This is a genomic window from Neisseria sp. HMSC078C12, assembly GCF_001838065.1.
Classification (GTDB): Bacteria; Pseudomonadota; Gammaproteobacteria; order Burkholderiales; family Neisseriaceae; genus Neisseria.
In genome coordinates this window covers 269,577-327,247 of the sequence record NZ_KV835584.1, presented here as the reverse complement: position 1 = coordinate 327,247, position 57,671 = coordinate 269,577, and the positions used below count along the sequence as shown (strand labels likewise).

At 50.5% G+C, this 57,671-nt stretch carries 47 protein-coding genes (1 of these 47 only partly in view); 25 read left to right on the top strand and 22 right to left on the bottom strand.

Features of this window, described 5'->3' with window-relative positions:
- Positions 1 to 239 carry the final stretch of a sulfite exporter TauE/SafE family protein gene (locus HMPREF2596_RS03095; RefSeq protein ID WP_070849557.1) on the top strand. The gene continues 571 nt to the left of window position 1, outside the view, so the window shows 239 of its 810 coding nt (coding positions 572–810); the start codon falls outside the window, past its left edge; it ends in the stop codon at positions 237 to 239.
- An 85-nt stretch (positions 240 to 324) separates the two neighbouring features.
- Here HMPREF2596_RS03095 and HMPREF2596_RS03090 read toward each other — a convergent pair whose 3' ends face one another.
- From HMPREF2596_RS03090 to HMPREF2596_RS03065, 6 genes are all read right to left on the bottom strand, one after another.
- Entirely contained in the window at positions 325 to 1,005 is a 681-nt protein-coding gene (locus HMPREF2596_RS03090; protein ID WP_063076441.1) for a sulfite exporter TauE/SafE family protein, read from the bottom strand.
- 110 nt (positions 1,006 to 1,115) lie between these two features.
- A complete protein-coding gene (locus HMPREF2596_RS03085; RefSeq protein WP_049323555.1) occupies positions 1,116 to 2,156 on the bottom strand; it encodes an ABC transporter permease in 1,041 nt (346 codons plus the stop codon).
- Between the two features lie 36 nt (positions 2,157 to 2,192).
- A complete protein-coding gene (locus tag HMPREF2596_RS03080) occupies positions 2,193 to 3,248 on the bottom strand; it encodes an ABC transporter permease subunit (protein WP_003746080.1) in 1,056 nt (351 codons plus the stop codon).
- Between the two features lie 99 nt (positions 3,249 to 3,347).
- Positions 3,348 to 4,277, bottom strand: coding sequence for a CobW family GTP-binding protein (locus HMPREF2596_RS03075; protein ID WP_070849555.1), 930 nt, complete (start codon positions 4,275 to 4,277; stop codon positions 3,348 to 3,350).
- A complete protein-coding gene (locus tag HMPREF2596_RS03070; RefSeq protein WP_003746077.1) occupies positions 4,265 to 4,738 on the bottom strand; it encodes a Fur family transcriptional regulator in 474 nt (157 codons plus the stop codon). Before HMPREF2596_RS03070 ends, HMPREF2596_RS03075 begins: the two co-directional genes overlap by 13 nt.
- A gap of 113 nt (positions 4,739 to 4,851) precedes the next feature.
- Positions 4,852 to 5,676: an SDR family oxidoreductase gene (locus tag HMPREF2596_RS03065; protein ID WP_070849553.1), complete on the bottom strand. Its 825-nt coding sequence runs from the start codon at positions 5,674 to 5,676 to the stop codon at positions 4,852 to 4,854.
- Positions 5,677 to 5,807: 131 nt separating this feature from the next.
- On the opposite strand from HMPREF2596_RS03065, the gene HMPREF2596_RS03060 reads away from it, so the two are divergent.
- Entirely contained in the window at positions 5,808 to 6,269 is a 462-nt protein-coding gene (locus tag HMPREF2596_RS03060) for a c-type cytochrome (protein ID WP_049333252.1), read from the top strand.
- Between the two features lie 385 nt (positions 6,270 to 6,654).
- Positions 6,655 to 9,417, top strand: a complete 2,763-nt coding sequence (locus HMPREF2596_RS03055) for a TonB-dependent receptor domain-containing protein (RefSeq protein WP_070849551.1) — start codon at positions 6,655 to 6,657, stop codon at positions 9,415 to 9,417.
- Positions 9,418 to 9,572: 155 nt separating this feature from the next.
- On the opposite strand, the gene HMPREF2596_RS03050 is transcribed toward HMPREF2596_RS03055, so the two are convergent.
- A complete protein-coding gene (locus tag HMPREF2596_RS03050; RefSeq protein ID WP_070625816.1) occupies positions 9,573 to 10,769 on the bottom strand; it encodes an acetate kinase in 1,197 nt (398 codons plus the stop codon).
- A gap of 233 nt (positions 10,770 to 11,002) precedes the next feature.
- Between HMPREF2596_RS03050 and HMPREF2596_RS03045 the strand changes: the two genes are divergently transcribed.
- From HMPREF2596_RS03045 to trxA, 10 genes are all read left to right on the top strand, one after another.
- On the top strand, positions 11,003 to 11,308 hold the full coding sequence (locus tag HMPREF2596_RS03045) for an HLGFF motif protein (RefSeq protein WP_070625817.1): 306 nt from the start codon (positions 11,003 to 11,005) through the stop codon (positions 11,306 to 11,308).
- Positions 11,308 to 11,496, top strand: a complete 189-nt coding sequence (ccoS, locus tag HMPREF2596_RS03040) for a cbb3-type cytochrome oxidase assembly protein CcoS (protein ID WP_004520838.1) — start codon at positions 11,308 to 11,310, stop codon at positions 11,494 to 11,496. Before HMPREF2596_RS03045 ends, ccoS begins: the two co-directional genes overlap by 1 nt.
- A complete protein-coding gene (locus HMPREF2596_RS03035) occupies positions 11,493 to 12,809 on the top strand; it encodes an MFS transporter (RefSeq protein WP_070849549.1) in 1,317 nt (438 codons plus the stop codon). Before ccoS ends, HMPREF2596_RS03035 begins: the two co-directional genes overlap by 4 nt.
- 322 nt (positions 12,810 to 13,131) lie before the next feature.
- Positions 13,132 to 14,112 (top strand): DNA polymerase III subunit delta', encoded by a 981-nt coding sequence (locus HMPREF2596_RS03030; protein ID WP_070849547.1) that lies wholly within the window; start codon positions 13,132 to 13,134, stop codon positions 14,110 to 14,112.
- A 10-nt stretch (positions 14,113 to 14,122) separates the two neighbouring features.
- Positions 14,123 to 14,476 (top strand): PilZ domain-containing protein, encoded by a 354-nt coding sequence (locus HMPREF2596_RS03025; RefSeq protein WP_003746058.1) that lies wholly within the window; start codon positions 14,123 to 14,125, stop codon positions 14,474 to 14,476.
- Positions 14,477 to 14,480: 4 nt separating this feature from the next.
- On the top strand, positions 14,481 to 15,266 hold the full coding sequence (locus HMPREF2596_RS03020; protein WP_070849546.1) for a TatD family hydrolase: 786 nt from the start codon (positions 14,481 to 14,483) through the stop codon (positions 15,264 to 15,266).
- A gap of 52 nt (positions 15,267 to 15,318) precedes the next feature.
- A complete protein-coding gene (locus HMPREF2596_RS10890; RefSeq protein ID WP_083324975.1) occupies positions 15,319 to 15,417 on the top strand; it encodes a DUF333 domain-containing protein in 99 nt (32 codons plus the stop codon).
- A gap of 154 nt (positions 15,418 to 15,571) precedes the next feature.
- Positions 15,572 to 17,125 (top strand): fatty acid--CoA ligase, encoded by a 1,554-nt coding sequence (locus HMPREF2596_RS03015; protein WP_070849545.1) that lies wholly within the window; start codon positions 15,572 to 15,574, stop codon positions 17,123 to 17,125.
- 85 nt (positions 17,126 to 17,210) lie between these two features.
- Positions 17,211 to 18,776, top strand: a complete 1,566-nt coding sequence (locus HMPREF2596_RS03010) for an ABC transporter ATP-binding protein (RefSeq protein WP_070849543.1) — start codon at positions 17,211 to 17,213, stop codon at positions 18,774 to 18,776.
- Positions 18,777 to 18,901: 125 nt separating this feature from the next.
- Complete coding sequence (trxA, locus tag HMPREF2596_RS03005) at positions 18,902 to 19,234, top strand: thioredoxin TrxA (RefSeq protein WP_003681479.1); 333 nt, start codon at positions 18,902 to 18,904, stop codon at positions 19,232 to 19,234.
- 61 nt (positions 19,235 to 19,295) lie between these two features.
- Here trxA and HMPREF2596_RS03000 read toward each other — a convergent pair whose 3' ends face one another.
- From HMPREF2596_RS03000 to HMPREF2596_RS02975, 6 genes are all read right to left on the bottom strand, one after another.
- Complete coding sequence (locus tag HMPREF2596_RS03000; protein ID WP_070849542.1) at positions 19,296 to 19,613, bottom strand: DUF2322 family protein; 318 nt, start codon at positions 19,611 to 19,613, stop codon at positions 19,296 to 19,298.
- A gap of 97 nt (positions 19,614 to 19,710) precedes the next feature.
- On the bottom strand, positions 19,711 to 20,337 hold the full coding sequence (upp, locus tag HMPREF2596_RS02995) for a uracil phosphoribosyltransferase (RefSeq protein ID WP_039864255.1): 627 nt from the start codon (positions 20,335 to 20,337) through the stop codon (positions 19,711 to 19,713).
- Positions 20,338 to 20,485: 148 nt separating this feature from the next.
- Positions 20,486 to 20,797 (bottom strand): Grx4 family monothiol glutaredoxin, encoded by a 312-nt coding sequence (grxD, locus tag HMPREF2596_RS02990; RefSeq protein ID WP_003681608.1) that lies wholly within the window; start codon positions 20,795 to 20,797, stop codon positions 20,486 to 20,488.
- Positions 20,798 to 20,883: 86 nt separating this feature from the next.
- A complete protein-coding gene (locus tag HMPREF2596_RS02985) occupies positions 20,884 to 22,134 on the bottom strand; it encodes a glutamate-5-semialdehyde dehydrogenase (RefSeq protein ID WP_070849540.1) in 1,251 nt (416 codons plus the stop codon).
- A 9-nt stretch (positions 22,135 to 22,143) separates the two neighbouring features.
- Positions 22,144 to 22,947 (bottom strand): glutamate 5-kinase, encoded by an 804-nt coding sequence (gene proB / locus HMPREF2596_RS02980; protein ID WP_070849538.1) that lies wholly within the window; start codon positions 22,945 to 22,947, stop codon positions 22,144 to 22,146.
- A 264-nt stretch (positions 22,948 to 23,211) separates the two neighbouring features.
- Entirely contained in the window at positions 23,212 to 23,997 is a 786-nt protein-coding gene (locus HMPREF2596_RS02975; protein ID WP_036490235.1) for an inositol monophosphatase family protein, read from the bottom strand.
- Between the two features lie 175 nt (positions 23,998 to 24,172).
- Here HMPREF2596_RS02975 and HMPREF2596_RS02970 point away from each other — a divergent pair, with 175 nt between their 5' ends.
- The 6 genes from HMPREF2596_RS02970 to HMPREF2596_RS02945 all read left to right on the top strand — a co-directional run bounded on the left by HMPREF2596_RS02970 (position 24,173) and on the right by HMPREF2596_RS02945 (position 32,294).
- On the top strand, positions 24,173 to 24,988 hold the full coding sequence (locus tag HMPREF2596_RS02970) for an RNA methyltransferase (RefSeq protein ID WP_070849602.1): 816 nt from the start codon (positions 24,173 to 24,175) through the stop codon (positions 24,986 to 24,988).
- Positions 24,989 to 25,047: 59 nt separating this feature from the next.
- A complete protein-coding gene (locus HMPREF2596_RS02965) occupies positions 25,048 to 25,896 on the top strand; it encodes a DUF1853 family protein (protein ID WP_210401058.1) in 849 nt (282 codons plus the stop codon).
- A 35-nt stretch (positions 25,897 to 25,931) separates the two neighbouring features.
- Complete coding sequence (locus tag HMPREF2596_RS02960; protein ID WP_070849534.1) at positions 25,932 to 27,191, top strand: RsmB/NOP family class I SAM-dependent RNA methyltransferase; 1,260 nt, start codon at positions 25,932 to 25,934, stop codon at positions 27,189 to 27,191.
- 303 nt (positions 27,192 to 27,494) lie between these two features.
- A complete protein-coding gene (locus HMPREF2596_RS02955) occupies positions 27,495 to 28,724 on the top strand; it encodes a TolC family protein (RefSeq protein ID WP_070849600.1) in 1,230 nt (409 codons plus the stop codon).
- A 43-nt stretch (positions 28,725 to 28,767) separates the two neighbouring features.
- A complete protein-coding gene (locus HMPREF2596_RS02950) occupies positions 28,768 to 30,975 on the top strand; it encodes a type I secretion system permease/ATPase (protein ID WP_070695369.1) in 2,208 nt (735 codons plus the stop codon).
- A gap of 89 nt (positions 30,976 to 31,064) precedes the next feature.
- On the top strand, positions 31,065 to 32,294 hold the full coding sequence (locus tag HMPREF2596_RS02945; protein ID WP_070849531.1) for an HlyD family type I secretion periplasmic adaptor subunit: 1,230 nt from the start codon (positions 31,065 to 31,067) through the stop codon (positions 32,292 to 32,294).
- An 84-nt stretch (positions 32,295 to 32,378) separates the two neighbouring features.
- Here HMPREF2596_RS02945 and prfH read toward each other — a convergent pair whose 3' ends face one another.
- The 3 genes from prfH to pheA form a co-directional block, all read right to left on the bottom strand.
- On the bottom strand, positions 32,379 to 33,017 hold the full coding sequence (gene prfH, locus HMPREF2596_RS02940; protein WP_083324974.1) for a peptide chain release factor H: 639 nt from the start codon (positions 33,015 to 33,017) through the stop codon (positions 32,379 to 32,381).
- A gap of 2 nt (positions 33,018 to 33,019) precedes the next feature.
- Positions 33,020 to 34,153 carry an RNA ligase RtcB family protein gene (locus HMPREF2596_RS02935; RefSeq protein ID WP_070849529.1) on the bottom strand — a complete coding sequence of 378 codons (1,134 nt, stop codon included), beginning with the start codon at positions 34,151 to 34,153 and terminating at the stop codon, positions 33,020 to 33,022.
- A 397-nt stretch (positions 34,154 to 34,550) separates the two neighbouring features.
- Complete coding sequence (pheA, locus tag HMPREF2596_RS02930; protein ID WP_049323519.1) at positions 34,551 to 35,639, bottom strand: prephenate dehydratase; 1,089 nt, start codon at positions 35,637 to 35,639, stop codon at positions 34,551 to 34,553.
- Between the two features lie 171 nt (positions 35,640 to 35,810).
- Between pheA and tsaE the strand changes: the two genes are divergently transcribed.
- Both tsaE and HMPREF2596_RS02920 read left to right on the top strand, forming a co-directional pair.
- Positions 35,811 to 36,281, top strand: coding sequence for a tRNA (adenosine(37)-N6)-threonylcarbamoyltransferase complex ATPase subunit type 1 TsaE (gene tsaE, locus HMPREF2596_RS02925; protein ID WP_070826487.1), 471 nt, complete (start codon positions 35,811 to 35,813; stop codon positions 36,279 to 36,281).
- A complete protein-coding gene (locus HMPREF2596_RS02920; protein WP_070849527.1) occupies positions 36,269 to 37,513 on the top strand; it encodes an N-acetylmuramoyl-L-alanine amidase in 1,245 nt (414 codons plus the stop codon). Before tsaE ends, HMPREF2596_RS02920 begins: the two co-directional genes overlap by 13 nt.
- Before the next feature lie 166 nt (positions 37,514 to 37,679).
- Here HMPREF2596_RS02920 and HMPREF2596_RS02915 read toward each other — a convergent pair whose 3' ends face one another.
- Together HMPREF2596_RS02915 and HMPREF2596_RS02910 are read right to left on the bottom strand one after the other, a co-directional pair.
- A complete protein-coding gene (locus tag HMPREF2596_RS02915; protein WP_070607785.1) occupies positions 37,680 to 38,138 on the bottom strand; it encodes a hypothetical protein in 459 nt (152 codons plus the stop codon).
- A gap of 1 nt (position 38,139) precedes the next feature.
- On the bottom strand, positions 38,140 to 38,742 hold the full coding sequence (locus HMPREF2596_RS02910; RefSeq protein ID WP_070849597.1) for a DUF4230 domain-containing protein: 603 nt from the start codon (positions 38,740 to 38,742) through the stop codon (positions 38,140 to 38,142).
- A gap of 195 nt (positions 38,743 to 38,937) precedes the next feature.
- Here HMPREF2596_RS02910 and ribBA point away from each other — a divergent pair, with 195 nt between their 5' ends.
- The 4 genes from ribBA (at position 38,938) to HMPREF2596_RS02890 (ending at position 47,000) form a co-directional block, all read left to right on the top strand.
- Complete coding sequence (gene ribBA, locus HMPREF2596_RS02905) at positions 38,938 to 40,281, top strand: bifunctional 3,4-dihydroxy-2-butanone-4-phosphate synthase/GTP cyclohydrolase II (RefSeq protein WP_210389051.1); 1,344 nt, start codon at positions 38,938 to 38,940, stop codon at positions 40,279 to 40,281.
- Between the two features lie 253 nt (positions 40,282 to 40,534).
- Positions 40,535 to 44,185: a TonB-dependent receptor TdfG gene (gene tdfG / locus HMPREF2596_RS02900; RefSeq protein ID WP_070849524.1), complete on the top strand. Its 3,651-nt coding sequence runs from the start codon at positions 40,535 to 40,537 to the stop codon at positions 44,183 to 44,185.
- A gap of 279 nt (positions 44,186 to 44,464) precedes the next feature.
- Positions 44,465 to 45,391, top strand: coding sequence for a Slam-dependent surface lipoprotein (locus HMPREF2596_RS02895; RefSeq protein WP_070849522.1), 927 nt, complete (start codon positions 44,465 to 44,467; stop codon positions 45,389 to 45,391).
- Between the two features lie 115 nt (positions 45,392 to 45,506).
- Entirely contained in the window at positions 45,507 to 47,000 is a 1,494-nt protein-coding gene (locus tag HMPREF2596_RS02890; protein WP_070849520.1) for a surface lipoprotein assembly modifier, read from the top strand.
- A gap of 128 nt (positions 47,001 to 47,128) precedes the next feature.
- On the opposite strand, the gene HMPREF2596_RS02885 is transcribed toward HMPREF2596_RS02890, so the two are convergent.
- The 4 genes from HMPREF2596_RS02885 to HMPREF2596_RS02870 all read right to left on the bottom strand — a co-directional run bounded on the left by HMPREF2596_RS02885 (position 47,129) and on the right by HMPREF2596_RS02870 (position 57,034).
- Positions 47,129 to 49,609 carry a glycogen/starch/alpha-glucan phosphorylase gene (locus HMPREF2596_RS02885; RefSeq protein ID WP_070849518.1) on the bottom strand — a complete coding sequence of 827 codons (2,481 nt, stop codon included), beginning with the start codon at positions 49,607 to 49,609 and terminating at the stop codon, positions 47,129 to 47,131.
- 313 nt (positions 49,610 to 49,922) lie between these two features.
- Positions 49,923 to 51,908, bottom strand: a complete 1,986-nt coding sequence (gene glgX / locus HMPREF2596_RS02880; RefSeq protein ID WP_070849516.1) for a glycogen debranching protein GlgX — start codon at positions 51,906 to 51,908, stop codon at positions 49,923 to 49,925.
- 139 nt (positions 51,909 to 52,047) lie between these two features.
- Positions 52,048 to 56,334 (bottom strand): 1,4-alpha-glucan branching protein GlgB, encoded by a 4,287-nt coding sequence (gene glgB / locus HMPREF2596_RS02875; RefSeq protein WP_070849514.1) that lies wholly within the window; start codon positions 56,332 to 56,334, stop codon positions 52,048 to 52,050.
- A 217-nt stretch (positions 56,335 to 56,551) separates the two neighbouring features.
- Positions 56,552 to 57,034 carry an FKBP-type peptidyl-prolyl cis-trans isomerase gene (locus HMPREF2596_RS02870; protein WP_003683125.1) on the bottom strand — a complete coding sequence of 161 codons (483 nt, stop codon included), beginning with the start codon at positions 57,032 to 57,034 and terminating at the stop codon, positions 56,552 to 56,554.
- Positions 57,035 to 57,671: the final 637 nt, after the last annotated feature.

Genomic DNA, 57,671 nt, shown 5'->3' with positions numbered 1-57,671 from the left:
TTGCAGTTGCCGGCACCATCGGCTATTTTGCCAACGGTTTGCCTATTGCCAACCTGCCTGAAGGTGCGGCAGGCTTTATCTATCTTCCGGCCGTAGCCATTTTGAGCATTGCCACTATCCTCTTTGCACCGCTCGGCGTTAAAACGGCGCACAAGCTGCCCGCCCGAAAACTCAAAATCGCTTTCGGCATCATGTTGCTGCTGATTGCCGCCAAAATGACTTGGAATTTGATACATTAAATCTTTTTTGTGAAAAGGCCGTCTGAAACTCTTTCAGACGGCCTTTTTCATGACAATAAAAACAAACTAAATAAAACCTTTTTCCCTACCCGATTTGCCCCATCGCAAAGACGGCCAAGCGCCATATCGCCCATCCTGCCACCAGCAATCCGGCGCACAAACGAACCATGCGTTTTTGCAAAAAGGTTTTCAACTGCGCTGCAAATATGCCCATCGCGAGCAGGTTCGGCAAGGTCCCCAACGCAAACGCCAGCATATACAGCCCGCCGTGCAAGGCATTGCCGCTGCCTAATGCATACAAAGACGCACTGTATACCAAACCGCAAGGCAGCCAGCCCCAAAGCACGCCCACGCCGAAACAGGCAGGCACTGATTTAATCGGCAGCAATTTGTTCAGCAACGGATTCAGGCGTTTCCATATCGGTTTGCCAATGCGTTCGATTTTGGTTGCGGCAGTCGAAATACCGGCAAGATACAGACCAAGCAAAAGTAGCAAGACATTGGCGGCAATATACAAACCGTTTTGAACCGCACGCGTATCGTCCAAGGAAATGCCGACCTGCCCGACCAACCCGACCAGAAGACCAATGACGACATAGCTGCTGATGCGCCCCAAGTTCAACAATACAATCAGCCCGATTCGGTTTAAATGTGGCGGCAGCTGCAAAGCGAATGCGCTGCTCAATCCGCCGCACATGCCGACGCAATGCGTTCCGCCAAAAAAGCCGAGCAAAAAAAGCGTAAGAAATGTGATTTCTTGATTCATGATTTTTAATGATTCAAACGAATGGATGAGGCCGTCTGAAACTTTTCAGACGGCCTTGAGAATGAAGGACAGGCTTTTCCGCCCACCCTCTTCACGCTTTAGAAAAGCAATTAACTGCGTGCGCGTACATCAAATGCCTGACGCAAACCTTCGCCGATCATAACCAGCAAAAGCAGCATCACTGTCAGCGTAGCAACGGCAGACAGACCGATCCACCATGCGTCCAAGTTGTCTTTGCCTTGCGCCAGCAACTCGCCCAAGCTCGCCTGTGAGGCAGGTACGCCCAAGCCCAAGAAGTCCAAGCTGGTCAGGGCAAGTACGGCACCAGAAATACGGAAAGGCAAAAAGGCCAATACCGGCGTCAAGCTGTTGGGCAGGATATGGCGCCACATGATTTCACGGTTGCTCACGCCCATCGCGCGCGCCGCCAAAACGTAATCGGTCTGACGGTTTTTCAAAAACTCGGCGCGGACATAGTCGGACAAGCCCATCCAGCCGAAAAGCGACAGCAACACCAGCAAAATCAACAGCCCCGGATTAAAGAACGAAGACAGGATGATCAGGAGGTACAACTCCGGCATACCGCCCCAAACCTCAATAAAACGCTGCATCAAAAGGTCGGTTTTGCCACCGAAATAACCCTGCACCGCGCCTGCAACCACGCCGATTACAGTAGTCACCACGGTCAACACCAAGGCAAACAGCAGCGAATCGCGGAAACCGTAAACCAAGCGCGCCAACAAGTCGCGGCCGCGGTCGTCCGTTCCCAAGATATGCCGTTCGGACGGTTTGGCAGGATCGGGGGCCGTATCGAAATCATTCAAGGTATCGGCATCGTAAGGATTGGGCAGATACAGGGCAAAATTGCCGTCTGAAGTGATGTTGTGGCGGATAAGCGGATCCAAATAATCCGCAGGCGTATCGAAATCGCCGCCAAATGCGGTTTCGTTGTATTCAGTTACCAAAGGGAAGAAATACTCGCCCTGATAACGTATCCACAAAGGTTTGTCGTTGCTCCACAAAGGCGCAAGCAAGGTAACGACAAACAAAACGGCCAAAATCCGCAAAGCCAGCCAACCGCGCTTATGTTGCTTAAATGCCTGCCAAGTAGGGTTTGAAGTAGATTTTTTCTTTTTCATGGTTCGAAACATTCTTTAATAATGGATTGAAGATATTTTCAGACGGCCTTATTTCTGTCCGCCAAAGTGAATGCGCGGATCGACCCATGAATAAGAAATATCCGACACTAATTTAGCCAACAACCCCATCAGCGTGAACACATACAGCGTGCCCATTACGACAGGATAATCGCGTTTCATCACTGCCTCGTAAGACAGCAAACCCAAGCCGTCCAGCGAAAACAGCGTTTCAATCAACAGGCTGCCGGTAAAGAATGCGCCGATAAATGCGGCCGGGAAACCGGTAATCAGAGGAATCATGGCGTTGCGGAAAATATGTTTCCACAAAATCTGTTTCTCAGGCAAGCCCTTGGCCCGTGCGGTATAAACATATTGGCGGCGGATTTCTTCAAGGAACACGTTTTTCGTCAATACGGTCATCACCGCCAAGTTACCTGCCACCGAAGCGGTAATCGGCAAGGCCATATGCCACAGATAATCTTTGACTTTACCGGCCCAAGAGAGCGTATCGAAATCATCGCCGACCAAACCGCCCTGCGGGAACCAGGCAAAAAAGCTGCCGCCGCCAAACAACACCAGCAACACCAAGCCCAAGACAAACGGCGGTACGGTATAGCCGACCAAAATGATCATACCCGTAATCGTATCGAAACGGCTGCCATCCCTGACCGCCTTGGCAATACCCAACGGAATACATATCAAATAAGTTAGGAAAAACGTCCACAAACCCAAACTCATCGATACCGGCATTTTCTCTTTCACCAATTCAAACACAGTTTGGTGATGGAAAAAGCTCTCGCCCAAATCGAAACGGGCGAATTTCCATACCATATCGGCAAAACGCGTCAAAGGCGGCTTGTCGAAACCGTATAAAGCATTCAGCGCGGCCAAATCTTCCGCACTGATGCGGTTGCCGTTTTTGGCCAAAGTTCCGGGCATACTGTGTCCCGCCGTCTCGCCGCCAACCGCGCCCTGCGTCAGCTGCTGAACCATCTGCTCCACCGGGCCGCCGGGAACAAACTGAATCACGGCGAAAGTAATCGCCAAAATCCCCAACAGCGTGGGAATCAAAAGGAGCAAACGATGAAAGATATAACGCCACATGGTTAAGTGTTCCTCTATTTTTTTGATTTGAAGGCCGTCTGAAACCGCTTGCTTCAGACGGCGTTATCGTAACGGATTAATAAGCGTTTGGACGATGATTTACTTCTCCAAAGCCTCCAGCAATTTTTTCTCAATCAAATCCGCGTCAAAGGATTTAGCAATCAGCTCGAAGCGCGAGTCGCGGCGCCATGAAACTTGGTTTGCGCCCCATTGTCCGTCCACCCAGTTGAGCCATACCCAAGTACCGAGCACTTGGAACACGCCTTTGGCACGAACGAGGCCGTCTGTCAATTTAGGCAGGTCGTTGAAGAAATCGGTCAATTTTTCGCCATCGAAATCGCGTCCGTCGGGGAATGTGAAACCTTGAGACTGGAAGCCCATGGTGTTATCCGGCAGAGCTTTGAGGCGGTAGCGCGATTTTTCGACCACGGGAATATCAAGCCACTGGATGTCGAGTTGCGCATTTTGGACTTCAACCACTTTGGCTTTGGGCGGGAACAGTTTGGCCGCTTTGTCATGAAATTCGGCAAGCTGTTCAGGGGTGCATAAATCAGTTTTGCTGGCAACCAATACGTCGCAAATGCCGATTTGGTCTTTATACAAGGCCTGTTGCGCGTAATCGGGATTAATAAACTGACGCGGATCGACGACGGTAAAGACCGCGCCGATTTCCAGCATGCTGTCGAGCGGTTTGGCTTTCAGTTCGTCAATAACGCTGGCGGCGTGCGCCAGGCCGCTGGCTTCAATCATCAAGCGGTCGGGTTGGGCATCGCGCAGCATTTTTTGTACGGTCGTCCCCATTTGCGCGCCCGCGGTACAGCACAAACAGCCGCCGGCAATTTCGGCCACGGGAATGCCGTTGTCGCTCAAGACAGCGCCGTCAATGCCGATTTCTCCAAATTCGTTGACAATGATGACCCATTTTTCGTTTGGGTCTTTTTGCGCCATCAGACTTTTGAGTGCGGTGGTTTTACCTGTTCCGAGAAAGCCTGAAATCAGGTGGACTTTGGTCTTTTTTACTTCTGACATTTTTTACAAATTCCTGTTAAAACAACATGTTCTTCTTTTAATGAGAAACCGGTTTCAGCCACGCCTGCACGCAAGGCCGCCCATTCTTGGCTCAAGGTCTGCTCATCCGCCGTACCGCATTCGGTGCAGACCAAAATAAACGCGCTGTGGTGCGCTTCTGTTTCTTCGTGGTCGTGGCAATGGTCGTTGCACTCGTGCTGCGCGTGGCTGCACAAAATATAGCCGTTGACCGCCGCCACTTTGTGCAAAACGCCCTGTTCCGCCCAAAAATCAAGGGCGCGGTAGGCCGTTGGCGGCGCAACCACGCCCTCGCTTTGCTGCTGCATCTGCGACAGAACGTTGTAGGCTTTAATCACGCCGCTTTGTTTCAAAACAATATCAAGCACTTGCTCGCGCAATGCGGTTACCTGCACGCCATCGCGCTGCGCTTGTTCTAAGATTTTTTGTTTGATTGCGTTCATAACTGAAACAGCCTTTCAGACGGCCTTGTTAATAAAAAATTACATTATAACGTGTTTGTTCAATTTCAGATAACAAAGAGGCCGTCTGAAACGTTCAGACGGCCTGATGCCTATCACTTAAACCAAGATTTAATTTTTCCAAACAAAGACATGCTTTGTTTTTCAAACGTTTCTTCCTTCGCCGGGGCAGGCGCGTCGCGGTAAACTTTCATGCCTGCAAAGGTCTGGGCAATCGGCATGATTTCGATGGAATTGACGTTCATCCGCGCCGGACGCTGATAGAGCCACAAAGCGGTATCGGCAATATCTTGCGGCTGGATAAACTCGACATTCTCATAAACCTCGGCCGCACGCTGGTCGTCACCTTTGAAACGGACGTTGGAAAACTCGGTATCGCCGCACAAGCCCGGTTCGATATTGGTAATGCGGATGTTTTTGTCTGCCAATTCGGCGCGCAGGTTCATGCTGAATTGGCGCACAAAAGCCTTGGTCGCACCATAGACATTACTGCCGGGATAAGCATAACTGCCGGCAATCGAACCCAAATTGATGATGTAGCCCTGTTTGCGCGCGACCATTTGCGGCAAAATCTGACGGGTCAGAAAAGTCAGGCCGATGATATTGGTTTGAATCATGGTTGCCCAATCGCCAAAATCGGCTTTATCGGCAGTATCCAAACCCAAAGCCAAACCGGCGTTGTTGATCAGGCAATCGATTTCGGACAAATGCTCGGGCAGGCTGTTCAAAGCGTTTTGAATTGACTCCGTACGCGAAACATCCATTTCCAAAGGGTAAAACTGCTCGCCCAATTCCTCTGCCAACTGCTGCAATTTGTCTTCGCGCCGTGCCGCGCCGATGACATGATAGCCTGCTGCAACAAAGGTGCGGCACATTGCCGCGCCGAATCCCGCCGATGCCCCGGTAATCAAAATTGCCATATCGTTTCCTTTCTGTACTCGTTTCAGACTTGGGTTTAAGGTATGATAACGCCTTATCAGACGGCCTGAAATTCGGCCGACCGATTCTAAATTTAACGATAATCATATCATTACAATAGGACACACTCCATATGAAAACCCGTTTTCTCCCTGTCGCTTTGGCGGCAGTGGCGCTTACCCTGACCGCCTGCGGCGGCAGCGGCGCACCTTCCCAGCCTAAAGGCCCGATTTCCGAAGACCGTACGGCCGCGTTCAAATCCATGATGCCCGAGTTTACCCGCATGGGCAAAATGGTCAAAGACGAAGAGCCTTATGACGTAGAAAAATTCAAACAAGCCGCCGCAACCTTCGCTGAAAACAGCAAAAAACCGTTCACCCTGTTTGAATCCGACCCTCAAGGCAACGGCCGCGCCCTGCCTGCCATCTGGACAGACAAGGCAACCTTCAAAGCCGAAGAAGAAAAATTTGCCGCTGCAGTTGAGAAACTCAACGCCGCCGCACAAACCGGCAAATTAGAAGAAATCAAAGCCGCTTACGGCGAAACCGGTGCAAGCTGCAAATCTTGCCACGATACATTCCGCGGTCCGGAATAAGGCTTAAAACAATAAAGGCCGTCTGAAACATCATTTTCAGACGGCCTTTTCCTCAACTGACTTCAAATCTTTCTATATTAACTTTATATTTTGCATTTCATGTTTTTTACCGGTTTCATTTGAAACCGACGGCTCAATTCACATATCGCAATCAAATTTTCCTCTTCCAGCTATTTAAATTCAATTAAATCTCCCTTCTTCTCGACCAACCCAATTCAAATTCAGACCTGCTTTATCTTTTCAACCAGACCAATCATATGCGCTTGGATTATCTTATAAAACAAAATTTTACTTTATTTTTTAAAAAATAAAAACCATTATCAAAATATTTGTAAAGTTTAATAATATGTTATAAAGTAGCGACTTCGTTTCTGAGGTAACTATCATGAATCCGAATTTCAAATTAAATCTACTAACATTATCTTTACTGGCTATAACAAGTATCGCACACGCAGAAGAAGAGGTTTCAACTCAAGAGCTTGATGAAATTCAAGTCAAAGGCAAACACATTGCCAAAGAGAAAAAAGTTTTTACCGAAGGCCAAGCCAAAAGTTCGCGTGAACGCGTTTATCAATCCAGCGAAAACATTGATACCATCGTGCGGAGTATGCCCGGCGTTTTTACCCAACAAGACAAAGGATCGGGGGTATTGGCGGTCAATATCCGTGGCGATAGCGGTTTGGGTCGCGTCAATACGATGGTTGACGGCGTTACCCAAACCTTCTATTCCACTTCCGCCGATGCCGGACGCAGCGGCAGCTCCTCGCAATTCGGTACGGCACTGGATCCCAATTTCATTGCCGGCGTCGATGTAACCAAAGGCAGTTTCTCGGGTGCCAACGGCATCAATACCTTATCCGGTACAGCCAATTTCCGTACTTTGCGGGTAGACGATGTGGTACACGGAAACCATACCTTCGGCCTCTTGACCAAAGGATTGACCGGCACAAACAGCACCAAAAGCAACTTTATGGCAACCGGAGCGGTACAAAAATGGTTTGACAGCGGAGCACGCCTTGGCGCGTTATATGGTTACAGCCACCGTAATGTCGAGCAAAACTATAAAGCGGGCGGCGGCGGTCAGCGTATCGGCAATTTTGGCGAGGAATATCTGGACCGTAAAAAACAAGAATATTTTGAGAGCAACTTATTGAAATTCGACCACGAACAAAATCTCTGGGTTCGCGACTTTTCCAAGCGTAACGCAGTCGGTAAAAGCTATTGGGACTACCCTTTCTCCAAAAAATATAACGATCCTGAGGTTTTGCAAAGAGATTATGTCGATGATTTGGAAAGAAGCTGGAAAGAGAATTTGGCACCGCAATGGGACCTGACTCCAATCGACCCGACCAGCCTGCAACAACGCTCAAACAGCCATTTGGTCAAAGTGGAATACGAAAACGACAACAACAAGCTGGACCTTCAGCTTCGTACCATGAACAACCGTATCGGCAGCCGCAAAGTAGAAAACCGCAACTACCAAGCCAATTACAATTTAAACATTGGCGATTATGTCGATTTAAACGTGTTGGCCGCCCATAACCTGGGCAAACAAAAATATCCGAAAAACTCACGTTTTTCAGGATGGGGGCTGCTGGATTATTTGGAAACCAAAAACACAGCCAATCTTTTGGATATCAACAACAGCTTTTCTTTCAAACTTCCCCAAAAAACAGATTTAAAAGCTACCGTCGGTTTCAATTTCTTTAAAAACCAATACAGTAAAAACCGCTTTCCGGAAGAGCTGAGCCTGTTTTACGACGGCCCCGATCAAGATGCCGGTCTGTACAGCTTTTTAGGCCGCTTCAAAGGCGACAAAGGAATATTTCCTCAAAAATCAACGATATTGCAACCATCAGGCCAGCAAAAATTCAATACTTTCTATTTTGATACTTCCTTGAAAAAAGGCATTTATCAATTGAATTACAGCGCCAATATGGTCAACTACCGCTACAAAGGCGAATATACCGACTACTTCAATACCCAAGAAGACTTTAAAAAAGCATTTGGAGAAGATTCTGAAATTTATAAACAGCATTGCACGCCAAGCTGCGACCTTTACGAACCGGTTTATACCAAATCCGGTAAAAAGCATGCAGTAAACCATTCGGTGGCATTAAACATCAATGTCAACGACTACTTTATGCCGTTTATCAGCTATTCGCGCACGCATAGAATGCCGAATATTCAAGAAATGTATTTTTCACAAATCGGCGACTCGGGTGTCAATACCGCCCTCAAGCCGGAACAGGCCAACACTTACCAAATAGGCTTCAATACCTTCAAAAAAGGGATTTTCAAGCCGGACGATGTATTGGGTTTCAAACTGGTCGCCTATCGCAGCAGGATCAACAACTATATCCACAATGTTTATGGCAAATGGTGGGATTTGGATAAAGCACCCAGCTGGGTAACCAGTACCGGCCTGCAATACTCTATCCAGCATCGAAACTATGCCAAACCTGTCCATAAAAATGGTTTGGAAGTGGAAATGAACTATGATTTCGGCCGCTTTTTTACCACTCTGTCTTACGCCTATCAAAAAACCAACCAGCCGACCAATTATAGCGATGCCAGCGAATCTCCCCGTAATTCTTCTAAGGAAGACCAAATCAAACAAGGCTACGGCTTAAGCAAAATTTCCCGCCTGCCCCGAGATTACGGTCGGTTTGAATTGGGCTCACGCTGGTTGGGCAACAAATTGACCATCGGCGGCATTATGCGCTATTACGGCAAAAGTACACGGGCAACGACTGAGGAAGAGTTTGTTGACGGGACAACCGGTGCCAATACCTACTCTTCACACCAAATGGGCAGAAGGGTGATCAAAAAAACAGAAAGCATCAACAGACAGCCGCTGATTTTTGATTTCTATGCCAATTACGAACCGAAGAAAAACCTTATCCTTCGTTTCGACATTCAAAATGCGTTCAATAAGCGCTATATCGATCCTTTGGATGCCGCAAACGATGCTGCAACCCAGCGCTATTTCAGCGTATTTGAAAGAAAAGGCGGTTTGGATGATGAAGAGGTCGAATGTGATGCCAACGGTTTATGCAACGGCAAATATGGCGGCACGACACGCTCCGTCTTGAACAACTACGCACGAGGCAGGACTTTGCTGTTTACCATCAGTTATAAGTTCTAAACCTATCTCTATCTATCAGCATTCTTGATACAACACTGACTCAAAAGCCGACAAACACAATGTTTGCCGGCTTTTTTCAATATATCCTCAAAATTTTCTTCATCTATACACAATAAAAAACCTGCCCTTGCGGACAGGTTTTCAATGATGACGGATTACAGGCCGCTCAGACGGGCAGTATCGTGTGCAATCATCAATTCTTCGTTGGTAGGAATCACAACGGCAACAGCTTTGCTGTCGGCAGTGGTAATCACACCGGCATTACCGAAGCGGGCTTTCAGGTTGGCTTCTTGGTCAATGTGCAGACCGAGGAAGCCCAAGTAGCCCAATACGCGTTCGCGGATGATGTCGGAGTTTTCGCCGATACCGCCGGTGAAGACCAATGCATCCAAACCGCCTGCCGCTACTGTCATGCTGCCGATGTATTTAGCCAAGCGGTAGATGAACATTTCCAAAGCCAGTTTGGCGCCCGGATGACCTTTGGCAGCTTCTTCTTCGATGGTACGGCAGTCGTTGGACAAACCGGAAATACCGAGCAAGCCGGATTTTTTGTTCAGCATTTCGGTAATTTGGGAAATGGTCATGTTGGCGTTTTCAGCCAAGAAACTGAAAACGGCAGGGTCGATATCGCCGCTGCGGGTACCCATTACCAAACCTTCCAGCGGAGTCAGACCCATGCTGGTGTCTTGAGATTGGCCGTTGGCAACGGCGGTAATGGATGCGCCGTTACCCAAGTGGGCAATAACCATGCGCAGGTCTTTTTTGTCTTTGCCGAGGAAGCGTGCGGTTTCGTCGGCAACGAAGCGGTAGCTGGTACCGTGCGCGCCGTAGCGGCGCAAGCCGTATTTTTCATACAATTCATGTGGAACAGCGTATTTGTAAGCGTGTTCAGGCATGGTTTGATGGAAGGCGGTATCGAATACGACAACGTTCGGCAGACCTTTGAAAATGGTCTGTGCGGCACGCAGGCCCAAAAGGTGGGCAGGGTTGTGCAAAGGAGCGAGCGGAATGCATTTTTCAATACCGGCAATGACTTCGTCGTCAACCAAAATAGATTCTTTGTACAATTCGCCACCGCTGACGACACGGTGGCCGATGGCGCCGATACGGCTGTCGAGGTCATGCGTTTTCAGTTCTTCCATCAGGGCTTCAACAGCACCGGTATGGTCAGGTTTGGCAGAAAGATCGACTTTGCGTTTTTCACCGTTGAATTTGAAGGTAATGAAGGCATCAGGCAGATTGAGTTTTTCTGCCAGGCAGCTCAGCAATACTTCGCCGCTGTCGTTGTCCAATACGGCACCTTTGAGGGAAGAGCTGCCGCAGTTCAAAACCAAGATTAATTTTTGTGTCATTTTATGCTCCTTGAGGTTTCAGACGGCATTTTTGTCGGGACCTTACTGCGGCTCCGGCTATGTTGCACCCCTTGTGGGACGTAGTGGGTAGCGGTCTGAACAGATTAACAAAGTAAACGCCGTATTCTAACAAAAAATGTAATCGGCTGCTTGACTTAATATTTGATGTAAAATGGACGGAATTTTATTTTAGGCCGTCTGAAAAATGACGGCGGTTTTGAAGAATTTTCAATATGCATTATTTCAGTATCCACACTCAAGACGGCGAGCATGCCGGATTTTTTATTATGTTGGCAGACGATGAGTCGCAAAATCCGCCGCAAAGCGGACGCTTCGCAATCAAGCTGCAAAGTGAAGACGCAGCCGCAGCGGCGGTATTGTCGCCTTTCGAGCAAACCGATATTCCGCAATACTGGCGCGTGGTTAAAGACCGTATCGAATTGTTTTTTGACGATAAAAACATCGGCGCGCTGCGCAACGAATACCTGACCGTCAGCGGCAAAACCTTTATCCTGACCGATTTGACCGGAGCGATGTAATGGAAAGTATGTTTATCCTTGTCCCCATCAGCATTATTTTGGCCTTTATCATCGGCTGGTTTTTCTGGTGGTCGGGTAAAAACGGACAGTTTGACGACCTTGAAGGACCTGCACACCGCATTTTGATGGACGACGACTCCACTGAAAAACTGATCGAAAAAGACGAAAACAAAGAATCCGAACAATGAGCCTTAAAAAAGACAATCTGAATTTCCACACAACCCGCCGTTTTGCGCCGCTCTTTGGGACGCAGTTTTTGGGCGCGTTTAACGATAATGTGTTCAAAACCGCATTATTCGTGATGATCAGTTTTTACGGTTTGGGCAAAAACGACTTTCTGCCATCCAGCCAAATGCTGAACTTGGGCGCGATGCTGTTTATCCTGCCCTATTTCCTGTTTTCCGCGCTTTCAGGGCAACTGAGCAACAAATTCGACAAAGCCGTTTTGGCGCGCTGGATCAAGCTGTTGGAAATCATCATTATGGCAGTGGCGGCATATGGCTTCTACATCCAATCCGCGCCTTTGCTTTTAATCTGCCTGTTTTGCATGGGCACGCAATCAACCTTGTTCGGCCCGCTGAAATACGCCATTTTGCCCGATTACCTCAACGACAAAGAGCTGATTATGGGCAACAGCCTGATTGAATCGGGTACGTTTATTGCCATCTTGCTCGGCCAGATTTTGGGCACCGCAGTCGCAGGCGTTCCGCCGTATATTGTTGGCGGTTTGGTGTTATTGGTCGCCATCGGCGGCACGATGACCAGCCTGTTTATGCCGTCTGTAGCCGCTAAAATTCCGGACACAAAAATCGAATGGAACATCATCAAAGGCACGAATTCGCTGATTCGTGAAGCGGTGGCCGACCGCCCTGTATTCACCTCCATTATCGGTATTTCATGGTTTTGGTTTGTCGGCTCGGTTTATACCACCCAACTGCCGACGTTCACGCAAATCCATTTGGGCGGCAACGATAATGTGTTCAACCTGATGTTGGCGCTGTTCTCCATCGGCATCGCCATCGGCTCGGTGTTATGCGCCAAACTCAGCCATGAGCGACTGATTTTGGGCTTGGTCACCATCGGCACTCTGGGGCTGACGGTCTGTGGATTATTGTTGGTGTGGCTGACCCACGGCCAACGCTTTACCGAATTAAACGGCATTATTTGGTTCTTATCGCAAGCCAAGGCGTATCCGATTATGCTCGTCATGTCGGCCATCGGCTTTTTCGGCGGCTTTTTCTCCGTACCACTCTACACTTGGCTGCAAACCGCCAGCAGCGAAACCTTCCGTGCCCACGCTGTCGCCGCCAACAACATCATCAACGGCGTGTTTATGGTGTCGGCTGCTATTTTGAGCGTGGTTTTGCTGATGTTGTTCGACAGCATCACGCTGCTGTATTTGATTGTTGCCGTGGGTAATCTTCCGTTGATTGTTTACCTCATCAAACGGGAACCGAAATTTATCGGGGATTTGACTGCTTTGTTGAAAATCAGCAAATAAGGCCGTCTGAAATGTATCCCCACCATGCACATTTTCACTGTTCAATCTCGTGGACAGCTTGTGCATAAATCAGATTACTGTCTGATTTAACATTAAAAAACAAGGCTGCCTAAATTTTAAGCATTAATTTACCGTCAAACAAAATGCACATTTTCCCCAAACAAGCGTGTGCAAAGGCTGTGAATAAGTCGGCTTAATAATTGATATTTCAAAGTAAAACGAAATTTGGTCAATTTTTAGGCAGCTTATTAAAGGCCGTCTGAAAACTTTTTCAGACGGCCTGAGCGTATAATAACCACCTACCTTATAGTTCCCAAACGATATGATTTATCCATGGCATGAAACCCAATGGCAACAGCTCGCCGCCCATTGGCAAAACCGTCCCAACGCCTGGCTGTTTACCGGCAAAGAAAATACCGGCAAAACCGAGTTTGCCCGCTTTGTCGCGCAGGCATTGCTGTGCGAATCGCCCAAGTCCGGTCATGAACCCTGCGGCGAGTGCGCTTCGTGCCATTTGTTCAGCCAAAACACGCATCCTGACTTTTACGAACTCACGCCGGAAATTCCCGAAGGCGAGGCAATAGGACGCAAACTCCTGCAAATCAAAATCGATGCCGTGCGCGATATTGTGGAAAACATTTACCTGACCGCTGTCCGAGGCGGCCTGCGCGTGGTATTGGTACATCCGGCGGAAAGCATGAATACACAGGCGGCAAACGGTTTGTTAAAAGCTTTGGAAGAGCCGCCGCAACACGTTGTTTTCCTGCTCGTTACCCACGCGCGCGACAAACTCCTGCCCACCATCAAGAGCCGTTGCCGCCAGATGGTGCTACCCTCGCCGACCCATGAGCAGGCTGCGGCATATCTGCGTCAACAGGGCGTGGAAAATGCCGAAGCCTTGTTGGCATTCCACAGCGGCGCGCCTTTATTCACACTTGCTCCCGAATTGGATGCATTACGCGAAGAGTTGCTGACGCTGCTGGCCGCCCCGCGCCTGTTGGCCATACTCGACTACGCTGCTGCGTTCGACAAACAAAAACAACCGCTGGCCGTTTTCATCGACTGGATGCAAAAGTGGCTGACGGATGTCGGCTTGGCACAACAAAGCATGGCGCCGCTTTATTATCCGCACCATGCCCAAGCCCTGCTTCAGACGGCCTCTAAAACCGATTCACGCAGGCTGTTTGCCCTATTGGGCCGTCTGAACGCGCTCAACCCTTACGGATACCATACCTTGAGTGTTAAAATGCAACTTGAGTATCTGCTTATCGAATATTTAGATTTTTGGCAAAACAAACCCTAACAGGTAATAAATGATGAATAAAAAAGACATTCCGGCGAAGATGTTGGCTTTGCAACTTAAAGACCCCAATCTACTGTACAACTGCTATATGCCGTTTTTAGAACACGGCGGCCTGTTCGTGCCGACCGATGACGTATTTTCCCTAGGCGAAGACATTCTCTTGGCCGTAGAAATCGCCGACTATCCCAAACGCTTCCTGCCAACCAAAGTCGTTTGGATCAATCCGGCGCGCACCTCGGCCCACCGCCCCAAAGGCGTAGGCCTTGCCTTTTCCGAACACGAAAGCTGCCAGCAGGCAAAAAACCTGATCGAAGCCGAGCTCGGTCCGCGCCTGCGCAGCGACCGCACTACTTTTACCCTGTAATACCATGCATTTAATCGATTCACATTGCCATCTCAACTTTGACGGCCTAAAAGACCGCCTACCCGAAGTCTTTGCCAATATGGAAGCGCAAAGCGTCAAACAGGCGCTTGCCATCAGCGTCAGCAAACAAAGTTTTGTCGAAGTCTTCGACATTGCCCAGGCGCACGACCACATCTACTGCACCATCGGCATACATCCCGACAGCCAAGAAGCGGAGGAATTTACCGTTGCCGAAATGGTAGAAGCGGCCAAACATCCCAAAATCGTCGGCATCGGCGAAACCGGTTTGGACTATTACTGGTGCAAAGGCGATTTGTCATGGCAGCATCAACGCTTTGCCGACCACATCCAAGCCGCCAACGAAAGCGGCCTGCCCGTTATCGTCCACACGCGCGATGCGGCCGAAGACACGTTGCGGATTTTGAAAGAGTGCCATACCAACTCCGGCGTGATTCACTGTTTCTCCGAAGACGTCGCCTTTGCCAAAGCCGCTTTAGATTTGGGCTTATACATTTCCTTCTCCGGCATTGTGACGTTTAAAAACGCGCCGCTGATTCAGGAAGCCGCAAAATACGTCCCAGCCGATAGAATCTTGGTAGAGACCGATGCCCCCTTCCTCGCGCCGGTTCCGAAACGCGGCAAACAAAACGAGCCGTCCTACGTCCGCTATACAGCCGAATTCGTAGCCAATCTGCGCGGCGAGAGCTTGGAAACATTGGCACAAAACACCAGCGACAATTTCTATCGCCTGTTTAAGAAAGTACCCGACAGCCGTCTGAACAACGGCTAGTTCTAAGGCTTTCTACCATTGGTTCTGCCTCAAACATAGCGGCAAACTCGAAATGGCTCAAGACAGAAACGATAACGAAATCGACTTGTGCCATCTTCCGGACGGCCGTGCCTTCGAAGAATGGGAATATTCCCATCAACACAATAAATAGGTTTAAATTCAAAATATTGCTTTCCTAAGCCCAGCAAAGCTCAAGGCCGTCTGAAAGTATTTTCAGACGGCCTCTTGCTTATTTTACCGATAGGATGTAAAACCTATCCTTCGAAATAAACGGTTCATCGAAACCGTACATCAATCGACACAATATGGACACAAACTCCGAAATGCACACCCATTCTAATTTTTACGCCATGTTGACTGCAGCCTGCCAAAAAAACGGTAAAGGCACAGTCATTTTCAACGACAAAGAAAAAATCAGCTATTCCTCCCTCAAACACGAAGTAGAAACCGTCGCCGCCTATCTGCAACACGAAGGCGTACAATATAGCGACAAGGTCGCCCTTGTCGTTTCCAACTCTCCCGAATTTATTGCCGCCTATTTCGCCATTACTTCCATCGGTGCGGTAGCCGTCCCACTCAACGTCTTTTTGAAAAGCGAAGAATTTTCCTACATCCTCAATGACTGCGACGCACGCTTTATGTTCGCCTCCGCGCCGTTGGCCAAAGAACTCAAAAACATCAAAGCCAAAACCAAAGTCCGTAAAATCATCTGGATTGGCGAAACCAAAGCCGCCAGTGGCGAAGACAGCTATTTCGATGCCGCACGCACATTCCCCGGCAAGCCGAATCTGAGCCGTCAGCCGTCTGTCAACGATTTGGCGCACATTATCTACACCTCCGGTACAACCGGCCATCCCAAAGGCGCATTAATCAGTTACAGCAACCTGTTTTCCAACCTCTCGGGCATTGAACAAATTTTCCAAATTTCAAGCAAAGACCGCTTTGTCGTCTTCTTGCCCATGTTCCACAGCTTTACGCTGACCGCCATGGTTTTGCTGCCGATATATCAAGCCTGCTCGATTATTTTGGTTAAATCCGTCTTCCCGTTCTCCAACGTGTTGAAACAGGTTTTGCTCAAACGCGCTACCATTTTCCTCGGCGTACCGGCTATTTACACTGCCATGAGCAAAGCCAAAATTCCTTGGTATTTCAGATGGTTCAACCGCGTCCGTCTGTTTATCAGCGGCGGCGCGCCTTTGGCCGGACAAACCATTGACGACTTCAAAGCCAAATTTCCGCGCGCCAAATTACTGGAAGGCTACGGCTTGAGTGAATGCTCGCCCGTCGTGGCCGTCAATACGCCCGAACGCCAAAAAACCGCCAGCGTCGGCGTCGCTCTGCCCGGCCTGACCGTGAAAGCCGTCGATGACGAATTGATCGAAGTGCCGCGCGGTGAAGTGGGCGAACTCATCATCAAAGGCGGCTCGGTTATGCAAGGCTACCTCAATATGCCTGACGCCACTGATGAAACCATTGTCAACGGTTGGCTGAAAACCGGCGACTTCGTCACCATAGACGAAGACGGCTTTATCTTCATCGTCGACCGCAAAAAAGACCTGATTATCTCCAAAGGCCAAAACGTCTATCCGCGCGAAATCGAAGAAGCCATCTACAAACTCGAAGCCGTGGAAGCCGCCGCTGTCATCGGTGTGAAAGACCAATACGCCGATGAAGAAATCATTGCCTTTATCCAACTCAAAGAAGGCATGAAACTGGAAGAAGCCGAAGTCCGCAGCCACCTGCGCGGCCTGCTGGCAAACTTTAAAATCCCCAAACAAATCATCTTCCAAGACGAGCTGCCGCGCAATGCCACCGGCAAAGTGTTAAAACGCAAACTCAAAGAACAGTTTCAAGACTAAACCGCTGTTTCAGACGGCCTCTTGATTCATGCAGGCCGTCTGAAAACAACCTGTATTCCACAAACCTTTTCAGACGGCCACGACCATGACGACACCTATACTCGAAATCGAAAACCTAAACGGCTCCTTTCCGAGCAAGCAAGTCCTGCACAATATCAACCTGACCTTGCAACCCGGCCGCAAGCTGGCATTGGTCGGTGAGAGCGGCAGCGGCAAAACCGTATTGTCGCAAGGCATTATGCGCCTCAACCCGATGGTTAGCTTTGAAGGCCGTCTGAAATATTGCGGAACCGATCTGCTGACCCAGCCCGAACGCGCCCTGCAAAAACTGCGCGGCCGCGAAATCGGCATGGTATTTCAAGAACCCATGACCGCCCTCAACCCCGTGATGCGCGTCGGCGAACAAATCGCCGAAGTCCTGTCCCTGCATTTGGGTTTGGATAAAAAACAGGCATGGGCGCGCGCTATCGAACTCCTAGACGAAACCGGCATCCACCAGCCCGAGCAAAAAGCCCAGGCCTATCCTTTCCAACTTTCCGGCGGCCAACGCCAACGCGCCATGATTGCCATGGCCGTATCCGCCCAACCCAAGCTCCTGATTGCCGACGAACCGACCACTGCTTTGGACGTTGCCGTCCAAGCCCAAATTCTCGACCTGCTCTCGCGCCTGCAGGAAGACCACGGCATGACCATGCTCTACATTACGCACGACTTAAACCTCGTGCACCGTTTTGCCGACGACATCGCCGTTATGCGTAACGGCCGCATCCTCGAAACCGGCAAAGCCGCCGAAGTCTTCGCCAATCCGCAACACGAATACACCAAAATGCTGCTCAATGCCGGCACAACACGCCGCGTCGCCCCCTTGCCTGAAAACCCGGCCACCGTACTTAAGGCCGAACACATCGCCTTTTCCGTCAAAGAATCGGACGGTTGGTTTAAAAAACGCGACAAAACTATCCTCAACCCCATTTCTTTCGACCTCAAATCCGGCGAAACCTTAGGCATCATCGGCGAAAGTGGCTGCGGCAAAACCACGCTGGCAAAAGCCGTTATGCACCTTATCGATTCCGAAGGCAGCCTGCACATCAACGGCGAGCTATGGCGACACGAATTACGCCGCGAAATCCAAATGGTGTTCCAAGACCCGTTCGGCGCATTCAATCCGCGCATGAATGTCTTTGATACCGTTTCCGAAGCCTTACGCGTGCACGAACCTGAAATGCCGCGTGAAGAAATGCGCCGCCGCGTTCAAGAAGTCCTCAAACAAGTCGGCCTGCCCGAAGACGCACTCGAACGCTATCCGCACGCATTCTCCGGAGGCCAGCGCCAACGCCTCGCCATCGCTCGTGCCATCATTGTCCGCCCGAAAATCCTCGTATTGGACGAACCAACCAGCGCGCTTGACGTCCAATGGCAACAACAAATCCTTGAATTGCTCAGCGGCCTGCAAAAAGAATACGGCCTCGCCTTCATCATCATCAGCCACGACCTCGCCGTGATCCGCGCCATTTCACACCGCGTGATGGTGTTGAAAGACGGCAAAATCGTTGAAGAAGGCGAATGTGAAAACGTATTTGCCAATCCAAGCAGCGACTATACGCGCCATTTGATTGCACACTCCGGCCACATGGTTCAAGAGGCCGTCTGAATCTTTAAGGATTACGATAGACGCATTTCAAAAAAACTATTACCTAGTGGCGGCACTTGAAATTTTCCCTGTCTGCCACTATTCTGAACAACATCTTTATTAATCCCGATTCAAAAGGAAATAACATGAGCAGCGAATTGATTATCCACGCCAGCGATGCCAGCTTCGAACAAGACGTTTTGAAATCCGACGTACCTGTATTGCTGGACTTCTGGGCACCATGGTGCGGCCCTTGCAAAATGATTGCCCCAATCTTGGACGATATCGCCTCCGAATTCCAAGGACGTCTGAAAGTCGTTAAAATCAACATCGACGACAATGAAGCTACTCCTGCCAAATTCGGCGTTCGCGGCATCCCTACCCTGATGGTGTTCAAAAACGGCGAAAACGTTGCAACTAAAGTCGGCGCATTGGCTAAAGGTCAACTGACTGCATTCGTTGAAGCTTCTATCGCTTAAGACTTTAAGCATATAAAAAGGCCGTCTGAAACTTATTTTCAGACGGCCTTTTTTGTATTCATTAAGCAGCCAAGGGTTTCAAAGTCAGGCTGATATTGTCAGCTTTCACTTTAAACAGCAAATCAATATTCGGATGCTTACCCGGATTGGCTTCGGCATCGGCAACATGTTCGGCAAACCATGCCAGGCCGCGTTCTGCTGCCGCTGCGTCCAGCTTGCCGTCAAACTCTTGCGCCAAAGCATGATAAAGCTTAAGCGAGCCTTGTTTGCCGGGCGCATTGGGAATGTGATGAACCACATTGCCCTCTTTATCGAGAATATCCAAGCCGCTCAAATGGTCGATGGCAGGCATGGCGGCCAGATTATCTTGGAAGCTCATGATTGTCCTTTCTGATGTGGGTTTTAAAGCAAACCATATAACAAGGCCGTCTGAAAGTTAATGTTTGACACTTTTCAGACGGCCTTAAACATTTCAATTAACGTGTACCGAAAATCTTATCGCCGGCATCGCCCAAGCCTGGGATGATGTAGCCGTGTTCGTTCAAGTGGCTGTCGAGCGCGGCAGTGTAGATGGTTACATCAGGATGCGCGTCATTGACGGCTTTCACGCCTTCCGGAGCGGCAACCAATACCAATGCTTTGATATTGCTGCAGCCTTTGGCTTTCAGCAAGTCGATGGTCGCAACCATAGAGCCACCGGTCGCCAACATCGGGTCGATAATCAGGGCAGGACGCTCGGCCATGCTGTCAACGAATTTTTCAAAGTAAGAAACCGGTTTCAGCGTTTCTTCATCGCGCTGCAAGCCGACAACGCTGATTTTAGCGGTAGGAATCAGGTCGAGTACGCCGTCGAGCATACCCAAACCGGCACGCAAAATAGGGACAACGGTCAAGGTTTTGCCTTTGATACGGTCGCCTTCGATGGAGCCACACCAACCGTCGATGATGTATTTTTCGGTTTCAAAGTCGCGGCTGGCTTCGTATGCCATCAGGCGTGCCAGCTCGGTAGTGAGCGTGCGGAATTTGTAGGTGCTGCATTCAGCCTCGCGCATCAAAGTCAGTTTGTGGCGGACGAGGGGATGATTGATGACGGTAACGTTCATTTTCTGTATTTCCGAGTTTCGTTGACGGAGTGAATTATACTTTTTTTCACGAATGGCGGAAAGGGTATGTTTTGTACGAAAGGCCGTCTGAATCAGGGTTTCAGACGGCCTTTGTCAACAATTTCACATTACGGAATATTGTAGATGATTAAGCTTTCAGCAATTCTTGCAGTTCGCCGGCTTCGTACATTTCCATCAAAATGTCAGAACCGCCGACAAATTCGCCGTTGACGTACAGTTGAGGAATAGTCGGCCAGTCGCTGTATTCTTTAATGCCTTGGCGTACGGCATCGTTTTCCAATACGTTGACAGTCACATAGTCGGTGCAACCTGCCGCATTCAGGATTTGTACGGCACGGGAAGAGAAGCCGCATTGTGGGAACTGCTTCGTACCTTTCATGAACAATACGACACGGTGGGTGGTTACGACTTCTTTGATTTGATCGTGGATAGAGGACATATGTGTTCCTTTTACTAAATCGGTTGTTCGGGGAAAATCAAATTTCCCGCCATTATACGCAAATTGATGGAATTTAGGGGCGTTTCTCAACATCGGATCTGACCGTTGCCGTTGATATAGAATTTGGTCGAAGTCAGCGCTTCCAAACCCATCGGGCCGCGAGCGTGCATTTTTTGGGTGGAAATACCGATTTCCGCGCCCAATCCGAAAACAAAGCCGTCGGTAAACCGAGTGGACGCATTGACATAAACCGCCGCCGCATCAATGCTTTCTTGGAAAAACTCGGCATGGGCAATGCTTTGGGTCACAATCGCTTCCGAGTGATGCGTCGTGTGGCCGTTAATCCAATCGACGGCTTCTTCCACTGTTTTCACTATTTTGACCGACATAATATAGTCAAGAAACTCGGTGCTGTAATCTTCCTCGGTTGCCAAAACAGCATTTTTAAACATACGCAATGCTTCCTGATCGGCTCTAAATTCGACCGGATGCACTTTGGCAACGGCTTCTTCCAGTTTGGGCAAAAACGCTTCCGCTATCTTTTCGTGGACAACCAAAGATTCAGCGGCATTACACACGCTCGGACGTTGCGTTTTGGCGTTCACAACGATATCGACCGCCATCTCCAAATCGGCACTGTCGTCCACATAAATATGGCAATTACCGACCCCGGTTTCAATGACGGGAACTTTCGATTTCTCTTTCACCGTCTGAATCAAGCGCGCGCCGCCGCGCGGAATCAGTACATCAATATAATCGACTGCCTGCATCAATTCCTCGGCAGCGGCATGACTGGTATCTTCGACCAGCTGCACCACATCGGCATCCATTCCCGCTTTTACCAAAGTCTGCCTGATGACGGCAATCAATGCGGTATTGGAATGGATGGCATCGCGACCGCCACGCAAAATAATGGCATTGCCGGTTTTAAAGGCCAGAGAAAACGCATCGACCGAAACATTCGGGCGGCTTTCAAAAATCATGGCGACCACACCCAAAGGCACGCGTTTTTGAACAATCTTCAAACCGTCCAAATTGGTATAACCGCGGACAACTTGCCCAATCGGGTCCTGTAAATCGGCAACCTGCCCAACGCCTTCCGCAATGCCTTTGATGCGTTCGTGATTTAAGCGCAGCCTGTCGAGCATAATGTCCGAAATGCCGTTTTCTTTTGCAGCGGCCAAATCGCGGGCATTTTCCGCCAAAATCATCCCAGCCTGTTCAACCAACGCCGCCGCAACCTGACGCAGCAGATTGTTTTTTTCTACGCTCCCCAAGCTGATTAACGTTTTACTGGCTTTTTGAGCATTCTTGCCCAACTGTTCGATATAGCTCATCAAACCTCCCTATTTCTCTTGTGCAAACCACGTTCCGATAGGCGCGCCATCTAAAACCTGAAGGATATCGCGCGGATTGGCGCTGTTCATCAATACCATCTGGCCATGATGTTCAAACATCATCTGCGCACTCTTAATTTTACTGAGCATGCCACCCGTACCAAACTTACTGCCCGATCCGCCGGCAGAAGCAATAATTTCTTCGGTAATATCGGCCACATGGCTGCGCAGCTTGGCATCGGCGTGAACAGCCGGATTTTTATCAAACAAACCGTCAATATCGGACAACATAATCAGCAAATCGGCTTTAACAATTTTCGCCACAACTGCCGACAAACGGTCGTTATCACCAAACTTGGTCGCATGATCCATCTCGTCCACGCTGACCGCATCGTTCTCATTGACAATGGGGATAACGCCGATGGAAAGCAGGGATTCAAAAGCATTGGTAACGTTTGCCAAACTTTCCGGATATTCGACCACATCACGCGTCAGCAGGATTTGCGATACCGTCATCCGATAATGGGAAAAAATCTGCGAGTAAAGGCTCATCATGGCCACTTGGCCGACGCTTGAAACAGCCTGCTGCTGCGCCATTTCCACCGGACGTTTTTCCATGTTGAGGACATTCAGCCCAAAACCCATCGCGCCGGAAGACACCAGCACAATTTCTTTGCCCTTACTGACCAGGCTGGAAATGACAAAGGCCAGTTGGTCGATTTTTGCCAAATTGATTTTGCCGTTTGGCAACACCAAAGAACTGGTTCCAATCTTAATGACAATGCGTTTTACTGCTTCAAAATCTCGTTTCATTATTCTCCTCTGCTTTCTATTTTTATGATTGCACGCGGCATTATTTCAGCCAAGCTAATCTACATCATAACTGCGAAGCAATAGAAAATACAGACAAAATTAAAAAGTGCCTCCTTCAAAAGCCATATTTTCAGCTTTTACACGAATCCGTTAACAATAAAACAAAAGGCCGTCTGAAACCCTATTTCAGGTTTCAGACGGCCTTTTACTGATTATTGAAACTTTAGCCTGCAAAGATAAATACAGACCGTTCCCTACAAACGCTTATTGATGGTCGGAAATAATTTTCAACATTTGCGCCAATACTTTAGGATTGGCTGCAACGATGTCGCCGCTTTCCAACCAGCCTTCATCGCCGGACATATCGGTAACGATACCGCCTGCTTCTTGGACAATCAATGCACCGGCGGCAATATCCCAAGGTTTGAGGTTGAACTCAAAGAAACCGTCCAAACGGCCGGCCGCAACGGCACACAAATCCAAAGAAGCCGCGCCTTCACGACGGCCGCCGGCAGTTTTTGCCAAGAAATCTTTCAAAATTGCCAGATACTTGTCCATCATGCTTTGATCGACAACAGGGAAGCCGGTGCCGATCAGGCAGCGGTTCAATTCGATGCGGTTGGAAACGCGGATGCGGCGGTCGTTGAGCAACGCGCCTTTGCCGCGGGAAGCCATATATACGTCGTTGCGTTCAGGTGCATACACTAAAGCTTCTTGCAACACGCCTTTGTGCAGGAGTGCCATAGAGATGGCGTATTGAGGATGGCCGTGGAGAAAGTTGGTTGTGCCGTCGAGCGGGTCGATAATCCATTCGTACTCGGCGGTGGCTTTACCGTGGGAGCCGCCTTCTTCGCAAGTGATTTTGTGGTGAGGATAGGCTTCTTTGAGCGCTTCCACCAAAATCATCTCGGAGCTGCGGTCAACATCGGAAACGAAGTCGTTGAATGCTTTGCTGTCTACTTTGACGGCATCCAGATTGCCGGCGGCGCGAATCATCATTTGCCCTGCTTTACGGGCGGCTTTGAAAGCGGTATTTAAAAACGGATTCATGGTTTTCTTCCTAATTCAGGTAAAATACGCCCTAATGCGCCGAACAAGGCACACAAGAGGCTGTTAATCGTTTCCGATGCTGTTAAAGAACATTTCAGACGGCATGGAAAAAGGCCGTCTGAAAACAAAAAGATGGCGCATTATACCTGATTCCCGTACAAACAGAAAACAAAACATGACTTCCGAAAAACCCGCCCTGCCCGCTTATCTGGACAACATCCGCATCATCCTCACGCGCACCAGCCATCCTGCCAATATCGGTTCCGCCGCGCGCGCCATGAAAACAATGGGCCTGCACAAACTAACCATCGTCGCCCCCAATCTGATGGCAACGCTGATGACGGGAAATCCGCCCGTGTTCGATCCGGAGCATCCGCAATCGTTTAAATTACCGGAAGAAAGCTTTATCCTCGCATCCGGCGCGGCAGACGTTTTGGAAAATGCCACCATTGCCGCTTCTTTGGACGAAGCCCTTGCCGACACCACCATCGCCTGCGCCCTAACCAGCCGCCGCCGCGAAATCACCGCGCCGCTGCAAACCCCGCGCGATTTGGTGCCCGAATTACTACAGGCCGCCAACCGCGGCGAGAAAGTGGCGCTGGTTTTCGGCAACGAGACTTTCGGTTTGAGCATCGAAGAAGTCCAATCCTGCAACCGACTGATGACCATCAACGGCAATCCCGACTATTTCTCACTCAACCTCGCCCAAGCAGTGCAGGTTGTATGCTACGAAATCTTCAGCCAAACCGATTCGCCCATGACCCACCTGCAACAGGAAGACCACGCCGCAACCCACGAGCAAATCAAAGGCATGGTCGCCCACATGGAAAGCGTGATGAACGACATCGGCTTTTTCAACCGCCGCAACGGCGAGCGCCTGATGCGCCGTATGCAGAGCCTGTTCGGACGCGCCAACACGCAAACCGAAGACATCGATATCCTGCGCGGTTTTTTCAATACCGTCAGCCACCGTATCCATAAAAAAGACTGATTAAGGCCGTCTGAAACGTTACAAACTTTTCAGACGGCATGACTGATATTCGGATAAGCATGAATTACGCCCTAGACGCATTATGGTGGAAACTCACCAGCCAACCCGTCCGCGCCCTTGCCTCGCTGCTGACTGCGCCGCCTTTGTGGCAAAGCGGTTACGAATTGAGTGTGCGCGAACTACTGGGGGAACACGGGTTCCGTTATCTTTTGGCATTGGACGCTGATCCCGCACCGCTGATGGATCACCTTGCCCAACGCGCCCCATTCGGCCACCGTCTCGGTATTTATGCCGAAGAGCTGTTGGCTTTTTGGTTTGCCAACGCGCCACACGCCGAACTGCACGCCTACAATCTGCCCGTTTTTTCAGACGGCCAAACTTTGGGGGCTGCGGATTTTGTCGTTTCCCTCAACCAACAGCCCTACCATATCGAGCTGGCGTGTAAATACTACGGCGGAGACCAAGCGCAAAACCTGCGCAGCCTCAATCCTAAAGACACGCTGACGGACAAAGCTGCCAAACTGGTGCAGCAATCCCAGCTGCTGCATACGCCGCAAGGAAAAGCGACCTTAACCGCACAAGACCTGCCGGAAAATCTGCTTCCTGCTTCCATCGTGCGCGGCATCGGATTTTTTCCACACGGTTTCCATGCTTTTGAGCCGCCGCTTAACCCATACGGCTGGCGCGGCGTCTATATTCAAGATTGGGCGGAATACGGGTTTGAACGCCAAGAAGCTCGCTATCACCTGCTCGACCGCATGGCCTACCTCGCACCTGCGCGTGTCGCCGAAACCGAAACATTGAACGAAACCGAAATCCGCCGTATCGAGCAAGGCTTGATTGCCGTTTTGGAATTACGGCCGGACGGCTTTTGGCACGAAATCGAACGCATCATGAAGGCCGTCTGAAACCATTTACCAACTTTAAGAGAACCCATTACATTATGAACGCCGCACAACTCGACCATACCGCCAAAGTTTTGGCTGAAATGCTGACTTTCAAACAGCCTTCCGATGCCGTCCTCTCCGCCTATTTCCGCGAACACAAAAAACTCGGCCGCCAAGACCGTCACGAAATCGCCGAAACCGCCTTTGCCGCGCTGCGACACTATCAAAAAATCAGTACCGCCCTGCGCCGTCCGCATGCGCAGCCGCGCAAAGCCGCTCTTGCCGCACTGGTTCTCGGCAGAAGCACCAACATCAGCCAAATCAAAGACCTGCTTGATGAAGAAGAAACAGAGTTTCTCGGCAATTTGAAAGCCCGTAAAACCGAGTTTTCAGACGGCCTGAATACCGCCGCAGAATTGCCGCAATGGCTGGTGGAACAACTGCAACAGCATTGGAGCGAAGAAGAAATCCTCGCCTTCGGTCGCAGCATCAACCAACCTGCCCCGCTCGACATCCGCGTCAATACTTTGAAAGGCAAACGCGACAAAGTGCTGCCATTGTTGCAAGCCGAAAGTGCCGATGCAGAGGCAACGCCTTATTCGCCTTGGGGCATCCGCCTGAAAAACAAAATCGCGCTTAACAAACACGATCTGTTTTTGGACGGCACGCTGGAAGTCCAAGACGAAGGCAGCCAGCTGCTTGCCTTATTGGTGGGCGCAAAACGCGGCGAAATCATTGTCGATTTCTGTGCCGGCGCCGGCGGTAAAACCTTGGCTGTCGGCGCGCAAATGGCCAACAAAGGCAGAATCTACGCCTTCGACATCGCCGAAAAACGCCTTGCCAACCTCAAACCGCGCATGACCCGCGCCGGACTGACCAATATCCACCCCGAACGCATCAGCAGCGAACACGATACCCGTATCGCCCGACTGGCAGGCAAAGCGGACCGCGTGTTGGTGGACGCGCCCTGCTCCGGTTTGGGTACTTTACGCCGCAATCCCGACCTCAAATACCGCCAATCCGCCGAGACCGTGGCCAACCTTTTGGAACAGCAACACAGCATCCTCGATGCCGCCTCCAAACTGGTGAAACCGCAAGGTCGTTTGGTGTACGCCACCTGCAGCGTGTTGCCGGAAGAAAATGAGCTGCAAGTCGAACGTTTCCTGTCCGAGCATCCCGAGTTTGAACTCGTCAACTGCGCCGAACTGCTGCAAAGCCTGAAGATTGATTTGGATACCGGAAAATACCTGCGTCTCAACTCCGGAGAACACCAAACCGACGGCTTCTTTGCCGCAGTATTGCAACGCAAGGATTAAGGTTGAAAAAGGCCGTCTGAAATCCTTTCAGACGGCCTTTTTGATAAATTTTTTACATTAAAATCATTAGATACGATAGTCGCGCTTTGCAATAATATACTTTAAGGCATGTATCTCGACCTTTCATCAGAATATTGTGAAAAGCTGGAAAAAATGCTTTATGCTTTGTAAATGTATGTGTTCTCGTTCAAAATTCGCCCGGTCATGCCTCAGGCGATACCCGATACGGACAACGATAATATATAAATTATTTGGTTAAAAATCATGTCGCATATTTATTCTTCCCCCACAAAGCCCCGTTTATTGTCATCGGCCGTTGCCGTCGCCTGCTGTCTGTTGCCGTTTCAGACGGCCTCTGCATACAGCCTGCAAGACATCCTCAGGGACGCTTTAATCAGCGACCCGATTGTGCGTGAAGCCAAAGCCACTCAAGAAGCAGCGCAAAGCACGACCAAAGCCACGCGTGCGCGCCATTATCCTGTCGTTACCCTGACCGGCACCAAAGTACTGGCGCAACACAATAAATACAACAGCAACGATATGGAAGACGGCGTCGGCGTACGCGGCAGCCTGAACATCTATTCATGGGGCGCGATTGAAGCCGCCGTCCGCCGCGACCGCAGCCGCGAAGAATACTATCAACACAAATACACCGAAAGCCAAGAGCAGCTGGGCAGCGATATCGGCCGCCTCTACCTGAGCGCATTGCGTGCAAAAGAAACCCTGATCCTCAACGAACAGACTTTGGCGCGCCACAACAACCTCTTAAAAGACTTGGACACCATCGTCAAATATGATGCCGGCCGCCGTTCCGAGCTGATTGAAGCGCGCGCGCGCCAATTACAAGTGGCCAACATCATTGCCCAACAACGCCGCACCATGGATTTGGCCCTGAGCCGCCTATCCCGCTATACCTCGCGCCAGCTGACTGCCAACGACTTGGAAGATCCGTTTAAAAACGACACGGCGAAATCCATCACCGAACGCTTCAACAATCCCAATCGCAACAACAATCCGTCCTATCAGGCGCAATTGGCCGAGCGCGACAGCGTCCGTGCCGATTTGGACGCCTCAAAAGCCGAACGCCTGCCCGCCCTCAATTTGGAAGGCAGTGCAACGCGCAACACCAGACAGCTTTATTTAAACGTTGCATGGAATGTGTTGGATATTGCCGCACGACACAATGTGGAACGCAATGCCAAATCATTGATTGCCGCAGAAGCCAAGTCCGAACAAATCCTGCGCGACATGAACGAACGCGTTCAAACTTCCGCCATCGATATGCAGGAAAGCGAACAGCGTACCGCGCTGACGGCGCAACACATCGCCGCCCAAAAAGAAGTCATCAAAGTGTACGAATTGCAGTTTAAAATCGCCCGACGTACGTTGACCGATGTTTTGAGCGCATACAGCGAGTTATCCTCCATCGAGCAGGATTACGTTGCCGCCCGCAACGATTTCCGCGATGCAGCGCTCGACTATTTAAATACCCAGGCCAAGATCTCCGCTTGGGTCGGTTTGGCACAAAAATAAAGCCATATCCGCCGGTTAAACCAAAAACATTACGCGAAAAAATATGAAAGCCATCATTGAACACATCGTTTTAGTGACCCGCCTTTTGGGTGCGCCCGTATCCGAAGCTGCTTTGTCCGCCGAAGTCGTGCGCGACAAAAAGCTCAAGGTCAACTATCACTCACTGGTCGAAGTCCTGCGCAGCCACGGCTTTGAAAACACCTTATCCAAACGCAATCTGGAAGACATCCCCTCGCTTGCCGTGCCGGTCATGATTATCCTGCACAACGAAGAGGCCGCGGTCATTACCAAAATCGAAGGCTCCGGCCAAGAGCGCAAATACCATATCCGCCAGGTTGACGGTTTGGAACAGGAACTCAGCCACGAGCAGCTCTCCGGCCTGTATTTGGGCTACTGCTGGTTTATCAAACCCAAAATGGCTACCGATATGCGCTCGGAGCTGCCTGAATACCATTTGCCCAAAGCATGGTTTTGGAAAGTCATTTGGCGTTTCCGCAGCTACTACTACCAAGTCATCTTGGCCACCATCATCATCAACTTCCTTGCGCTCGTCAGCTCCCTGTATGTGATGAACGTGTACGACCGCGTGATTCCCAACCAAGCCTATGAAACCTTGTGGGTATTGAGCATCGGCGTGGTCTTGGCAATTTTGTTTGAGTTTGCCGCCAAGATGATCCGCGGCCACTTGACCGATATTGCCGGTAAAAAAGCCGACCTGATCATCAGCTCCGCTTTATTCCGCCGCGTGATGGCATTGCGTCTGGCAGACCGTCCTGCTTCTTCCGGTTCATACGCCAGCAATTTGCGCGAATTTGAGGCCGTGCGCGAGTTCATGACCAGTGCCAGCTTGTTAACCATCGTCGATTTGCCTTTCCTGTTGCTGTTTATCTTCGTAATTTCAATGGTCGGCGGCAAACTCGCGCTTGTTCCCCTGACCATCATTCCGATTGTCGTGATTGTCGGTTTTGTCGTACAACGCCCGCTCTCGCGCCACATCAACGAATCGATGAAAGAAGGTTCGCAACGCTCCGGCCTTGCCGTTGAAGCCATCGAAGGCATCGAAACCCTGAAAACCAACAACGCCACATCTTGGGCGCAACAACGCTGGGACGAATACACCGCCAAAACTTCCGCTTCCTCCATCAAAGTCAAAGACACCAGCAACTTCATGGTCAACTTCGCCGTCGCCATGCAGCAGCTCAATACCGTCTTTTTGGTCGTCGTCGGCACCTATCTGATTCATGCCGACAACCATGCAGAACGCATCACCATGGGTGCATTGATTGCCTCCGTGATTCTGTCCGGCCGCGCTTTGGCGCCTTTGGCACAAATCGCCGGTTTGGCCACCCGCTTCCAACAAGCCAAACTTGCCCTCAAAGGCGTAAACGACATCGTTACCCGCCCTATCGAGCGCAATCCGGAACGCAAATACATTACTTTGGACAACGTTCAAGGCAATATTACCTTTGAAAACGTATCGTTCAAATATCAAGCCGACAACAACAGCGCCGTCGAAGATTTGCGCCTGACCATCAAACCGGGGGAAAAAGTCGGCATTTTAGGCCGTATCGGCAGTGGTAAAAGCACCATGCTCAAACTGGCCAGCGGCCTGTACGACACTGAAAAAGGCAACGTTACCCTTGACGGCGTCGATATGCGCCAGCTTGACCCCAACTTCCTGCGTGACCAAGTCCTACTGTTGAGCCAATCGCCACGCCTGTTCCTCGGTACATTGCGCGAAAACATGGACTTGGCGCGTACCGGCAGTTATTCTACCGACCAAGACCTGCTGATTGCGCTCAACCGCTTTGGCCTCGACAAAATCATCCGCAACCATCCGCGCGGTTTGGATATGCCTTTGGGTGAAGACGGCTTGGGCTTGTCCGGCGGTCAAAAACAAATCATCGCCCTGGCACGCATGACCTTGCGCAATCCGAAAGTCGTCCTGCTGGACGAGCCGACCACCAGCCTGGACCAGGCTACCGAACGTATGGCGCTCAATGCTATCGCCCAATGGGGTCGCAACCGCACCATGCTTTTGGTGACCCACCGTCCGCAAGTGCTGCAAATCGTCAACCGCATCATTGTGATGGACAATGGTAAAGTCGTAATGGACGGCCCGCGTGACTTGGTATTGCAAAAACTCATGCAAAACGAACAGGCCAAAGCAGCCAACGTCAAACAACAGCAACAAGCTGTCAACGCCAAACAGCAACAACAAGCCGCCGCCCCTCAATCGGCAGCACAATAAAGCAAAAGGCCGTCTGAAAACCTACTTACCCTTTCAGACGGCCTGCCCTAATGGTTAAAATCCACCAAACACAATAAAGACACACGATTATGAGCCGCGAAAACAACGTCAAATCCAAAGACCTACACCTCATCAACGACCTCAACGCCGCCCTTCAAAAAGAAAAACACAGCGGTCAATTTTGGGTCATCATCCTTTTCTTCATTTTCCTGGTTGTCTTCGTTATTTGGGCTTACAACAGCCCGGTCGAAGAAGTGACCCGCGGCAACGGCAATATCATTCCCAGCAGCCGTGAGCAAGTGATTCAAAGCCTCGACCCCGGCATCGTAACCGAAATCATGGTTAAAGAAGGCGATATGGTCGAGAAAGATCAGATTCTGATGAAACTCGACGACACGCGCAGCTCCGCCGTTTTGCGTGAAAGCGAAGCCAAAGTCGAAAACCTCGAAGCCACTGTTGCCCGCCTTAAAGCCGAAGCCTACGGCACCAAGCTCTCCTTCCCTGACAGCGTAGGCCCCGAGCTTCGCCATCGCGAAATCGCCGCCTACAAAGCACGCCGTCAAGCCATGACCGACGCTGTCAGCGGCCTTTCCCAAAGCAAGGCCGCGCTTGACCGCGAAATCGCCATTACCGCCCCCATGGTTGCCGAAGGCGTGGTTTCCGAAGTCGAACTCTTAAGAATGCGCCGTGAGTCTGCCGACTTGGCCACCCAAATTTCCGAGCGCCGCAACCGCTACAAAGCTGATGCCAACAACGAACTTTTGCAAGCCGAATCCGAGCTGGCGCAATCCAAAGAAAACGTTGCCATGCGCGCAGACCCGGTTGAACGCTCGCAAATCCGCGCCCCTATGCGCGGCATCGTCAAAGGCATAAAAGTTACCACCATCGGCGGCGTTGTGAACGCAGGCGAAGACATCATGCAAATCGTCCCGGTTGACGACAAACTGCTGGTCGAAGCCTATATCCGCCCGCAAGACATCGCCTTTATCCGCACAGGCCAACCTGCATTGGTTAAAGTCAGCGCATACGACTACTCCATCTACGGCGGCCTGGAAGGCAAAGTTACCCTCGTTGGCGCCGATACCGTCAGCAACTCTATGCAAAACCGTGCCAACGACCTGAAACTCGACCCGAACCAAGTCTATTACCGCGTTCTCGTCCAAACCGAAAACAATTCCCTGAAAGACAAAAACGGCAAACCTATGCCGATTATTCCTGGCATGGTTGCAACGGTGGACATCAAAACCGGCGAAAAAACCATCTTCCAATACCTGATCAAACCGATTACGCGTATGAAACAAGCGTTGAGCGAACGCTAATCGATAAACCGACAAAAGGCCGTCTGAAAATTTTCAGACGGCCTTTGGTTTATGTTTTAAATACCTCCTTATCCGGCAGGCAAATTACTTCTCCTTAAAAGCAGTACCGACAAATGTCCTTTTCGGATTGCCGCGCTCAACTTGATAGAGTTGCGCATGCTGCTCCTGCGCAAAACTTCCTACCTGTCCGGCATGATACTCCGCCAGCTTTTGCGCCAAGAGCATTACCGCCAATTTTTTATTGGCATGCTGGCTGCGTTCGCTCTCGACCCGCACGGAAATGCCGCTTTCTTTATGGGTAGCGCGGACGGTACTCTCGGTTTTATTGACGTGTTGCCCGCCTTTACCGCCCGAACGGCAGGTTTGAAACTCGATTCCGTTTTCAGACGGCATTTCATACGTCTGCGGCATATCGGGCAAGCGGAAAACGCCTATATACCAATTTTTGCGCGGATGTTTCGGGCGGACGGGGCTGGGGCATATCCATTGAAGCGTCCCCTGCCAAGTTTGCGCCAAACTTTCGGCATTCTGCCCTGCCAATTTGAGCGTCGCCGACAAAATGCCGTGCTTATCGGCGGTTTCGGTAACAAGTTCGGCATCTATGCCTTTTGCTTGAGCTTCGGCAAGCAGCTTGCCCAAGACGAAACGGGCAAATATTCGGCATTCTGCCGGCCCTTGCGCGGTGGAAATTTGCAGATAAATCACTGGTGTATTCTGTTTCATCTTTACGCTCCACACTCGCCGCCGGTTTTATAAGTCAAAACAGGCTTAAACCGCGCGACCAATTCAATCAAACCTACGTTTTTCATGGCGGCAATAACGCTGTCGATACTTTTATAAGCCTGCGGTGCTTCTTCAAAAATCAGGGCCTTATCCTGACAAACGACTACGCTGCCAAACTCGGTCTGACGCAGGCTGTCGGCAGTATATTTGTGCGACAGCCTGCCTTTGCATTCGCCGCGCTGCCATTTCCGACCTGCGCCGTGAGCCAAGGTATTCAACGAAATTTGGCAATCTTCGGCAGGTCGGACCAGATAGCTGTAATCGCCGCGCGAGCCGGGTATCATGACCAAGCCTTTATCGGTGGGCGTTGCGCCTTTTCGGTGCAGCCAACCGGTTATGCCGTCAATCTCGGTTTGCTCCAAAAAATTATGGTGGACATCGAGCAGGCATGTTCCTTCTGCGCGCCAACGGTCGAGCATTCTGGCCGCAATCAAACAGCGGTTAAGGCTGGCAAATTCAAGGGCTGTTTGGTGTTCGGCAAGATAGGCCGCCGCCGCTTCGCCCTCTTCCGCCAAACCTTGATGCCCGAAGGCGGCAATATGGCGTTGCAAAATCTGCTGGCCCAATCCGCGCGAACCGCTATGCACCAACAGTTGCAGATGGTTTTCATCAAAATCGGGCGGAAGCAAATCGGCGCGATAAACGGTATCAACGGTTTGCAACTCGGCAAAATGGTTGCCGCCGCCAATCGTACCTACGGCAAGGCCGTCTGAAAATTGGCGCATATCGACAGCGTCGCCTAACAAATCAACCTGTTCGTCTTTGTCCAACGGCGTATCGATATTGCCCAGCTGTTTGGCGAGTTTGGCCGGTTTGAGTTTGGCTGCGCGTAAATCGGTCTGCCAAAACGCCATGCCGCAACCGATATCGTTCCCAATCAGGGCAGGATAAAAATGACAGTCGCTGAAAAATGCCGCACCAACCGGATAACCGCGCCCTGCGTGTAAATCCGGCATTCCGGCAACGCGTAACATATGCGGTAATCGGGCGGTGGTTTCGAGCTGTGCGACAGCGTTGCCTTCAATCCATGTATTTGAATCGGCAATAATTTGAATATTATGGGGATAATTGCCCATGTGTTTATGCTTTCTTTAAAACGGATAGAAACCGTCAACAGATGACAATAAGCATCCACCGTCTGCGAAATGTTCAGACGGCCTGGTTTCTAGCCGATAATCGTAGGGAAAGCAGCCCGAAGCGGGCGACATGGAATGCGAAAAGCGTTATCCGAAAATCAGACCGACGCTTGGGCTGCAAAGAATGTGATTGAGCGGATTGAAGTATTACGTGTCATGGCTTGCTCCTTTCTTTGCATGAAAATATTAAAAACGTTCGGATTATAGAGTGTTCATTTCCAATCATGCAAACTTACTGACATCAATCTGCCAATAATGTTGCATAAATGGCAACTATTGCGAACATGATTTAGGCCGTCTGAAAACTTTTCAGACGGCCTTTGATACCCAATAATCCTTACAAAACAACGGTCGGATAAGAGCCGACAACTTTCACGAAGGAAGCGCGTTCGCCCAGTAACTGCAAGGCTTTTTGGACATTTTCATCGCTTTGATGTCCTTCGATATCGATGAAGAACAGGTATTCCCACAAAACCGATTTGCTTGGGCGGCTTTCAAATTTGGTCATGGAAATGCCCAACTCGGTGAAAGGTTGCAACAACGAAGTAACGGCACCGGCACGGTTGGGCGCGGATACGACCAAAGAGGTTTTATCGTTGCCGCTGCGGCCGGTTTCTTGATGACCCATCACCAAGAAGCGCGTGGTGTTGTTCGGTTCGTCTTCAATGCACTCGGCGGCAAAGCTCAACTGATAAATTTCCGCGGCAATACGTCCGGCAATGGCGGCCACATTCGGGCTGTCAGATTCAGCAACCAGACGCGCTGCTTCGGCATTGCTGGCCACGGCGATACGCTCGGCATTGGGCAGATTGCGGCCAAGCCAGTCGTTGCATTGCGCCAAGGCTTGGGCATGGGCGAAAACCTTGGTAATGCCGCCGATTTCGTGGCTGTCTTTACGCAACAGGTTGTGATGGATGCGGACAACCACTTCGCCGCAGGCTTTCAACGCAGTTACTGCCAACAAGTCCAAAGTGCGCCCCACTGAGCCTTCGGTCGAATTTTCTACCGGCGCCACCAAATAATCGGCTTGACGCGTTTCAACTTGTTTGAAGCAGTTGTCGATGGTGGTACACGCCATGGTGTGTGCGGCGTGGCCGAAATGTTTGATGGCAGCTTGCTGGGTAAATGTTCCCTTCGGGCCCAAATAGGCAATCGTCAGCGGACGCTCCACCGCCAAACATTCGCTCATAATCTCGCGAAACAGCCGGGTGACCGATTCATCCGGCAAAGGGCCGCGGTTCAAATCCTGAATCCGGCGCAAAACGGCCACTTCCCGTTCAGGACGGTACACCGCGCCTGTCCCTTTCAATTCGCCGATAGCATGCGCATGACCGGCGCGCTCGTTGAGCAAACGGAGGATTTCCGCATCAATGCTGTCGATGGCATTGCGGTGCGGCAATAATTGTTCGTCTATGGATAAAGGCATAAGCTGTCTCGCAATTTTGTGAGGGATATTTTCATTTTAACATTAAAGGCCGTCTGAATTCCGTTTTCAGACGGCCTCAACACTATCTTTATCTAACTTTATCGTCTATCAGGTTTGCAAACGCCGCTAATTCCATCATAATTAAGCCTTTTGAACGACAAGGCCTATTCCATGCACTCAAACGGACTGTACACCCGTTTTCTGCCCGATGAAGAAGCAGCCCTGCAACTGGGTGAAGAATGGAGCAAGCAGCTTTCCGCTCCGCTGACCATCTATCTCGAAGGCGGACTGGGTGCAGGCAAAACCACGCTGACACGCGGGATTTTGCGCGGACTGGGGCATACGGGCGCAGTTAAAAGCCCGACTTACACCATTGTCGAATCTTATCCGCTGGATACATTCACCCTCCACCATTTCGACCTCTACCGCTTTACCATGCCCGAGGAATGGGAAGATGCCGGTTTGGACGAATTGTTTGCACCCGACAGCGTCTGCCTCATCGAATGGCCGCAGCAAGGTGGGGAATTCACGCCTCCGGCAGACATTACCATTACATTGACGTACACCGATAAGGGCAGAACCTGCACCTTTTCCGCCCACACAAACCAAGGCCGAAAAAGTTTAGAATCATGGTCAAATTAACTAGAAGACACATTCTCCGTCAAGGCACAGGACTATTTCTCACCCTCACACCCGTTGGTGCTGCATTGGCCAAACCGGCCTCTCCTGCGCAATTCCTTGCCGTCCGCATTTGGCCGGCGAACGCCTACACACGCGTTACCCTTGAGAGCAACCACTCGATGAAATACCAACATTTTATGTTGGACAACCCCAGCCGGTTGGTCGTGGATATTCAAGGCGCGGAAATCAACAGCGTCCTGCAAGGCATTTCCAGCAAAGTGCTGTCTAACGACCCTTTTATCCGCAGCATTCGTGCCGGTCAAAATACGCCCAATACCGTGCGTATCGTCATCGACCTCAAACAAAGCACCCATCCGCAAGTCTTTGCGCTCACCCCCGTCGGCAACTTCAGAAACCGCTTGGTTATCGACCTTTATCCGCACGGCGCAGATGCCAACGACCCGATGATGGCCTTGCTCAACGGCAATGTTCCCAAACAACGTCAAAATACCAATATCGCATACGACACCCCTGCCCCTAAAAACAATCGCAGCAGCGGCAACCGCCGTCCCGTGATTATGATCGACCCCGGTCACGGTGGCGAAGACCCCGGCGCAATCGGCCCGAGCGGCCTCAAAGAAAAAAACGTCGTACTTTCCATTGCCCGCGAAACCAAAAAACGCCTCGAAGCCTTGGGTTACAACGTATTTATGACGCGCAACGAAGACATCTTTATCCCATTGGGCGTACGCGTTGCCAAAGGCCGTGCGCGCAATGCCGACGTATTCGTATCCATCCACGCCGATGCCTTTACCAGCCCATCCGCTCGCGGTACCGGCGTATATATGCTCAATACCAAAGGCGCAACCAGCTCGGCGGCAAAATTCCTTGCCCAAACCCAAAACAACGCCGACGCCATCGGCGGCGTACAATCCAGCGGCAACCGCAACGTCGACAACACGATTTTGGACATGACCCAAACCGCAACCCTGCGCGACAGCCGCAAGCTCGGCCATTCCGTCTTGACCGAATTGGGCAAACTCAACCAACTGCACAAAGGCCGCGTTGATGAGGCCAACTTTGCCGTCCTCCGTGCGCCGGATGTTCCATCCATTTTGGTGGAAACCGCCTTCCTCTCCAACCCTACCGAAGAGCGGCTGCTCGGAAGCGAATCCTTCCGCCAACAATGCGCCCAAGCCATTGCCACCGGTATTCAAAAATACATCAATACCGCCGTTTTACGCCGCGGATAATGGCTTAATGAAACAAAGGCCGTCTGAAAATTTTTCAGACGGCCTTATCTTTTCAAGCAATCTATTGGCATGAACAATACAGCAAAATGGGAGAATGGCGGCAAAATAACAATTGAGCCAAACCCTGTCAATCTTTGCTATTACATGTTCTACACTCATATGCGTGCTATTTATTGTTGGTGCCTGATTTACCAAATGCCGGCTGTAATTGATCAGCAAGATCGTCTTCAATCAATTGCAGCACATCAGCGGGAAGTGTATCGGCATATTGATGAATCGTTATTTTATATTGGCCTTGATACCATTGATTTAAATGCAATGCATAGGTACTTTTATGCCCGAAGCCCAAATGCTGTGCCAATCTATTCCGAATACTGTGGCGTGAAGACCCTACGTATAGAACCTGACTTGGGCGATTTAATTTTGCGCAGGCATGTGTTTTAAGTAAGCGAAAATTTTGAAATTGCTGAAAAGTTGTATTAATGTCGCCTTCAATCTGTTGGATAACATAAATAAAGCATCCATGACTGGGCAATTGTTCCAACGTTGTAAATTCAAAGGTACGGTCAGGTACAAGCTTTTTTGCTTGTATACAATGTTCAATCAATCGGTCAAGATAACGCATATTAACCGCACTTCCCTACTGCAGCCGGATAGACGGACACCTTCGTCTGCGTCAATGCAAACAAGTTTTCCAACTGCGTTTGCGCCTGACGGTTGGCATGTTCCAAAATCTCAGCCTTACACGCGCTTTGCAATACCTGCCGTTTCGCCTCTTCCTGCACCGTCTTAAATACCGACTTATCCATAGGCAGCAAATTAAACGAGCCGGTCTGAATATCGTACACTTCGATATTTTCCAAATCCACGCTCAAAATTTCCACCGCCGGCAGGCTGATTAAGACCTTGTCGTCCACAATATTGACATTGTCCGCGCCTAACTTGTCCAAATCCAAACCGGCCAACACCTTACCGCGCACAATAAAAATACCGCTTTGCGAATCCTGCCACAGCCTGCGCCAATCCCCTTTTTTCTCCGTACGGATAATCGTATCGATATAAAATGCCGTACTTTCCAAGCGGTTCATCTGCTTAATCTGCATCAAAACCCCCTCACGGGACAAAACCTGATGTTCTTCGTTCTGACCATGCAGGGCATAAAACCAGCCGCCTGCAGCCGTCAGCGCACACAACACCAGCACGACCAATCCGCGCCCAAGCATTTTCATTTCAAACATCCCCCGTTAAAATAATCATCAAAACATTCCCCATATTCTCCCAAAACCGTCAATTTCAAGCCATACCCAGGCCGTCTGAAACAATAAATTTCATTACCAAAAAGTAATAAAAAATCTCAACAAACAAAGTTTGCCTTTTGGTAAAGACAAGACTACAATCCATTACACACAATTCAACTTCATCCCATCATGAATACCACCGACCTGCGCCGCCACAACCTGCGGCAATGGATAACACAACACCACAACGGCCAGCAAACCAAGTTTGCCCAAGCCATCGCCATCAACCAAGGCGAGCTGTCCGCCCTGCTGAAAAACAAATCTTTCGGCGAGAAAAAAGCCCGAAAAATCGAGCAGGCAGCCAATATGCCTGACATGTGGTTGGATCAAGACCACCAAGACCGCCACGCCCCCACCATCAGCCAAGAAAGAAATACCATGTCCCACATCTCCACCATTCCCGAAATCCTAGCAGACATCAAAGCCGGCAAAATGGTCATCATCACCGATGCCGAAGACCGCGAAAACGAAGGCGACTTGCTGATGGCCGCCCAATTCGTTACCCCCGAAGCCATCAACTTCATGATCAAAAACGCACGCGGCCTGGTCTGCCTGCCGATGGACGGCGAAATGGTCGAAAAACTCGGCCTGCCCATGATGACCCAGAAAAACGGCGCGCAATACGGCACCAACTTTACCGTCTCCATCGAAGCCGCCCACGGCATTACCACCGGCATTTCCGCCGCCGACCGCGCCCTGACCATTCAAACCGCCGTTTCCCCATCCGCCAAACCCGAAGACATCGTCCAACCCGGCCACATCTTCCCACTGCGCGCCCAAAAAGGCGGCGTACTCGTCCGCGCCGGACACACAGAAGCCGGCGTTGACCTGGCACAAATGAACGGCCTGATTCCCGCCGCTGTCATCTGCGAAATCATCAACGACGACGGCACCATGGCGCGTATGCCCGAACTGATGAAGTTCGCTGAAGAACACAATCTCAAAATCGGCACCATTACCGACCTCATCGAATACCGCAGCCGTACCGAAAGCCTGCTCGAAGACATGGGCAACGCACCCGTACAAACCCCGTGGGGCGAGTTCCAACAACACGTTTACGTCGACAAACTTTCCGGCGAAACCCACCTCGCCCTCGTCAAAGGCACACCTTCCGCCGACGAAGAAACCCTCGTCCGCGTCCACGAACCCTTCAGCGTCATGGACTTCATCCAAGCCAACCCGCGCCATTCATGGTCATTGCCAAAAGCCCTTGAGCGCATCCAACAAGCCGAAAGCGGAGTAGTCATCCTCCTACACCGTACCGAAGACGGCGCCACCCTGCTCGACCGCACCCTGCCCAAAGGCGCAAACCAAGCCTACAAATGGGACAGCAAAAGCTACGGCATAGGCGCACAAATCCTCGCCGGCCTCAACGTCAAAAAACTGCGCGTCCTCGGCCAGCCGTCATCCTTCACCGGCCTCACCGGCTTCGGCCTCGAAGTCGTCGGCTTTGAAGAAGCTGAAAAATAATCTTGCTTGATTGATTTTCAAAACAAATGAAACAAAAGGCCGTCTGAAAGGTTTCAGACGGCCTTTTCATATCTCTATTTATCTGAATATGATCCAAATAAAATCACGATAAAAAAGACTATTTATTAAATATTTCAATAATGATAAGAATAATCAATTATTATATAAATATTAATAATATTTAAAAATTTTATATTTTTTATATAAAAGAGTATTTTAACCTCTTATATTAAGTTCTTAACAAAGAGAAACTATGTCTGCTTTTACTCCCAAACCCAAAATAATCATTCTCAGCCTTGCTAGCGCATTCAGTACATTAACCGTTGCCAATACCATCGAAACCTCAGCTCGACCAGAACAATACCAGGAATTGGATACCGTTGTTGTCAGTGGCAAACGTACCAACGACCAAAAAGGCGCGGACGACGTGTATTACAAAAACGTCTCCAACGCCTACGTCGGCAAAGAATACCTCGAACGCTACCGCGTCCAATCCGCCGGCGACGTACTCAAAGGCCTAAACGGCGTGTACAACATGAACACCCGCACCGCAGGTGGCGCGATTACACCCAATATACGCGGCATCACCGGCAAAGGCCGCATCCCCGTAACGCTGGACGGCACGGAGCAGACAGTTGATGTCTGGCTCAACAACTACGGCGTGGGCGACCGCAATTATCTCGACCCCGCCCTGTTCCGCAGCATCGCCGTGGAAAAAAGCCCCGCCATGACGCGCGGCGTGAAATCGGGCGTCGGCGGCGCGATGTCCATCCGCACCATCGAACCTTCCGACATCATCCCCGAAGGAAGAAACTGGGGAATCGAAGTCAAAACCGAATTTTCCGGCAACACCGTGGCGCAGAAAAACGACTTGCGCCAATTCTTAGGCCGCGACTACCGCACCCTCTCGCCCATAGGCGCGACGGCGGATGGGGTATCGGGTATGCCCGATGTATTGACCGGCTATACCGGCAAACCTTCCCCCACCGCCCTGTTGTTGGACGAAGGCATAGCCGACACGAAATTCTCGGGCGGTAAAAGCCACACCAACTTCAAAGACGACAGGCAGCTGATGTTGTCCGCCGCCTTCAAAACCGACATTACAGACGGCCTTGCCGCCTACAGCCACCGCAAAAAAGGCAACTACTACGCGGGCAAACGCGGTTATCAGAGCTACCTCAACAACCCCATTTACGGTGCGGATGCCTGTTACGACCAGTATCCTGACAAAAAATTATGGCGGGAAAAAGACATACTCTGCAAATCTTCCGCCAGCCTGGTGCCGAATATGGCCGTCCTGTTCCGGCCGGGCGAAGAAATCATGAACAGCCACACCGACACCAAAACCCTGCTGCTGAAAAACAACTGGTATCTTCCGGATAACCAAAAAATCAGCCTGCAATATATGGACAACAAAATCGGCTTCGGCGAAATCAACCCCCTGATAACGGCATGGATACTCGGTTTCGCCGAACAATCTCTAAACGAACCTGCGCAGCAGGCACCGGGCATAGGGACGAAAATCGACAGCAAAACCTACAAAATCGGCTACGAATGGAAGCCGCAAAACAACAAATGGATAGACCTTCAAGCCGATATGTGGCGGGTAAAGACCGACAGCAACCGCCATCAGAGCGGCGGCCCCGTCGTCGGCGTCATTACGCCCGACTTTGATTACGACCTTTGGTATTGGTGCAACATACGCAAAAAACCGTCGCCCAACCTGCGGGGGGAAAGCTGCGAAGATGCGATGACGTGGAACGCTTACGGCTCGGCGCGAACCCATGAAGAAGTGCTGCGCATGATAGAAGACACGCCCGACAAAATCGCCCGCAAGCTGGCAGAATACGATGAAAACAACCGTGCGATTACCGACCGCTGGATGGGGCATACGGGCGGCTACTACGCCATCACGCCCGCCGATAAAAATGTGATGACCGACCAGACCAACCAAATCGGCAAAATGATGAATCTGGCCGAACTGAAGCAAAAGCTGAATCAGGAACGCTACTACATCGAACATCCCGACCGCATCATCGTTCCCGGCGCGCGGCAGCGTACCGACGTCGTCCGCAACGGCTTCAACCTCAGCAACCGCTTCCGCCTTTCCGACAAACTCAGCCTCACCCTTGCCGCCGACTACCAGCGCGAAACGTTGGAAGAACGCACCGATACCGCCGACAGCAATGATTTGATGAATACTTTCGGCGTACTGACCCGCATGGCGGCCTTGGGCGGCCCGCAGTCGGCGAAAAAGCGCGAATGGGGCGCGAACCTGGTCTTCGACTGGAAACCGACTTCCCGCCTGAACATACAGGCGGGCGTGCGCTATCAGAACTATAAGGGGAACAATATCGAACTGGCGCGGCAGCGTGCCGCACGCAACCCTTGGTATCAGTACGGCCTGGGTTCGGACAGCTATGTTACCGGTCTGATGATGCCTTATTACGAATTGGCGGATGAAGAAGACTTGCGCTTATTAGACGGTTTGCGGCGGACTTACAACCACAATTTTTGGGATCAGATGGATAAGCAGAGCGACGAGTATAAGCAACTGAACCGTCGCTTTACCGAAAAAAACGGCTATGGCTTTGATGATTTTAGACAAGACGATAGCTATGATGACACCTGGTCTCACACCCGTATTTACGGCAAGGCTGACGGCAGCTTTGCAAAAAAAAATCAGGCTGATAAAGATAAAGACGCACTTTATATCCTGCGCCGCAAGCAAATTATCCCAATGGTCGCGGGCAAATTTGATACCGATAAAATACAGATTACGCCGGAAATGTACCGCGAAAGGGTAAACAATCCGCAGGGAAAAAGCGGCAGCTACCGCCGCTATATCCCAGGATCGCATCTTTACATGACCGACCCGATACGCGAAGAAATGGAACGTATGGCCAATGAAAACCAAATTCCGTCAAAAACCAGCAATGATCAGGCACTCGAATTCAATAGCGACCTAAACCGTACCGCTTGGATTCGGCATCAATTCGGCGAAGCCGACCGCTGGCGCATGCCGCAGGAACAGCGCGCGCATTCCTGGGCGCCCATGCTGGCGGTCAGCTACGATCTTGCCGACAACCACCGCCTCTTCGCCCGCTATGCCCGCATGAGCCGCTTCCCCAGCCTTTACGAACTGACCGCCGCCACCGGCAGCGGCGGGCTGTACGGCAGCCAGACCGTGGCCGAATACAGCCTGAAGCCGGAAAAAAGCACCAACTGGGAAATCGGCTACAATTTCAATTTCGCCCCGCATTTCGCCAAACTGCGCCAAGGCGACCTCCGCCTCACCTACTACAGCAATAAAATCAAAAACCAAATCGACACCTCGAATATGGACGGCGGCATGATCCAATACGACAGGGCAGTCAGCAAGGGGGTAGAACTGCAAAGCCGCCTCGACAGCGGCCGCTTCTTCGCCTCCTTCGGCGGCACTTACCGCTTGAAACATATGGTGTGCGACAAGGGCATTGCCTTCAAATTCGACTATTACCTGCAACGCGTACCCGAATGCCTTGAAGGCGGCTTCGGCCTCAGCCGCTTCTTCCAGTCCTTGCAGCCGAAATATTCGCTTACCCTCGATGTCGGCACGCGCTTCTTCAACGAAAAACTGGAATTGGGCATGCGCGCCATCCATCACAGCAAAGCGGAGCGGAAAAACTACGACAAGCTGATTGCCGACGGCGCGGGGCAGGTGTATGAGCGCAACGGCAAACCCTACGGCTGGCATGCCGCCACCCTTTTAGATGCCTATGCCCGCTACCGCATAGGGAAACATATAGACTTGAACTTCGGCGTAACTAACCTCGCCAACCGCTACTACTTAGACCCGATGTCCAGCACTCCTGTCCCCGGACCGGGCAGGACAATTACCTTCGGCATTAAGGGTAGGTTTTAGGGCTTGACTGTATCCTATGTAGCCGACGGGCAGGAATCTGCCCGTCGGCTACAGCCTGTTACCGTTACTATGATATTTGCATTTCTTAGATGATAATGCAATGATATTAAAAATAAAATATTGACAAATACAATCCGCGCTTTACATTTGATAATGAGTTTTAATTAGATTTATATTTTTATTTATATTAATATGCGCCCTATCGGTAACATCCGATACACCTCGCCGCTCGAGACAAAACAGCGGTATCCACCATATCTTTTCTTTGAAAGAAAAATCATGAAAGTATCACAATTAACCCTCGCCGTCCTTCTGACCGCCGCCTTCGGCTCTGCTTATGCTGTTGAAATTGAAGGGAAATCAACTAATAATAACTTGATTCGTCCCCAAGCATCCGACTCCCTGCCCTTCGGTGCAGGTGCGGCGGGCATCAAGGTCAGCACAGGCAACGGCCTGTCCAACTCCATCAACCTTGAAGCCGGCCCCGCGCAGCGCATCCGCAACAAATACGGCAATGCGCCCATCAATGGCGGCAATCAAAATGCCAATGCAAATGGCACGGCCAATCCGAAATACCTGCAACCCGGCGACATCAATCCGATTGCGGGCTGGTTCTCGAAAACCAAACTCGCCCAAGTGTGGTATGAAAAACGCGCCAACAACACCGAAGTGTTCAGCGTACGCCAAATGGCCGACCCCAAATTACCGATTGCGCCGAAATTCGGCGGCATGACCTTTGCCAAAGTGCCAACTGCGGCAGCCAACGTCTTCTTTGGCGAATGGGCACCGCGTAAGGGAAATAGTAATCAAATCGCCAACAGCACGGATTTAAATATGGCAGACGGCAAACGCACCGTTTGGTATGTAGGCGACAATCCGACCCGAAATATGCCGAAGCTCGTTAATGCTAAATACAATGTATTGGGCGTGAACAAACACACTCCCGGCCGCAATGATTTCTACACCGGTACACTTACCGCCAACTACGGGACAGGGTCAGGTTCACTGACAGGCAGTATCTCCCGTCCAGGCGACAGTGTAAACTTCGCCGGTACCAATATTCGGAGCAACGGCACATTTGACAACGGCAAGGTAAACGAACATATTACCGGCCGTTTCTACGGCAACAGTGCGGAAGCCTTGGCAGGTATCGTAGATCGCGCGGGAGCGGATAAAGATGTAGCCTTCGGCGGCCGCAAACAATAAGCTCAAATTGTCAAGAATACCACGGGATGCAGCTTGACCATAGTCTGCATCCCGCTTTGATTTTATCGAATTCGACTTCTTTCAGACGGCCTCCCCACCCAAAGGACTCTATCCCATGAAACACCACTTCTGCCTGCTTTTTCTACCGCTCTGTACGGTCTGCCTTGCCGCTCCGTCCGACGATGCCGCAGATGAACGCCGCCGCCTGCTGGATGAAAGCGGCCGTCAAACGCAGCAATACCGTGAAAGTGACTGGCTGAACACGAAACAGGCTCGCGGGGAAGTGGAAGAAAACGACGGCTATATTTCGATAGGCGGCGAAATCTACCAAGTCGGCGATACGGCGGAAGAACTGGAAAGTGCGATTTACCACGCCCTCAACGCGCGGCAGTGGCACAAGGTGCGACAGTTTGCCGCACGCTACGCCAAACTGCCGCAGCACAAACCCGCGCTGATTCATTTGGCCGATGCGCTGCAAAAGCGGGACGAAGGGGATTTCCGCGCGGCGGAGAATAGTTTTCAGACGGCCTTGGAAGCCGAACCCGATAACCAGCGCCTGCTGCTCGAAGCAGGGCGGTTTTATGCCGAAGACAACCAAAATAAAGAGTCCGCCGCCACGTTTGAGAAAGTTCTGAAAACAGATATTCCTGCTGAAACCCGCCACATCGTGGAAAACTACCTGTCCGAACTGGGCAAACGCCGCCGCTGGCACGGCCAAATCAGCCTAGGCTATGGCTACAACAGCAATGTAAACCAAGGCAACGGCATCAACCAATGCGTGTGGGAAATTGCGGGCATGTGCCTGATGGAGCGCACCCTGCCTGCGCCAACGGATTCGACCTTCTTATCCTATAGCGCGACCGCCGAAAAAAACGGCCCGCTCAAAGGGCATCACGGTGTACAGGTGCGCGGTGTACTGTACGGCAACCGCTACACGGAAAAAGACAAAGATTCGGCGGCCATGCCGGATTACAGCTATCACAATGGTTCGCTGTACGCGGGATATGCCTATGCCGACGCACACTCCTCCTTTTCTCTGCTACCCTATTTCGAATATGACTTCCGCAACCGCCACACCCACTACCGCGCATGGGGCGCGGATGTCGACTGGTCACGCACACTCTCCCCTCGCTGGCGCATTAACTCACATGCCGGAGCAAAAAAGACCGGATACGGCGGACAAAGCAAAGATTATTTTGCCGACTACAAGCAATACGAACTGGGTGTAGGGGCAGAATTTTCTCTCACACACCAAAGCGGCCTGTTCGCCAACTTTGATGCAACACGTAAAGCCTATCCCGAAAAATCTTCTTCCAGCAAGGAATATACGACACGGCTGGGTGCATATAGTTTTTTTTCAAGCGGTACTTACCTCAACACCATCCTGCTTCACCGCCGCAGTCTTTATGACGCTGCAAGTTTTGTCAGCGATAACAGACGGCGACGCGACAATCAATACATCATGATAGCCGCTGTAGGCTTTCCGCAGTGGAACCTTAAAGGTGTGTATCCTGAATTTCGTTTTAGACGCTCAATCTCCCATAGCAATACAGCACATTACCGCTACCATCAGAATGAATGGCTACTAAATTTTAAATACCGATTTTAAATTGAGTCATTTAGAAATACGCTAAAACAGTAATATAACCATACTGTTTTACTCGTTTCTATATCATGCCGTCTGAAAAAAGCCGATACACCTCTCCGATGTATCGGCTTTCGCTATCTGCTCAACGCTTAATTTTTGCCGGGCAGTTCTTTTTCGCTCAATGGTTTGATGTACCAAATATCGCGGCAGTAGTCGGCGATAGAGCGGTCGGATGAGAAGAAGCCCATGTTGGCGATGTTGATCAAGGCTGATTTGCGCCATGCGGATACGTTACGGTAGTGTTCGTCCGCTTTGTATTGCGTGTCGATGTAGCTGCGGAAATCAGCCATCAGTTGATAGAAGTCGCCGTATGGTTGCAACACGTCGTTGTAGCGGTTTGGCTCTTCCGGAGAGAAAGTGCCTTGACTGATTTGGTTGACGACGCGGCGCAGGTCGCTGTCTCGTTCGATATAGTTCAATGGGTCGTAACCGTTGCGGCGGAGTTCTTCGACTTGCTCGACGGTGTTACCGAAGATAAAGCAGTTGTCCGCGCCGACTTTTTCCAAAATTTCGACGTTCGCGCCGTCCAGCGTACCCATGCAAAGCGCGCCGTTGAGGGCGAATTTCATGTTGCTGGTGCCGGATGCTTCTGTACCCGCCAGTGAGATTTGTTCGTGCAAATCGGCGGCCGGGATGATGATTTGGGCGAGGCTGACACTGTAGTTCGAGATGAACACAACTTTAATCAGGTCACGGATACGGGGGTCGTTGTTGATGACTTTGGCAACGTCGTTAATCAGTCGGATGATTTTCTTCGCCATGTAATAGGCGGATGCGGCTTTACCGGCAAAGATGAACACGCGCGGCTGCCAATCGAAATCCGGGTTTTCCAGGATTTTGTTGTAGCGGTCGACGATGTGCATCACGTTCAACGCTTGACGTTTGTACTCGTGGATACGTTTGATTTGGATGTCGAAAAGTGCATCGGTATTAACCTTGATGCCCAGCTCGGTTTCGATGTATTTGGCGAGGCGCTCTTTGGCGGCTTTTTTCACTGCGCCGAACTCTGCCTGTACGGAGGCATCGTCCACTTTGTCGTTGAGCTTGGTCAGGTTGTCCAAATGCAGGCGCCAGTCTTCGTTGCCCAGATGTTTGTCCAAGAATTTGGTCAGGCCCGGGTTGGCGATGTTGATCCAGCGGCGCGGTGTTACGCCGTTGGTTACGTTGGTAAAGCGTTCCGGGAATACTTTGGCAAAGTCGGCGAAGATGGATGTGGTCATCAAATCGGAGTGGATTTTGGCCACGCCGTTGACTTTGTGCGAACCGATCACGGCAAGCCATGCCATGCGGACGCGACGGCCGTGGGTTTCGTCAATGATGGATACGCGGCGGACAAAGTCGTCGTCGAAGTTGCCGATGGCGCGTAAGGCATTGAGGAAGTAGGCGTTGATTTCAAAGATGATGTCCAAATGGCGCGGCAGCAGACGGCCCATCAGGTCAACCTGCCAGGTTTCCAAGGCTTCGCTCATCAATGTGTGGTTGGTGTAAGAGAAAATCTTACAGCACATATTCCATGCTTCAGTCCATTCGATGCCTTCTTCGTCAATCAGGATGCGCATCAATTCTGGAATAGCGAGCACCGGGTGGGTGTCGTTCAAGTGGATGGCGACTTCGTCCGCCAGCGTGCGGATGCTTGGGAAACGGCATTTGTGGCGTGCAACAATATCTTGAACGGAAGCAGAAACCAAGAAGTATTCTTGCTTCAGGCGCAATTCGCGGCCGGAATCGGTAGAGTCGTTCGGATAGAGGACGCGTGAGATGTTTTCGTCGCTGTTTTGTGCGCGAACGGCAGAGGCATAGTCGCCTCGGTTGAAGTCGGCAAGGTCGAACAGGTTGCCTGCGTGCGCAGTCCACAAGCGCAATGGGTTGGCACATTCGCCGCCATAGCCCGGAATAATTTCATCGTATGCCCAAGCGGAAATTTCTTCGCTCGGCTGCCATTCTTTTTTGTTGCCCAAGTTCAATACTTGGCCGCCGAAACGGACGGAATATTGTTTGTTCGGACGGGCAAACTGCCATGCCAAATCTTGGTCGAGCCACAAATCGGGTTTTTCAACTTGTTGGCCATCCACGATTTCTTGTTTGAACATACCGTATTGGTAACGGATGCCGTAGCCCATGGCAGGAATGCGTAGGGTTGCCAATGAGTCGAGAAAGCAGGCGGCCAGACGGCCCAAACCGCCGTTACCCAAACCTGGATCTTCTTCTTGTTCGCAGACATCGGCAAATTCTTTGCCCAGTTGCTTGAAGGCTTCTTCAAACTCGGCATAAACGCCTTCGTTAATCAGCGCATTGACAAACGCACGGCCGAGCAGGAATTCCATAGACAGGTAATAAACCATGCGTTTGCTGTTGTCGATGTGGGCGCGGCGTGTTTTGAGGAAATCCTCGGCAATCAGGTCGCGTGCGGCCAACATGGCGGCGTTGAGCCATTGGTGTGAAGTTGCTTCTTTAGGATCGACGCCCAAGATGAAAATCAACTTGTAAACAATGGACTTGCGGATGGTTTCTGCATCCGGTTTGGGCATAACGTAATCGTAGCCGGAGATGGGGAGTTTTTGCTTAGCCATGGAAGCCTTTCTTTAATTTGAGGCACTTGGACAACGCGCCTGATGGTTTATAGAAACAACGTCATTCAGTTTTCAGACGGCCTGAAGAAGTATAAATGCCGTCTGAAAAATTTATAGGTAGGTTTGTTTCAGGTTTGATACGGATTATAACTGAAATATTCCACTCCGTATTATTTTTTCTTTATAAAACATTCAATTACAAATTAAACCACTCATCATCTCATCGGCATTTCCATTTATGCCATGCAAGCTTCGGCTCAACGGATACAGACGAAATATCAAAGAGTTAATACAATAACGACTTGGTTTTCATTTAATTCGTTTTATGTAAAACCCAAATCCCCATGTGTTCGACAACACATTTTCCAGCCTCTTCGTAATTAAATTTCTCAGATGGTACGCAAGAAATTTCCCAGTTGCCTTGAGGCAGGTTAAATAACTGACGACTACGTTTGGCATTGACCAACAGCAGCCATTCATCGTCCAAAACAACCTGAATCGCCTTGCTGCCCCTGTTGTGCCAACAATATTCGGTCATCGGGCTACCGTCGGCATTGAGCCATTGCACACGCTCTTTTTCCCACCAGCAATCATCTGTCAGCAGCTTGATTTGGCTGCGTACGCGTATCAGCGCTTGAGTGTAATTTTGCAACTCATGAGGCTCATTTTGCCAATCCAACCATGTAATCGGATTATCTTGGCAGTAGCTGTTGTTGTTGCCTTGCTGACTGTTACCGAACTCATCGCCCGCCAAAAGCATGGGCGTACCGTTGGATAAAAATAAGGAGGCAAGCAGCGCTTTGGAGGTGTATTCACGATTTTGCAAAACCTCTTCATCATCGGTTTCGCCTTCTACGCCGTGGTTGTAGCTGATGTTTTCATTATGCCCGTCGCGGTTGTTTTCGCCGTTGGCTTCGTTGTGTTTTTCGTTGTAGCTGACCAAATCGCGCAAAGTGAAGCCGTCGTGTGCAGTGATGAAGTTGATGCTGGCGGATGGGTGGCGGCCGCTGTGGTTAAAAATATCGGACGACCCGGCCAAGCGTTCGGCAAATGCGCCCAAATTGCCGCTTTCCCATGACCAAAACGCGCGCATATCATCACGGAAACGGCCGTTCCATTCGGCAAAAGGTTGCGGGAAATTACCCAAGTGATAGCCGCCCTCGCCTATGTCCCATGCTTCGACAATCAGTTTCAAACCGGCCAAAACCGGGTCTTGATACAGGACTTGGAAAAAACGGCCGTACGATTGGAAATCAGGCTCGCGTCCCAATACAGTTCCCAAATCGAAACGGAAGCCGTCGACATGAAACTCTTCCGCCCAATAACGCAGGCTGTCTGCCGCCCAACGGGTAACATCTCGCCGGACAATATTGAGCGTATTGCCGCAACCCGACCAGTTTTCATAATTGCCGTAAGGGGTGTGCCAATACCATAAGGTGTTGTCGATACCGCGCTGACACAGCATCGGGCCTTTGTCGTCCTGCTCGGCCGTGTGGTTGTACACGACATCCAAAATCACTTCCAAACCTGCCTGATGCAGGGCTTTGACCGCTTGTTTAAATTCTGCCGCCGCACGTTCGGGATTGTCGGCATAAGACGGCTCGACGGCAAAATGGGAATAAGTGTTGTAGCCCCAATAATTGCTCAAGCCCATCTGCTGAAGATGGTATTCATCCAGATGATAATGAATCGGCAGCAGCTCGACCGTCGTCACCCCCAACTCTTGCAGATAGGCCAAAACCCGTTTATCGCACAAGGCTTTATAAGTGCCTGCATACTTCAAATCGGGGAATTGCTTGGTCAACCCTTTGACATGGGCTTCATAAATAACGGTTTTGCCCCAAGGTATTTCCGGACGGCAATCTTTGGCCCAATTAAATCGGCTGCGTCCAATCACGACGCTTTTTGGCGCAACGGCGGCATTGTCGCGTTCATCTTCCGGCCTGAACCATGCCATTTCTTCGGCGTTACGGTAGCTTGGTCTACCGTCAATTTTTTTGGAATACGGATCAATCAGCAATTTGTTGGGATTGAAACATGAGCCGTATTCTGCGTTTTCACGCCCATACACGCGAAAACCGTATCGCTGCCCTGCCTTAACGTCCGGCACAAATCCGTAAAATACCGAACCGCGCCGCGAAGGCATCTCCAAACGGGTTTCTTTATCCTTATCAAACAGACACAATTCGACCTTTTCGGCATTGATGGAAAACAAGGTAAAATTTGCGCCCTTGCTTGTCAGGGTCGCACCCATGGGATAAGGCTTGCCTTCCTCGATATGCCATGATTTGGCAGACATAGAATGATTCCTTGGTGTGTATTTGGTTTCGTGTCCAATATAAGGCCGTCTGAAAATCTTTCAGACGGCCTTATATTGATACCACTATCTTTTAATTTTCAGCTGATTGGGCAGGCATGATGCCCACCCTCAAGTTGATTTACGCTTCGTCTTTGACTGCCGCCTGATACAGGTAAACGGTTGCCAACGGCGGTACGGTCACAGACAAGGAATTTGGTTTGCCATGCGACCAAACTTCTTCTGTCTCCACCGTTGCGCCGGCAGAAACGCCGCTGCCTTTGTAATGCAGGTCGTCCGAATTGAGGATTTCGCGGTATTCGCCGGCAGAATTCACGCCGAAGCGGTAGCCTTCGCGTACTACTGGCGTGAAGTTGCTGATGACGATAACGCGGTTGCCTTCGCGGTCGCGGCGCTCGAAGACGAATACGGAATTGTTGCCGTCGTCAGCAACCAGCCATTCGAAGCCTTCCGGCCATTGGTCTAATTGGTAAAGCGGCGCAGTGTCTTTATAGACATGGTTCAATTCGCGTACGAAGTCTTGCACGCCTTTGTGCCAGCCGCCCTCTTGCTCCAGCAGGAACCAATCCAGTCCTTCGTTGTAGTTCCACTCGCGGCCTTGTGCAAACTCGCTGCCCATAAACAAGAGTTTTTTGCCAGGGAAACCGTACATAAAGCCGTAGTAGGCACGCAGGTTGGCAAATTGCTGCCAGCAGTCGCCGGGCATACGTCCGAGCAGCGAACGTTTGCCGTGCACGACTTCATCGTGTGAAAGCGGCAGAACAAAGTTTTCGCTGTACTGGTACATCATGCCGAAAGTCATTTTGTTGTGATGGTATTTACGGTTGATAGGGTCTTCCATCATGTAACGCAAAGTATCGTTCATCCAGCCCATATTCCATTTGAAGCTGAAGTTCAAACCTTCTTGGCGGGTCACATTGGCAAATGAAGTAGACTCTTCGGCGATTTCAGTCGCAGCCGGAACTTCTTCTTTCAACATGGTGTTGGTATCGCGCAGGAAAGCGATGGCTTCAAGGTTTTCATGGCCGCCATATTGGTTCGGAATCCACTCGCCGTCTTTGCGTGAGTAGTTGCGGTAAATCATCGAAGCAACCGCATCAACGCGGATACCGTCGAAGCCGAAACGTTCTATCCAATACAGGGCGTTGCCTTGCAGGAAGTTTTTCACTTCGTTTCTGCCGAAGTTGTAAATCAAGGTGTTCCAGTCTTGATGGTAGCCTTCGCGCGGATCGGCGTGTTCGTACAGCGCGGTGCCGTCGAATTTGGCCAGGCCGTGATCATCGGTCGGGAAGTGGCCGACCACCCAGTCGAGGATAACACTGATGCCCTCGTCGTGCGCGGCTTTAATCAATGCGCGCAATTCTTCCGGCGAACCGAAACGGCTGGTCGGCGCATACAATCCGGTTGCCTGATAGCCCCATGAGCCGTCAAACGGATATTCGGAAACAGGCAGGAACTCGATATGGGTAAAGCCCATGTCTTTAACGTATGCCACCAGCTCTTTGGCCAGCTCTTCGTAAGTCAGCCAGAAATTGTTTTCCGGATTGCGTTTCCACGAACCCAAATGTACTTCATAAATGCTGATCGGCGCATCAACGGCATTGGCGCGTGCGCGGAAGGCCGGTTCTTCCACTTCGTCAGGCAAACCGCGCACGATAGATGCCGTGGTCGGGCGCAGTTCCGCACCGAAAGCATACGGGTCGGCTTTTTCACGCACATTGCCGTTGGCATCGCGGATTTCAAATTTGTAGAGGGCATTGAGTTTGACGGCAGGAATGAAGATGTCCCAAATGCCGTTGTCGCGGTGGAAACGCATCACATGGCGGCGGCCGTCCCAGTTATTGAACTCGCCGATAACGGAAACGCGTTGCGCATTGGGCGCCCAGACGGCAAAGCGTACGCCCTTCACGCCGTCCAACTCGGCAAAATGCGCGCCTAAAGTCTCATAAGGACGCAGGTGTTTGCCTTCAGCCAACAGCCAGGAATCCATGTCTTGCAACGCAGAGCTGAAATGATAAGGGTCTTCTTCAATCACTGGCTCGGTGTCTTCGGTGTAACGGATACGCAAAGCATAATCGGGCGCATCATCGGGCAAGACAGCCACAAAGAAACCGCGTTCATCAATTTTTTCAGACGGCACGATGAGTTCGCCGCTGCGGCGGTTCACGATATCCACGCTTACTGCGCCGGGAATCAAAACGCGTACCACTTCATCGCCCTCTGCAAGGCGGTGTCGTCCCAGATAAGCGAACACATCGCTATGGGTGGCAAGAAACAGGCTTTCGACCGTATCGCGCTCGATTTGGTCAAGTTCATGATAAGTCTTGATTTGGCTGTTTGTTTTCATGCGTACCTCGTCAATAATGGCAAGTTGGCCGCCCATGAGGCGGTGTTGTAGGAAATCTTCCAAAGAAACCGGCATTTTTTGCGCCCAGTTCGGATAGCCTTCGGTTACACCCGGGACATTCAGATTGTCAATGACGCCCAGCAGGTTTTCCAGTTGTACGGCGTAAAGCTTGCTGCGGCTCAATGCGCCGTATTTGTGCAAAGCCGCCAGCAAGGTTTCATCGGCTTTTGCCGGCATTTGTACGTCTGCACCCAGACAGCCGGTTTCTTTCAATTTATCCAGCAAATCGGCTTTATCGTGTTCGCGTTCATCCAAGGCCGTCTGAAAAGCGGCTGCATCAGGCAGAGTACCGAGTTTGAACATCGTATCCAAATCTTTGCCTGTCCAATAGCCCGCCAAGGGCGCAACATCGTGGGTGCTGATGACCGTAATCGCCTGTTCGGGGTATTCTTCCGGCAATTGGAAACCGTTCCAACCCTTGCTGAAATACATTACTTTGTACGAGAACACTTGATAGCGGTTGAGCAGATGGCGGGCTTGATCGGGTACCGTCCCCAAATCTTCGCCGATAATGACGCAACGGTTGCGCCGGCTTTCCAACGCCAAAATAGCAAACATCACTTCGGCATCGTAATGCACATACGCGCCGAAATCCGCCGTTTTACCGTTTAACACCCACCACAAACGGCACAATGCCATCACATGGTCGATCCGCAATACGCCATACAGACGCATGTTTTCGCGCAACAGATGGGCAAATTTTTCATAGCCCATATGCTTCAACATCAACGGATTAAGTGGCGGCAAATCCCAATTCTGCCCTGTCGGCCCCAAAGGATCGGGCGGCGCGCCGACTGACAAATCCATACAATAATCTTGGCGGTTTAACCAAGTATCCGCGCTACCACGCGCCACGCCGACTGCCAAATCGCCGTAAATGCCGAGTTTGACACCGTATTCGGCAGCGGCTTGGTTGACTTCGCGCAATTGCTCCGCGCAAAGCCATTGCAACCACATATAAAAACGGATTTCACGTTCATGGTTGCGCGCGAATTTTTCTACCGCTTCGCCATCAGGCTGATGAAATTCAGACGGCCATGACTGCCAACCCACTTGTCCGGGACGGCTGTAATACTGGTCCAAAGCCTCAAACAAACCGAAGCCCTGCAAAGCTTTGCCTTTTTCTAATACAAACGCTTCAAATGCAGCGCGTTCATTTTCTGCAGCCTCGCAAGTATCTTGTTCAAACGCATTAAACGCCATGTGCAGCGCATCACGCTTGCATGCCCAAACCGCTGTATAAGTTACCGTTTCCGTGATACGCAAAGCAGCGATGCGCTGACGGATTTTCGGTTGCGCCAGCCAGTTTTTCAGTTGTTCGTTATAAGTAAACGCACCGACTTTCTCAACATCCAAATAAATCGGATTGAGCCATTCGCGCGAAGAAGGGCTATACGGGCTGGCAAAGGCGGGCTTGCTGGTAAACAAAGCGTGCAAAGGGTTGATACCGACAAAATCCAGCTTTTTCTCTGCCGCGTATTTCATCAGGTTCAGCAAATCGGTAAAGTCGCCTATGCCCCAGTTGCGCTCAGAACGCAAGCTGTACAAATGCATGGTCAAACCATTCATCCGTCCGCCATTGGCAAGCAGTTTAGGCTGATAAACCGATTCAGGCGCAACAATCAGGCGCACAAAGCAACTTTTGCCGCCGGTCTCGGCCGACAAGGTGTAATAACCGAAAGCCAGTTGGGGCAGCTTAATCCAAAGCGTATCGCTGTCGCCCGGATACACAGTCAAGGTCTGGCACTCATTCACCTCATCAATCAATACGACCGCTTCCGCACCATGAAATTCAGACGGCATCTGTAAAGATTCTTCGCCATTTTCATGCGCAACCATCGTATTCAAATAAAGGTCGTCTGAATCCGGTTTGCTTTTATCCAAAACAGCGACAATCGATTCCAAAACTTCCGTTTTGGTCACATGATAAGTGCCGTTGATGTCGTGGTAGCCCAAATCAATACCGGCCTGTACCGCCTGCTGCTCCAATGTTTCACTCATTGCATTCTGCCTGTTTTACCAATATCTGAATCTTAATACAGATTCTGCCGCACCGTGATATGTAATTCATTGTAGTCTCAAACAAACCCCATATTTCCCCGCTTGATTTGACCTGAGCCAAAATTTCCTATTTATCTGTCTTGTAAAAACTTAAAGGCCGTCTGAAAAGGAGGATTTCATTCCTTTTCAGACGGCCTTTATCATGCGTTAAGCCTGATTAGTGGTGATGATGACCGTGCGGACCGTGTACGTGACCGTGGGCAATTTCTTCCTCGGTCGCATCGCGCACGCCCTCAACAGTCGCTTTGAACAATACTTTCATACCGGCCAAAGGATGGTTGCCGTCCACCACGGCTTTGCCGTCGGCAACATCAGTTACACGATAAATCAATACATCGCCGGTTTCCGGATCATCGGCTTCAAACATCATGCCGACTTCGACTTCAACAGGGAACACGCTGACATCTTCAATGCGCACCAACTCAGGATCTTGTTCGCCGAAAGCATCATCGGGCGACAAAGCCACTTCGACGGTATCGCCTACATTTTTGCCGTGCAACGCTTCTTCCACCAAAGGGAAAATACCGTCATAACCGCCATGCAGGTAAGCAATCGGCTCTTCGGTTTTGTCCAACAGCTGGTTGTTGGCATCGTACATTTCATAATGCAGGGAAACTACGGAATTTTTAACAATAGACATCATGCCGTCCTTAATCAATATTTAAAAGTTACGCTACGGTTATTCTATCACAGCCGCAACCAAACAATCGGCTTGCTTTAATAAATACTCCATTCAAATGCGACAAAAAGATAAAAGCCTATATAAAAAAGCAAAATCAAATGATTTCAATAAGCAGAAGTTGCTTTTTCACAACACAAAGTGATTAAATTACAAAAAATTTCCCCAAAGCAAAAACATTCCAAACCCTTAAAACCAATAACAAATAAAAATACACAACCCATTGAATATAATATGTTTTTAAAATCTTCATCAATAATGAATATTTTTAGATGATTTTTCGCGCGCCAATATGATTTACATTATTTTCACTATTTTCGTATTGATTTTAGCCGGCAAACGGTTACGCAACGTTGCATTGACCTATCCCGTGGGGCATAATATCGAAAAATTCAGCAATGAATTTCTACTGTATAGGCCGTTTGACGGCTATTTTTAGTTTAAATCGATTTAAAAAAGGTTCTTAAAAATGAAAAAATCTCTGTTCGCTGCTGCTTTGTTGTCTTTAGCTTTGGCCGCTTGTGGCGGTGCTGATAAAGCTGCTGAAACTGCCGCTTCTGCTGCTTCTGAAGCCGCTGCTTCTGCTACTGAAGCTGCT

What these genes read in the sequence shown, in the direction of transcription:
- HMPREF2596_RS03025 (WP_003746058.1), top strand. Translation starts at nt 14,123, where the DNA reads ATGATGAATAAAAAAGACATTCCGGCGAAGATGTTGGCTTTGCAACTT.
- HMPREF2596_RS03065 (WP_070849553.1), bottom strand. Translation starts at nt 5,676, where the DNA reads ATGGCAATTTTGATTACCGGGGCATCGGCGGGATTCGGCGCGGCAATG.
- upp (WP_039864255.1), bottom strand. Translation starts at nt 20,337, where the DNA reads ATGAACGTTACCGTCATCAATCATCCCCTCGTCCGCCACAAACTGACT.
- HMPREF2596_RS02970 (WP_070849602.1), top strand. Translation starts at nt 24,173, where the DNA reads ATGACTTCCGAAAAACCCGCCCTGCCCGCTTATCTGGACAACATCCGC.
- HMPREF2596_RS03035 (WP_070849549.1), top strand. Translation starts at nt 11,493, where the DNA reads ATGAGCCTTAAAAAAGACAATCTGAATTTCCACACAACCCGCCGTTTT.
- HMPREF2596_RS02885 (WP_070849518.1), bottom strand. Translation starts at nt 49,609, where the DNA reads ATGGCTAAGCAAAAACTCCCCATCTCCGGCTACGATTACGTTATGCCC.
- glgX (WP_070849516.1), bottom strand. Translation starts at nt 51,908, where the DNA reads ATGTCTGCCAAATCATGGCATATCGAGGAAGGCAAGCCTTATCCCATG.
- glgB (WP_070849514.1), bottom strand. Translation starts at nt 56,334, where the DNA reads ATGAGTGAAACATTGGAGCAGCAGGCGGTACAGGCCGGTATTGATTTG.
- HMPREF2596_RS03060 (WP_049333252.1), top strand. Translation starts at nt 5,808, where the DNA reads ATGAAAACCCGTTTTCTCCCTGTCGCTTTGGCGGCAGTGGCGCTTACC.
- tdfG (WP_070849524.1), top strand. Translation starts at nt 40,535, where the DNA reads ATGTCTGCTTTTACTCCCAAACCCAAAATAATCATTCTCAGCCTTGCT.
- pheA (WP_049323519.1), bottom strand. Translation starts at nt 35,639, where the DNA reads ATGCCTTTATCCATAGACGAACAATTATTGCCGCACCGCAATGCCATC.
- HMPREF2596_RS03045 (WP_070625817.1), top strand. Translation starts at nt 11,003, where the DNA reads ATGCATTATTTCAGTATCCACACTCAAGACGGCGAGCATGCCGGATTT.
- HMPREF2596_RS03020 (WP_070849546.1), top strand. Translation starts at nt 14,481, where the DNA reads ATGCATTTAATCGATTCACATTGCCATCTCAACTTTGACGGCCTAAAA.
- HMPREF2596_RS03030 (WP_070849547.1), top strand. Translation starts at nt 13,132, where the DNA reads ATGATTTATCCATGGCATGAAACCCAATGGCAACAGCTCGCCGCCCAT.
- HMPREF2596_RS03080 (WP_003746080.1), bottom strand. Translation starts at nt 3,248, where the DNA reads ATGTGGCGTTATATCTTTCATCGTTTGCTCCTTTTGATTCCCACGCTG.
- grxD (WP_003681608.1), bottom strand. Translation starts at nt 20,797, where the DNA reads ATGTCCTCTATCCACGATCAAATCAAAGAAGTCGTAACCACCCACCGT.
- HMPREF2596_RS02960 (WP_070849534.1), top strand. Translation starts at nt 25,932, where the DNA reads ATGAACGCCGCACAACTCGACCATACCGCCAAAGTTTTGGCTGAAATG.
- HMPREF2596_RS03075 (WP_070849555.1), bottom strand. Translation starts at nt 4,277, where the DNA reads ATGTCAGAAGTAAAAAAGACCAAAGTCCACCTGATTTCAGGCTTTCTC.
- HMPREF2596_RS02895 (WP_070849522.1), top strand. Translation starts at nt 44,465, where the DNA reads ATGAAAGTATCACAATTAACCCTCGCCGTCCTTCTGACCGCCGCCTTC.
- HMPREF2596_RS02920 (WP_070849527.1), top strand. Translation starts at nt 36,269, where the DNA reads ATGGTCAAATTAACTAGAAGACACATTCTCCGTCAAGGCACAGGACTA.
- HMPREF2596_RS02985 (WP_070849540.1), bottom strand. Translation starts at nt 22,134, where the DNA reads ATGAGCTATATCGAACAGTTGGGCAAGAATGCTCAAAAAGCCAGTAAA.
- HMPREF2596_RS10890 (WP_083324975.1), top strand. Translation starts at nt 15,319, where the DNA reads ATGGCTCAAGACAGAAACGATAACGAAATCGACTTGTGCCATCTTCCG.
- HMPREF2596_RS02945 (WP_070849531.1), top strand. Translation starts at nt 31,065, where the DNA reads ATGAGCCGCGAAAACAACGTCAAATCCAAAGACCTACACCTCATCAAC.
- HMPREF2596_RS03090 (WP_063076441.1), bottom strand. Translation starts at nt 1,005, where the DNA reads ATGAATCAAGAAATCACATTTCTTACGCTTTTTTTGCTCGGCTTTTTT.
- prfH (WP_083324974.1), bottom strand. Translation starts at nt 33,017, where the DNA reads ATGAAACAGAATACACCAGTGATTTATCTGCAAATTTCCACCGCGCAA.
- trxA (WP_003681479.1), top strand. Translation starts at nt 18,902, where the DNA reads ATGAGCAGCGAATTGATTATCCACGCCAGCGATGCCAGCTTCGAACAA.
- HMPREF2596_RS03000 (WP_070849542.1), bottom strand. Translation starts at nt 19,613, where the DNA reads ATGAGCTTCCAAGATAATCTGGCCGCCATGCCTGCCATCGACCATTTG.
- HMPREF2596_RS02950 (WP_070695369.1), top strand. Translation starts at nt 28,768, where the DNA reads ATGAAAGCCATCATTGAACACATCGTTTTAGTGACCCGCCTTTTGGGT.
- HMPREF2596_RS03050 (WP_070625816.1), bottom strand. Translation starts at nt 10,769, where the DNA reads ATGACACAAAAATTAATCTTGGTTTTGAACTGCGGCAGCTCTTCCCTC.
- HMPREF2596_RS03085 (WP_049323555.1), bottom strand. Translation starts at nt 2,156, where the DNA reads ATGTTTCGAACCATGAAAAAGAAAAAATCTACTTCAAACCCTACTTGG.
- HMPREF2596_RS03070 (WP_003746077.1), bottom strand. Translation starts at nt 4,738, where the DNA reads ATGAACGCAATCAAACAAAAAATCTTAGAACAAGCGCAGCGCGATGGC.
- HMPREF2596_RS03010 (WP_070849543.1), top strand. Translation starts at nt 17,211, where the DNA reads ATGACGACACCTATACTCGAAATCGAAAACCTAAACGGCTCCTTTCCG.
- HMPREF2596_RS03055 (WP_070849551.1), top strand. Translation starts at nt 6,655, where the DNA reads ATGAATCCGAATTTCAAATTAAATCTACTAACATTATCTTTACTGGCT.
- HMPREF2596_RS02910 (WP_070849597.1), bottom strand. Translation starts at nt 38,742, where the DNA reads ATGAAAATGCTTGGGCGCGGATTGGTCGTGCTGGTGTTGTGTGCGCTG.
- HMPREF2596_RS02935 (WP_070849529.1), bottom strand. Translation starts at nt 34,153, where the DNA reads ATGGGCAATTATCCCCATAATATTCAAATTATTGCCGATTCAAATACA.
- HMPREF2596_RS02890 (WP_070849520.1), top strand. Translation starts at nt 45,507, where the DNA reads ATGAAACACCACTTCTGCCTGCTTTTTCTACCGCTCTGTACGGTCTGC.
- HMPREF2596_RS03015 (WP_070849545.1), top strand. Translation starts at nt 15,572, where the DNA reads ATGGACACAAACTCCGAAATGCACACCCATTCTAATTTTTACGCCATG.
- tsaE (WP_070826487.1), top strand. Translation starts at nt 35,811, where the DNA reads ATGCACTCAAACGGACTGTACACCCGTTTTCTGCCCGATGAAGAAGCA.
- proB (WP_070849538.1), bottom strand. Translation starts at nt 22,947, where the DNA reads ATGAAACGAGATTTTGAAGCAGTAAAACGCATTGTCATTAAGATTGGA.
- HMPREF2596_RS02965 (WP_210401058.1), top strand. Translation starts at nt 25,048, where the DNA reads ATGAATTACGCCCTAGACGCATTATGGTGGAAACTCACCAGCCAACCC.
- HMPREF2596_RS02870 (WP_003683125.1), bottom strand. Translation starts at nt 57,034, where the DNA reads ATGTCTATTGTTAAAAATTCCGTAGTTTCCCTGCATTATGAAATGTAC.
- HMPREF2596_RS02975 (WP_036490235.1), bottom strand. Translation starts at nt 23,997, where the DNA reads ATGAATCCGTTTTTAAATACCGCTTTCAAAGCCGCCCGTAAAGCAGGG.
- HMPREF2596_RS02915 (WP_070607785.1), bottom strand. Translation starts at nt 38,138, where the DNA reads ATGCGTTATCTTGACCGATTGATTGAACATTGTATACAAGCAAAAAAG.
- ccoS (WP_004520838.1), top strand. Translation starts at nt 11,308, where the DNA reads ATGGAAAGTATGTTTATCCTTGTCCCCATCAGCATTATTTTGGCCTTT.